Annotated in this window: 42 protein-coding genes, 2 tRNA genes and 2 pseudogenes; 5 read left to right on the forward strand and 41 right to left on the reverse strand. The window is 42.1% G+C overall.

All coding sequences use genetic code 11. The features are described from left to right. The first annotated feature begins 109 nt into the window (after positions 1–109). Positions 110–1,306: an IS256 family transposase gene (locus A8805_RS20875; RefSeq protein WP_109714649.1), complete on the forward strand. Its 1,197-nt coding sequence runs from the start codon at positions 110–112 to the stop codon at positions 1,304–1,306. A gap of 222 nt (positions 1,307–1,528) precedes the next feature. On the opposite strand, the gene A8805_RS20880 is transcribed toward A8805_RS20875, so the two are convergent. From A8805_RS20880 to A8805_RS20950, 15 genes are all read right to left on the reverse strand, one after another. Beyond that, a tRNA-Pro gene (locus A8805_RS20880) sits at positions 1,529–1,602 on the reverse strand. Between the two features lie 56 nt (positions 1,603–1,658). Beyond that, a tRNA-Gln gene (locus tag A8805_RS20885) sits at positions 1,659–1,730 on the reverse strand. Between the two features lie 228 nt (positions 1,731–1,958). Beyond that, entirely contained in the window at positions 1,959–3,176 is a 1,218-nt protein-coding gene (locus A8805_RS20890) for an LL-diaminopimelate aminotransferase (protein ID WP_109714650.1), read from the reverse strand. Between the two features lie 32 nt (positions 3,177–3,208). Beyond that, positions 3,209–4,042 carry a diaminopimelate epimerase gene (gene dapF, locus A8805_RS20895; RefSeq protein ID WP_109714651.1) on the reverse strand — a complete coding sequence of 278 codons (834 nt, stop codon included), beginning with the start codon at positions 4,040–4,042 and terminating at the stop codon, positions 3,209–3,211. Between the two features lie 25 nt (positions 4,043–4,067). Beyond that, complete coding sequence (locus tag A8805_RS20900) at positions 4,068–4,616, reverse strand: ANTAR domain-containing response regulator (protein WP_109714652.1); 549 nt, start codon at positions 4,614–4,616, stop codon at positions 4,068–4,070. 67 nt (positions 4,617–4,683) lie between these two features. Next, positions 4,684–6,015, reverse strand: coding sequence for a type I glutamate--ammonia ligase (glnA, locus tag A8805_RS20905; protein ID WP_109714653.1), 1,332 nt, complete (start codon positions 6,013–6,015; stop codon positions 4,684–4,686). A gap of 240 nt (positions 6,016–6,255) precedes the next feature. Next, entirely contained in the window at positions 6,256–6,504 is a 249-nt protein-coding gene (locus A8805_RS20910) for an HPr family phosphocarrier protein (protein ID WP_109714654.1), read from the reverse strand. A gap of 147 nt (positions 6,505–6,651) precedes the next feature. Next, positions 6,652–7,818, reverse strand: coding sequence for an ROK family protein (locus A8805_RS20915; protein WP_109714655.1), 1,167 nt, complete (start codon positions 7,816–7,818; stop codon positions 6,652–6,654). 33 nt (positions 7,819–7,851) lie between these two features. Next, a complete protein-coding gene (locus A8805_RS20920; protein ID WP_109714656.1) occupies positions 7,852–9,147 on the reverse strand; it encodes an aspartate aminotransferase family protein in 1,296 nt (431 codons plus the stop codon). Between the two features lie 15 nt (positions 9,148–9,162). After that, a complete protein-coding gene (gene nagB / locus A8805_RS20925; protein ID WP_109714657.1) occupies positions 9,163–9,897 on the reverse strand; it encodes a glucosamine-6-phosphate deaminase in 735 nt (244 codons plus the stop codon). Between the two features lie 53 nt (positions 9,898–9,950). Continuing rightward, the gene (gene alsK / locus A8805_RS20930) at positions 9,951–10,865 is read right to left on the reverse strand and encodes an allose kinase (RefSeq protein ID WP_109714658.1); all 915 of its coding nucleotides are present in this window, start codon (positions 10,863–10,865) and stop codon (positions 9,951–9,953) included. Positions 10,866–10,891: 26 nt separating this feature from the next. After that, entirely contained in the window at positions 10,892–11,716 is an 825-nt protein-coding gene (locus A8805_RS20935) for a carbohydrate ABC transporter permease (RefSeq protein ID WP_109714659.1), read from the reverse strand. Then, a complete protein-coding gene (locus A8805_RS20940) occupies positions 11,717–12,613 on the reverse strand; it encodes a carbohydrate ABC transporter permease (RefSeq protein WP_109714660.1) in 897 nt (298 codons plus the stop codon). It abuts the gene before it with no gap. 64 nt (positions 12,614–12,677) lie between these two features. After that, positions 12,678–14,069 (reverse strand): ABC transporter substrate-binding protein, encoded by a 1,392-nt coding sequence (locus A8805_RS20945; RefSeq protein ID WP_242992539.1) that lies wholly within the window; start codon positions 14,067–14,069, stop codon positions 12,678–12,680. A 24-nt stretch (positions 14,070–14,093) separates the two neighbouring features. After that, on the reverse strand, positions 14,094–15,128 hold the full coding sequence (locus A8805_RS20950; RefSeq protein ID WP_109714661.1) for an iron-containing alcohol dehydrogenase: 1,035 nt from the start codon (positions 15,126–15,128) through the stop codon (positions 14,094–14,096). Between the two features lie 376 nt (positions 15,129–15,504). On the opposite strand from A8805_RS20950, the gene A8805_RS22410 reads away from it, so the two are divergent. Further along, positions 15,505–15,690: a hypothetical protein gene (locus A8805_RS22410; protein ID WP_109714662.1), complete on the forward strand. Its 186-nt coding sequence runs from the start codon at positions 15,505–15,507 to the stop codon at positions 15,688–15,690. Between the two features lie 21 nt (positions 15,691–15,711). On the opposite strand, the gene A8805_RS20960 is transcribed toward A8805_RS22410, so the two are convergent. The 23 genes and pseudogenes from A8805_RS20960 to A8805_RS21070 form a co-directional block, all read right to left on the reverse strand. Further along, on the reverse strand, positions 15,712–17,415 hold the full coding sequence (locus A8805_RS20960) for a CotH kinase family protein (RefSeq protein ID WP_207657741.1): 1,704 nt from the start codon (positions 17,413–17,415) through the stop codon (positions 15,712–15,714). Between the two features lie 34 nt (positions 17,416–17,449). Further along, the gene (locus tag A8805_RS20965) at positions 17,450–18,121 is read right to left on the reverse strand and encodes a DUF4956 domain-containing protein (RefSeq protein WP_109714663.1); all 672 of its coding nucleotides are present in this window, start codon (positions 18,119–18,121) and stop codon (positions 17,450–17,452) included. Between the two features lie 15 nt (positions 18,122–18,136). Continuing rightward, positions 18,137–18,805 (reverse strand): polyphosphate polymerase domain-containing protein, encoded by a 669-nt coding sequence (locus A8805_RS20970; protein ID WP_109714664.1) that lies wholly within the window; start codon positions 18,803–18,805, stop codon positions 18,137–18,139. Next, the gene (locus A8805_RS20975) at positions 18,802–19,194 is read right to left on the reverse strand and encodes a response regulator transcription factor (RefSeq protein WP_109714665.1); all 393 of its coding nucleotides are present in this window, start codon (positions 19,192–19,194) and stop codon (positions 18,802–18,804) included. The genes A8805_RS20970 and A8805_RS20975 overlap by 4 nt, the downstream gene beginning before the upstream one ends. 153 nt (positions 19,195–19,347) lie before the next feature. Then, positions 19,348–20,010: pseudogene (locus A8805_RS20980) on the reverse strand (ABC transporter ATP-binding protein); the annotation flags it as partial. A gap of 19 nt (positions 20,011–20,029) precedes the next feature. Then, positions 20,030–21,631 carry an ABC transporter permease gene (locus A8805_RS20985; RefSeq protein ID WP_207657742.1) on the reverse strand — a complete coding sequence of 534 codons (1,602 nt, stop codon included), beginning with the start codon at positions 21,629–21,631 and terminating at the stop codon, positions 20,030–20,032. A gap of 372 nt (positions 21,632–22,003) precedes the next feature. Next, positions 22,004–23,299 carry a HAMP domain-containing sensor histidine kinase gene (locus tag A8805_RS20990; protein ID WP_181392944.1) on the reverse strand — a complete coding sequence of 432 codons (1,296 nt, stop codon included), beginning with the start codon at positions 23,297–23,299 and terminating at the stop codon, positions 22,004–22,006. Between the two features lie 106 nt (positions 23,300–23,405). Further along, the gene (locus A8805_RS20995) at positions 23,406–24,086 is read right to left on the reverse strand and encodes a response regulator transcription factor (protein ID WP_109714668.1); all 681 of its coding nucleotides are present in this window, start codon (positions 24,084–24,086) and stop codon (positions 23,406–23,408) included. A gap of 35 nt (positions 24,087–24,121) precedes the next feature. Continuing rightward, the gene (locus A8805_RS21000; RefSeq protein ID WP_109714669.1) at positions 24,122–24,616 is read right to left on the reverse strand and encodes a hypothetical protein; all 495 of its coding nucleotides are present in this window, start codon (positions 24,614–24,616) and stop codon (positions 24,122–24,124) included. Positions 24,617–24,781: 165 nt separating this feature from the next. Then, positions 24,782–25,741: a carbohydrate kinase family protein gene (locus A8805_RS21005; RefSeq protein WP_109714670.1), complete on the reverse strand. Its 960-nt coding sequence runs from the start codon at positions 25,739–25,741 to the stop codon at positions 24,782–24,784. 64 nt (positions 25,742–25,805) lie between these two features. After that, positions 25,806–26,753: a GTP-binding protein gene (locus A8805_RS21010; RefSeq protein WP_109714671.1), complete on the reverse strand. Its 948-nt coding sequence runs from the start codon at positions 26,751–26,753 to the stop codon at positions 25,806–25,808. 51 nt (positions 26,754–26,804) lie between these two features. Next, positions 26,805–27,923: a GTP-binding protein gene (locus A8805_RS21015; protein ID WP_109714672.1), complete on the reverse strand. Its 1,119-nt coding sequence runs from the start codon at positions 27,921–27,923 to the stop codon at positions 26,805–26,807. A 12-nt stretch (positions 27,924–27,935) separates the two neighbouring features. Then, positions 27,936–28,688 carry an exodeoxyribonuclease III gene (locus A8805_RS21020; RefSeq protein WP_109714673.1) on the reverse strand — a complete coding sequence of 251 codons (753 nt, stop codon included), beginning with the start codon at positions 28,686–28,688 and terminating at the stop codon, positions 27,936–27,938. Positions 28,689–28,730: 42 nt separating this feature from the next. After that, positions 28,731–29,468, reverse strand: a complete 738-nt coding sequence (gene truA, locus A8805_RS21025) for a tRNA pseudouridine(38-40) synthase TruA (protein WP_109714674.1) — start codon at positions 29,466–29,468, stop codon at positions 28,731–28,733. Further along, positions 29,455–30,111 carry an ABC transporter ATP-binding protein gene (locus A8805_RS21030; RefSeq protein WP_109714675.1) on the reverse strand — a complete coding sequence of 219 codons (657 nt, stop codon included), beginning with the start codon at positions 30,109–30,111 and terminating at the stop codon, positions 29,455–29,457. The genes truA and A8805_RS21030 overlap by 14 nt, the downstream gene beginning before the upstream one ends. 1 nt (position 30,112) lies before the next feature. Next, positions 30,113–30,937, reverse strand: coding sequence for an ABC transporter ATP-binding protein (locus A8805_RS21035; protein ID WP_109714676.1), 825 nt, complete (start codon positions 30,935–30,937; stop codon positions 30,113–30,115). Further along, positions 30,937–31,692, reverse strand: coding sequence for an ABC transporter permease (locus A8805_RS21040; protein ID WP_109714691.1), 756 nt, complete (start codon positions 31,690–31,692; stop codon positions 30,937–30,939). Before A8805_RS21040 ends, A8805_RS21035 begins: the two co-directional genes overlap by 1 nt. Before the next feature lie 91 nt (positions 31,693–31,783). After that, positions 31,784–32,722 (reverse strand): ABC transporter permease, encoded by a 939-nt coding sequence (locus A8805_RS21045; protein ID WP_109714677.1) that lies wholly within the window; start codon positions 32,720–32,722, stop codon positions 31,784–31,786. 55 nt (positions 32,723–32,777) lie between these two features. Further along, positions 32,778–34,319 carry an ABC transporter substrate-binding protein gene (locus tag A8805_RS21050; protein WP_109714678.1) on the reverse strand — a complete coding sequence of 514 codons (1,542 nt, stop codon included), beginning with the start codon at positions 34,317–34,319 and terminating at the stop codon, positions 32,778–32,780. A gap of 81 nt (positions 34,320–34,400) precedes the next feature. Next, positions 34,401–34,850 (reverse strand): transcriptional regulator NrdR, encoded by a 450-nt coding sequence (nrdR, locus tag A8805_RS21055; RefSeq protein ID WP_109714679.1) that lies wholly within the window; start codon positions 34,848–34,850, stop codon positions 34,401–34,403. Positions 34,851–34,898: 48 nt separating this feature from the next. After that, positions 34,899–35,153, reverse strand: a complete 255-nt coding sequence (locus A8805_RS21060; protein WP_109714680.1) for a YlmC/YmxH family sporulation protein — start codon at positions 35,151–35,153, stop codon at positions 34,899–34,901. A 207-nt stretch (positions 35,154–35,360) separates the two neighbouring features. Continuing rightward, positions 35,361–36,557, reverse strand: a complete 1,197-nt coding sequence (locus A8805_RS21065; RefSeq protein ID WP_109714681.1) for an ABC transporter permease — start codon at positions 36,555–36,557, stop codon at positions 35,361–35,363. A 1-nt stretch (position 36,558) separates the two neighbouring features. Continuing rightward, positions 36,559–37,332: an ABC transporter ATP-binding protein gene (locus tag A8805_RS21070; protein ID WP_109714682.1), complete on the reverse strand. Its 774-nt coding sequence runs from the start codon at positions 37,330–37,332 to the stop codon at positions 36,559–36,561. A gap of 247 nt (positions 37,333–37,579) precedes the next feature. On the opposite strand from A8805_RS21070, the gene A8805_RS21075 reads away from it, so the two are divergent. Beyond that, complete coding sequence (locus tag A8805_RS21075) at positions 37,580–37,954, forward strand: DUF3783 domain-containing protein (RefSeq protein ID WP_109714683.1); 375 nt, start codon at positions 37,580–37,582, stop codon at positions 37,952–37,954. 4 nt (positions 37,955–37,958) lie between these two features. Here the strand turns inward: A8805_RS21075 and A8805_RS21080 are convergent, their stop codons facing one another. Next, positions 37,959–38,438: a hypothetical protein gene (locus A8805_RS21080; RefSeq protein WP_109714684.1), complete on the reverse strand. Its 480-nt coding sequence runs from the start codon at positions 38,436–38,438 to the stop codon at positions 37,959–37,961. Then, positions 38,432–38,650 (reverse strand): helix-turn-helix transcriptional regulator, encoded by a 219-nt coding sequence (locus A8805_RS21085; protein ID WP_420319484.1) that lies wholly within the window; start codon positions 38,648–38,650, stop codon positions 38,432–38,434. The genes A8805_RS21080 and A8805_RS21085 overlap by 7 nt, the downstream gene beginning before the upstream one ends. Positions 38,651–38,986: 336 nt before the next feature. Here A8805_RS21085 and A8805_RS21090 point away from each other — a divergent pair, with 336 nt between their 5' ends. Continuing rightward, positions 38,987–39,532, forward strand: a complete 546-nt coding sequence (locus A8805_RS21090) for an RNA polymerase sigma factor (protein WP_109714686.1) — start codon at positions 38,987–38,989, stop codon at positions 39,530–39,532. Next, positions 39,532–41,001 (forward strand): DUF4367 domain-containing protein, encoded by a 1,470-nt coding sequence (locus A8805_RS21095; protein WP_109714687.1) that lies wholly within the window; start codon positions 39,532–39,534, stop codon positions 40,999–41,001. The genes A8805_RS21090 and A8805_RS21095 overlap by 1 nt, the downstream gene beginning before the upstream one ends. 235 nt (positions 41,002–41,236) lie before the next feature. Here the strand turns inward: A8805_RS21095 and A8805_RS21100 are convergent. Continuing rightward, positions 41,237–41,427: pseudogene (locus A8805_RS21100) on the reverse strand (IS256 family transposase); the annotation flags it as partial.

The raw sequence follows: 41,427 nt of genomic DNA on the forward strand, positions 1-41,427 counted from the left end.
GATAACGTATAATTAATTTCGCAAATTCAATTTCATAAAAATAGACATGGTCTATAGCCGTTTGGTAGAATTAAGTTACCACACAAAATTTTTCCAAGGAGGCTAAACCATGTCTGATAACATTATACAACTAAACGAGGATCTTATAAAGAATGACTTAAAAAATCTTGTGCGCAATAGCGTCGAAGAAACACTGAATGCCCTGCTTGACAAAGAGGCAGATGATTTAGTAAATGCTCAAAAATATGAGCGTTCTCCTGAGCGCCAGGGATATCGTTCCGGCCATTATAAGCGAAACTTCCAAACAACTTCTGGCGAAGTGGAACTTAAGATGCCGAAACTCAAAGGTGTTCCTTTTGAGACTGCAATTATTGAACGATATCGCCGAAGGGAATCTTCGGTGGAGGAAGCCCTCATCGAGATGTATTTGGCCGGTGTTTCTGTTCGACGTGTGGAAGATATTACCGAGGCGCTTTGGGGAACCAAAGTCTCCCCCGGCACTATCAGCAACCTAAACAAAAAAGCTTATGAGCACATCGAAACATGGCGTACCCGTCCACTAACGGGTGAATATCCTTACGTTTATGTGGATGGTGTTTTTCTAAAACGCAGCTGGGGTGGTGAAATTCAAAACGTCTCCATCCTGATCGCTATCGGTGTTGGCAAAGACGGATGCCGTGAAATCATCGGTGCTGCCGAGGGTATGAAAGAGGATAAGGAGAGCTGGCGTTCCTTCTTTGTAAGTCTAAAAGAACGCGGGCTTTGCGGCGTACGATTGATTATTGGTGACCGTAACCTGGGCATGTTTGAAACGATTCCGGAAGTCTTTCCAGATGCCCGTTATCAGCGTTGTATCGTTCATTTTTATCGGAACATTTTCTCAGTGACACCACGGAAGAAAATGAAAGCAGTATCCATGATGTTAAAAGCTATTCATGCTCAAGAAGGCAAAGATGCTGCCAGAGAAAAAGCTGCGCAAGTGGCTTTAAAATTCCGGGAAATGAAACTGCTCAAGGCTGCCGAAAAGCTGGAGGCCGGCATTGAGGAAACCCTGACTTATATGGATTTTCCAACGCAGCATTGGACCCGGATTCGGACCAACAATACAATCGAACGGCTCAACCGTGAAATCAAACGCCGTACTAAGGCTATCGGAGCATTTCCTGATGGCCAGAGTGCATTAATGCTTGTATGCGCTAGACTGCGTCATGTAGCCGGAACCCAATGGGGCATCCGCCGCTATATGAATATGGATCATCTTATCAATCCTGGTAATAATCTGCTGTCTGATGACATAGCCGGTTAACCAGCGACTGCTAAACGGCAGGAATTAAATTTGCGAAATAATCTTGACACTATCCGAGAATTATTACACATATGACACCTCAAACCTTGAGGAAAAGCAAAAGATTATCCAAGCCCGAAATGCCAAATTTAAGAATTTAGCACACACTGGATAATCCCAACTAAAACCGACCAAATTTTTTTACCCTTAAAAACCGAAAATCCCCATAAACTGGGGATAAAATCGGAGTGACGTGATTCGAACACGCGACCTCTACGTCCCGAACGTAGCGCTCTACCAAGCTGAGCCACACTCCGATACATACACTCATTTTAAATTAAATATTAAGAATCTACCCTTGTAAATCTTTAACCTACGGATAGAGGACTTGAACCTCTACTAACAGAGTCAGAGTCTGCTGTGCTGCCAATTACACCAATCCGCATCAACTTGTCTTCTTTGTCTTGTCCTTGTCAGACGCAACATAGTTATTATATCAGACTCGCAAAAAAAATCAAGTACTTTTTTCAACTTTTTCAAAAAATTTCCTCAACGTACTTTTAACAAAAGGGTCAGTCCCTTTTGAGTCCCGTTTTCAGAATATTCTGACTTTGGTGAGCAAAAGGGTCAGTCCCCTTTGAAAAGGGACTGACCCCTTTTATCCTCCCTTTTCTTACCCTTTTCTCTTTATTCTTTCGATGGCCTCTACTGTATTTTCATAGCTTCCAAATGCGGTCAGGCGGAAGTATCCTTCTCCGCTTGGTCCAAAGCCTGAGCCGGGGGTTCCTACCACGTTGGCATTTTCCAGAAGGTAATCGAAGAATTCCCAGGATGTCATTCCTTTTGGTGTCTGCAGCCAGATATAAGGGGCATTAACGCCGCCGGATACCTTATATCCTGCGTCTTTTAAGCCTTCATAAATGACTTTTGCATTATTCATATAGTATGCTACCTGTTTTTTCAGCTGTGCCTTGCCCTCTTCGGAATAAACTGCTTCTCCGGCTCTCTGGACAATATATGGTGCACCGTTATATTTTGTTCCGTGACGTCTTGCCCAAAGGGAATGCAGGGTTACATCACCGCTTTTTAAATCTTTTGGTATGATGGTTGCTCCTAGACGTACTCCGGTAAATCCTGCATTTTTAGAAAAACTTCTGAGCTCAATAGCGCAGGATCTTGCACCTTCGCATTCGTAAATTGTATGCGGCACATCTTCTTCTGTAATGTATGCTTCATAAGCAGCATCATATATAATGACTGCCCCTGCTTTGTTTGCATAATCTATCCATTCCTGAAGCTGGGATTTTGTGAGAGTGGAGCCGGTTGGGTTGTTAGGAAAACAAAGGTAAATGATATCCGGTGTCTCCTTGGGAAGCTCCGGTGCAAAGTTTGTCTCAGCGGTACACGGCATGTATATCACATTACTCCACATCTCTGTGGCAGCATTATAGATGCCGGTTCTTCCGGCCATAACGTTGGTATCCACATATACGGGATATACCGGGTCGCATACGGCAATTTTATTATCTAAGCTGAAGATTTCCTGAATATTTCCCGAATCACACTTGGCACCGTCAGAAATAAATACTTCATCCGCCGCAATATCACATCCACGTGCCTGATAGTCATTCTTTGCTATGGCGCTTCTCAGAAATTCATACCCAAGATCGGGCGCATAGCCATGAAATGTCTCCGCATTTGCCATCTCATCCACTGCATTATGCAGAGAATCTATAATAGCCGGCGCAAGGGGCTGTGTTACATCCCCTATCCCAAGCCGAATGATGGGTTTATCCGGATTTGCTTCTGTAAATGCATTTACTTTCTTTCCAATTGTTGAAAACAAATAACTTCCTGGCAGTTTCAAATAATTATCATTAATTTTAAACATCATTCTCTCCTCCGTGTCCTGGTTTACTGACACTAGTTCTTCCACTCTCCGTCAAATACAATTTCAGCCGGGCCCGTCATGTACACGGTGTCTTTTTCCCGGTCCCATTTTATAAATAAATCACCGCCTAACAATCTGACTGTAACTTCATCCTCCGTAAGTCCGTTCAGTATGCAAGCCACTGCCACCGCACAGGCGCCCGTTCCGCAGGCAAGGGTCTCCCCTGAGCCTCTTTCCCACACTCTCATCTTTACGGTGTTCCGGTCCAGCACCTCCACAAATTCTGTATTAATACGGTTGGGAAAACGTTTGTGATTTTCGAACTTGGGACCTATTTTTTCTATTTCCAGATTATCAATATCATCCATATAAATGACAATGTGGGGATTTCCCATTGATACACCTGTCATTTTATATTCTTTTCCTTCCACCTCTATAGGAGCATCTATGACCGTATCTCCCTCCGCTATAACCGGAATTTTGCCGGGTCTAAGCTCGGGCTTTCCCATATCAACCTGAACCTGGACTACCTTTCCTTCTTCAGCAGTTAGTTCCAGGTACTTTATTCCTCCCAGAGTTTCTATGGATATTTGAGTTTTATCTGTTAATCCATAATCATATACATATTTTGCTACACAGCGGATTCCATTTCCGCACATCTCACCCCTGGAACCATCTGCATTATACATCTCCATTTCAAAATCGGCTACTTTAGAGGGATTGATTAATATCAAACCATCGGAGCCGATTCCAAAATGTCTGTCACTTACCTTCACCGCAAGCTTTGACGGATTTTCTATCTTTTCTTCAAAACCATTTACATAAACGTAATCATTGCCTAAGCCCTGCATTTTCGTAAATTTCATTTTGCTTTCTCCTTTTGTGTAACATTTATTCTAACATGATTGTTAGTATCATCTGGGCAGTTTCCAGCATATTCGTCCCACTGTCCATGCTGCTTTTCTGCAAGTACCTGTGAGCTTCCTCTTCTGTCATTTTATTGCGCTCCATCAGCACTGCTTTTGCCTGCTCAATCAGTGCTTTCTGCTCAAGATTTCGGTTTTTGGCTGCCTCCCGTCTCTTGCGCCGTCTTCTGTGCATGGTCTGCGTCATCATCTCCACTGTGTTGAGCAAATCATACACTTTAACCGGCATAGGCAGGCCAACCACCCCTTTGACAAGTCCCTGGCTCCATTTATCTGGGGAGGCAACCAAAAGCATTTCATATGACTCCGGAAGCCACTCCCTTAATTCCGAATATAACATATCCTGCATTTTATATCCACAAATAATAATGCCGTCATCAAAATTATCTGCAAATTGAAGCGCCTGGGCACCAGTCGTACAGATACCTGATACATCAATACCATCCCGTACTAATATGTTGCGAATATTCGCTGACGTCTCCCTTTTGGGAAATACAACTATAACACTGCTCATACTCGCTCACACCTCCTGCCCATTTTTATTACAAGTCATATATGTTCCATGTTTTATACAGAACGTGTTACATTTTATACAGATAGTTGGCAAGTTCCCATTCTGTAACCTGCCTGCTGTAATCATGGTATTCCTTTTTATGTGCAGCAATCGTCTTCGCTGCCAACTCCTCTCCCAGCACATTCCTAATGAAAGAATCTTTCTCAAGTTCCTGAACAGCCTCCAGCAAATTCCCCGGAAGCTTTTCTATATGCAGTTGTTTTAACTGCTCTTCCGGCATTTCCTGAATATCTTCATCCAGACTTTTGGGCGGTGTAATTTTATTCTTAATACCGTCCATACCAGCCGCAAGCAGAACCGCAAGTACCAGATACGGATTTGCCGACGGGTCCGGGCTCCTCAGCTCAATTCGGGTCCTGTCTCCCCTCACAGAAGGAATCCTGATTAGAGGACTTCTTCTTTTTGCAGACCATGCTATAAGTACCGGTGCCTCATATCCGGGAACAAACCGTTTATAGGAATTCACAGTTGGATTTGTAATACAGGTAATCGCTTTCATATGTTTTAACAGCCCGCCCATAAAATAATAAGCATCCTGGCTCAATCCATTTTCATCACTGCTGTCCTGGAATATATTCACACCATCTTTTGACAGGGACAGATTTATATGCATCCCCGACCCATAAGATTCACTTTTAGGCTTAGGCATAAATGTAGCATGCAGGCCATGCCGCTTGGCAATGGTTTTTACTACCAGTTTAAAAGTCATAATATTATCCGCTGTCACAAGCGCTTCATCGTACCGGAAATCAATTTCATGCTGTGCAGGCGCTATTTCATGGTGTGATGTCTCTATCTCAAATCCCATTTCTTCCAATGTGAGAACCATATCTCTTCTGGCATTTTCCCCCAGATCAAGGGGACCTAAATCAAAATATCCTCCCTGCTCGTGAGTAATCGTTGTCGGAAGCCCGTCATCATCTGTATGAAACAAAAAAAACTCGCATTCCGGGCCTGCATTCATGGTATATCCCATTTTCTCAGCTTCACGTATAGCTTTTTTCAGGACATATCTGGGATCATTCTCATAGGGCGTACCATCGGAACGATATATGTCACAAATAAACCTTGCCACTTTCCCCTGCTGCGGCCTCCACGGAAATATTTCAAACGTATTCAAATCAGGATACAGATACATATCCGATGCTTCTGTTTTTGAAAATCCTTCTATAGAAGAACCATCAAACATACACTCATTATTCAATACCTTTTCCAACTGGCTTGCCGTAACCGCCATATTTTTCATTGTACCGTAAATGTCTGTGAACTGAAGGCGGATAAACCCTACATCTTCTTCCTCTACCATTTCTAAGATATCTTCTCTCGTATAATTATGCATAGTATTACCTCCTTATTGCATATATCCCGAACCTTTATTTCATTTATACTTCCCAATTCTTGTGACTTATTATGCAGACCGAAACACTTTTCCGAAAATACAATTTATACAATTGAGTTTTCTTTCAATTTAAAAAGGGATGCTTTCCCCGTAAAGAAAACATCCTCGTTTTGACTTATTATAACTACTTAGAGAAAAAATGTCAAACCCTCTTCTTTCACTTTTTACAAAAGCAATCCATTATTTTATGAACTTACTGATTTTAGATTTAAGCTGTTCAAAATTTCCATTATGTACTCTAAGTTCCATGTGCTCCTGCATATCGAGACTGCACACTCCTAAAATCGACTTAGCATCCACACTTTTCCTTCCCTGAACCACATCTGTATCACCATTGTAGTCCATAATCGTCCATACAAACTCCTGAATCTCATTCACTGTTGAAAATTTCAGATTTACTGCGTTTCCTGTCAATGCCCCTTCTGCCATGTCCCTTGCCTCCCAATTTCTTTTGAATATTCACCCGGTCATATTCTTATGTAGCTGTCCGTTTTGAGACAGTTATCTCATTCTTGAACAACATTATACACCATTCTGTCAAAAAAGGAAGAGCTTTTAACTTTCTTAGCATCATCTTTATATAGAATCTGCAATCCTGTCTATCCAGGCATTTCTTGTCATATAGAAGCATCCCCGCATCATATGATATTCATCATATTTTGCCGGTCTCACCTGGACATAAATCGGAATTGCATCATTTTTCATGTTTTCCATGAACTTCCTGAAATGTTCTGTAATGATTTTGCAGTAATTGCTCTTACAGCTGTCCACTACAAGCCTGGTTGGATTGTATACCCATAAAAGGTTATACAGAACTCTTGATACGGTATTCAGCACAGGTGTCAAAAGCTGAACCGCCTGACTATCCCCTGCCTGATACAGCTCCAGCATTTCGGAAAAGTGCAGCTTCATACCCTGCTCTTTCATCCTCCTGCTTACGGCAGAAATGGATACTACCTCCTCCAGTGTGATGCAGCCCTGCTCATTTCCGTCCATGGATATGAGCATCTTCCCCACTTCCCCTGCCATGTTTTCTGTGCCTGCAACGGCCACGTTTTTGTGGATAAAAAACCCGCCTACGCCGTATCCGCAGTAAAAATAAAACTGGCTTTCCATCTCAGGATTCAGGCTGTCATATTCTGACCTTGCTGCCGCAAATACATCATGCAGTACTAATATGTTGCTGATACCAAATTCTTCCTCAAATAATGCTCTGATATGCAGTTCTTTGAAACCTGGTATCAAATCGTAGTTTACCAGGTCCACTGCTTCGTCATATGCACTTGGCACGAATACTGCAATTCCTACTGTTACTGTATCGATTGCTTTTAACCGCTCCTTAACCGCCTCTATCACAGCCGTCAGTGATTCTCTGTAACTCTTCGCCCCCTCCAAAGAAACACTTTGCTCCTCCAGAAGACTCTCATATATATCATAGATTAAAAAACTGATTTCATCTTCAGAGGTGAGATTCACACACACAATATTGCCGTAATTTTCTGCTATCTCAAGTACTTTAGGATTTCTGCCCACATCTGTATTACAGGATTCCTTTTCTACCAGAATCCCGGCAGCGATCAAATCATCCACCACATGCTTTACTGTCATAAGGCTAATGTGATTCTCCTTGGCAAGAATGCTCCTTGTAGCATTTTTGTTCCGTATAATACTTTGCAGGATATTTCCCATGTTTACATTTCTGATGTTTTTCACTGTCAGAACCTGTTTCTTTTCTACTGCCATAGTGTCCCAAATCTCCCTCTAAATTCCATTAAGCTATTTTAAACATGTATGTAGAGACTTGTCAATGATTTCAACCGCTTCGTCCACATTCTCACAGGAGGCAATCAGTGCCGGATGCATCACTATTACTACATTCTCCAGATTCTTCCGGCTTTCCAGCTCAGTGATCAGTCCGTTACGCAGCATTGTCTCATAGAATTCCTGACCAAGAACATATTTATCGGCATTTAGATTTCCTTCAATTTCGATTCCCTGAAGCAGTCCGCGTCCGCGCACATCTTTAATTACATCATATTTTTCCTGAAGGGCGAGCAACTTTTCATGGAGATATTCTCCAACTTCACGGCTGTTTTCCACCAGGTTTTCTCTCTCAATGATTTCAAGATTCTTCAATGCGCTCCGGCAAGTCAACGGATAGCAGGAATGAGTATGTCCGTGAAGATTGATTTCACTCATTGCATCCCCAATTTCCTTACGGCAGAGAATTGCCGAGCCCGGTACATATCCTCCGGTCAGTCCCTTTCCTGTTACCAGGATATCCGGTGTCACGCCCTCATACTGACATGCAAACATAGTGCCCGTCTGTCCGATTCCGGTTACAACTTCATCAAAAATAAGAAGTGCGCCATACTTATCGCACAACTCCCTTACACCTTTCCAGAATCCTTCCGGCGGTACAATCACTCCTCCTGCCGCGAAGATTGGCTCTGAAATAACTGCCGCAATACGGTCCCCTCCTTCATGCAGCATAGTCTGCTCCAGATATTTCAGACACTGTAATCCACAGGTCTTTGGTTCCTTTCCAAAATCACAGTGGTAGCAGTATGGCGGTGCAGAATGAACAAATCCCCTTGGAAGCAGTTCGGAGATTCCTGAGTTTTCCTGAATCATCTCTGATTTTCCTGTTGCTGCCGCCGCCCCTGCAGTTGAACCATGAAACCCCCGTCTAAAGGAAATGATTCTTCCGCCTCCCCTGTAATATTTCGCCATCTTCAATGCAAATTCATTGGCATCAGAACCTGTACATCCGAACATGACCTTATCCAGTCCTTCCGGAGATATCTCTATCATTTTCTCAGCCAGTGATGCTCTTTCTTCTGTTGCAAAACAAGAGGTTACAGACACCAGTTTTTCCAGCTGCTCCTTTAAAGCCTCTATCATCTCTTCATTTCCATGACCAAGGGTACAGGCGGAAAACTGTCCTGAAAAGTCCAGGTATTTCTTCCCGGCTTCATCATACATATACATGCCATTCCCTTCTGTAAATACAACATCATCCGTTGTATAACATTGTATCAAATATTTTTTATCTTTTTCCAATGTTGTCATCGTAATATCTCCCTTCTATTCTTCTGCTGTCTCTGGCAATGCCGCTTTATCCGCAATTAAAATTACGTTTGGATGAAATTTCAGAATGGAACCCGGCAGCTCCGGTGTTACAGGCCCTGTCAGCACTTTCTTAAGAATCTCCGCCTTATCAGGCCCGCTCACCAGCAGAAGGATTGTTTTTGCCCTCATAATTGTCCCTATTCCCATCGTATATGCCTGTCTTGGCACATCTTCCGCCTTTTCAAAAAACCGCTGATTCGCCTGAATTGTAATTTTATCCAGTTCTATACACTGAGTTCCCTCCGAAAATGTATCCGCCGGCTCATTGAAGCCAATATGACCGTCATGCCCAAGTCCGAGTACCTGTATATCTGCAGGTCCAAGGCGGCAAAGGATTTCATCATAATCCGCACAGGCTTTTTCACTATCCGGCTGTGAACTGTCAGGGATAAATGTATTGCCGGAACAAATATTTACTTTTGAAAAAAGATGTTTGTCCATATAATACCGGTATCCCTGTGAATCTGTACTCTTCAGGCCTTTATAATCATCAAGGTTTACCGTCCTGATTCCGGTAAAATCCAAATCTCCATTTTTATATTTTGTCACCAGATTTTCGTACATCCCCTCCGGAGTAGTGCCGGTGGCCAGCCCCAGCACGCTGTCCGGTTTCAGCGTAATCTGTGCTGCAATGATATTTGCAGCCTTCCTGCTCATTTCTTCATAGTCTTCCGCTCTATAGATTTTCATTTTGACTCTCCTTCATGAATAAAGGGGTATTACGCCCCCTTATTTCAGTATTGCTACATTTTTCTTCTTGCAAAAAGAGCAGCACCGACCACCCCTTTGCTTTCCACATCTTCTGAATAAACATACCGGAAACCATACATCATGACATCTTTCCCGGTCGCTTCATTTACTGCCTGTTCAAATTCTTCCTTTGGGAATCCCGGCATCTCCATAACGCCTCCTCCAATCACCATAACTTCTGGATTGAAGATAGTCGCCATCACAGCAAATACATGTGCACAGGATTGGATGAATTCTTTCAGGGGCTTTTCATTCCCATGTCTTACAAATAACTCTGTTATTTTTGTATCCGGAAAATATTTCCTTCGTATTTCCTGCAGCTTCCAGCCTGATGCATAACATTCACAGCATCCTTTCTTACCGCAGCTGCATGGAGTATCTACATTGTAATAAGGAATATGCCCAATATCCAGCGCTGCGCCGTCTTTACCGTCCAGCATCTGCCCATTCATAATCACTGCCGCCCCCACACCTGTCCCTATGTAAATGCCGACAATTACAGAATTTTCGCTCAGTTCGTTTGTCATAATATCATATAAAAGTATATTATTAGTATCATTATTTACATAAACAGGTACATGAAAATGCTTTTCTATTTCTTCTGCTATATTTCTGTTTAAAAAAACAGGCTCACCTTTTTCATCCCGGATATTTGTAGTACAGATAACTGTCTTCTTATCATTTGCCACAGAAGAGGGGACACCGATTGATACTGCCTTTACCCCTGAAATATGATTCTCTTCTATATATTCATCAATAATCGCATTCAGTTCCTTCATAGGATCTGCGGCATGGGCAATTCTGCTGCTCCTGAGTTTACTAAAAGAGAGTACATTATTATTCTCTTCTACTGCACCGATTCTTAGATTGGTTCCGCCCAAATCTATACCGATAATCACTTTACCCACGAAAATCCCCTTCTTTCTTTTCCCATTTATTTCACTGCTCCCATGGTCATGCCTGTAACCATATGCTTCTGGACTATGATTGCAAAAATCAGAACAGGAATTGTAATAACCGTGCCGACCGCCGCAATCTGTCCCCACAAGGTCCCCTGGGGAGTCATCATTGCCGGAATCGCAACCGGCATTGTTGCTGTATCTCTTCCGGTCAGAATCAGCGCCATCAGGAATTCATTCCATGAGTTAATCGCACAGAATACGGATGTGGCGGCCAGCCCGCTTTTTGCCAGCGGGAGGTCAATGGATACAAACACCCGGAACCATGAGTACCCTTCCACACGGGCAGCCTCATCGATTTCCTTCGGCACTGCATCAAAGAAACCTTTCATCATCCAGACGATAAACGGGAGATTAAAGGAAACATGCGCAACAATAATTCCCACATAACTGTTCAGCATTCCGAACTTACTCATAATCAGGTATAACGGAAGTGCCAGAACTACGAAGGGTGTAAATCTGGTTCCCAGCAGATAGTTCAGCATCAGTTTATCTCCCCTGGTCTTGAACCTGGAAAACGCAAACGCGGAGGGAAGTCCAATCACCATGCCGATACTAACCGTAGCTAGCATCACAATCAAACTGTTTTTCAGACTTTTCAGCATTCCTCTTTCTATAAATGCCTGGTAATAGTTATCAAGCGTTGCCTTAAAGAAAATCTTAGGCGGAATAGCGAATGCATCCAGCTTCGTCTTAAAGGATGTAAGCACCAGCCATAAATAAGGAAGTAAGGTGATAAGTATAAAAATAATCAATACAATATAAATAATTGTGGCTCTTCTGCCTTTTTTTTGTTTCATTTAATCGTCACCTCTCATTGCAACCCTCTGATAAATCATTCCACATGCGACAAGTATAATAAACAGTACTACACAGATTGCTGCTGCATAGCTAAATTTAAATGATGTAAATGCCTGACGGTATGCATAAATGTCGATGACTTCTGTTGCATTTCCCGGACCGCCCCCGGTTAAGATATATGGCTTGTCAAATTCTTTGAATGTCTCCATTGCACGAAGAAGAATGCTGACTGTCAATACCGGCTTCATAAGCGGAAGTGTAACATACCTGAATGTCTGCCATTTTCCTGCACCGTCCACATCGGCCGCTTCATAAAATTCACCTGCGATAGCCTGAAGTCCCGCCAGGAATGCAAGTCCCAGATATGGCGCCCATTCCCATACGTCCATAATAATGACGATTACCATGGCCGTGAAAGAATTGTCTGTCAGCACTGTGGGCAGCGGAAGATGTAGTTTCTCCACCAGCCATACATAAAGTCCAAACTGAGGATTTGTAAAGAAACTGAACATCAGACCAATTACAAGAGGTGCAACCATCATCGGAATCAGAGTAAGCGAAGTAAATAATTTACGACAGGCGGGAATACTGTTCAGCGCCATTGCCATCGCCACCCCTATGACTACTTCCAGAATTACTGCAAAGAACATGAATATAAAAGTTTTGCCCATTGAGTTTAACAATTCCGGGTCCTGAAACAATGTAATATAGTTTTTCAGACCGACAAAGGTGTGCTCACTGCCCGGATTAGAGAGCTGATAATCAAAGAAACTGATTTTCAGCGTATATAGCAAAGGAACCAGTGTAATTAAAGTCAGAGTAATAAATGTAGGTAAATGGAACCTGATCGCCAGTGTAGTGTAACTCGTCAATTTTTTTTGTTTCCTTCGTCTCATAAGAGTCCCTTCCTGTTTGGGAGGGCTGCCGGATCACAGCAGCCTCCCCTTATAATCATATCTGTTACTGATAGGTGACAGGTAACTTGCCATCCAGTATTCTTCCGAATTCTTTTGCCGCATTGTCCAAAGCCTCCTGCGGGGCAGTCTTGCCTGCCAGAGTATTTGACAGCTCTAACATCAGGACATTATTCATTTCATTCCACTCAGGAATACGCGGACGTGTACTACTAATCTTATAAGCCTCTTTACTTGCTTCCCAATATGGAAGCTCGTTCAGTTCGGGATCATCATATACAGACTGCAGATTTACAAATCCGCCTTCCAGCGCAATCTTTTTTTGTACTTCCGGCGTATTGAACCATTGCATGAATACCCATGCCGCCTCCGGATTCTTGGAGTCTGACGGAATATAGTAGCCCCATGCCCCATAATGTGCTGCCGGCATTTCTCCTACAGGAACTGCTCCATATCCCATTTTCCCTTTTACTGCGGAAGCTGATTCGTCTTCCAGTGCAGGGGCACAGTCGTTAAAGATAATAGCCATGGCTGAAATGCCCTGCTGCAGTTCTGTTGTAACTTCATCCCAAGTCTTGGAAGTAATGCCTTCCGGCGCATATTGTGAGAGCTCCTTATAATATTCCAAAGACTGGACACTCTTCTCAGAGTTCACTGCAATATTGCCTTCCTCATCAAAAATGCTGCCGCCGAATGACCACATATAATTCATCCATTCACAGGTTGTTGCATCGTGGCGTTTTCCTGCCATGGATACACCATATACATTTTTATCCAGAGTCTCACCCATTAACTTTTCACCCTTTGCCCGGGTAAAGAACTCCGCCACATCCATATAAATGTTCCACTCTGTGGGAACTTCCAGATCATATCCATATTTTGCCTTGAAGGCAGCTTTTTCTTCTTCATTTTCAAACAAATCTTCCCGGTATGTAAAAAAGTTTACGCAGGAATTTGCCGGAACACCATAATAAGTGCCTTGCCATTCGCCGGACGCCTTCCACATTGCTTCAATTATATCGTCTTTATCAAAATTATCAATGATGTTAATAGAATCATTTTCCATCAAAGGCTCCAGAGGCTGTATGTATTTATTTTCCACCATATTGCCAAGGAACTGATATGGCGCTGCCACAATATCATAAGCTCCTGATTTGCTTTCAAATGCCAGTGTCTCCTTCTGTACAACGTCATCAAACGGCGCCATTTGTAATTCTACTTTGATTCCGGTCAGCTCTTCGAAATCATCTAACTGAGACTGGAGTGCAATTGTCGGGGTCTGCTGCTCAGCTATCATATAAAGTGTCGTTCCTTCAAATTTACGGGCTCCTTCTCCCTCACCTGTTGATGTTTCTTTTTTCGATGAGCCACATCCTGTTGTAAATATCATCATTGCCGCCACCATAAGTGCAGTCATTCTCATTAATCTTTTTTTCATAAAATCCCCCGATCCAGAAACTTATTATTTCCATTCACCATATTTTGCAACTACTTTATCTTTAATCATCTGACAGAATTCATCTGTTACTTTGAAGTCATTTACTACTGTGTACCAGTATCCGTTGCTCTCCAGGAATTCCTTTTCGTATTTGATTGCTGCGAATACATCGTCCCATGTGATACCCATTCCTTCCGGACGAATCTCAACACCTGCCCGGTGGATGATATCCAGGATTCCGTCAGGGTCATTTCCTCCCATGGCCGAACCTACAAAGATTCCTAAGCATACCGGCTGTCCATGAATGAATTTCTTCTTTGTCATATACTCTAATGTATAGAATAAGAAATGGTCGCTTCCTTCAATGGGTCTTGGGTTCCATCCATTGTTGTGGAAAGCTCCGCCGCCCCATCTTAATCCTTCAGTCAGGATACGGATTCCCTTTTCATTCAGTGCGCAGATATCATCAAGTCCGTCTACAACTGACTGATATACTTCCCTTACCTCGTCTACCATCTCCTGGTCATAGGGCCACTTCTCTTCGCATTTACCCTGGTCTGCCGCATATTTCCAGTCAAACATGGAGTTGTTGTAGCAGAGAACATCACACACACCGCTTCTGTTCAGGGCTTTTGGTCCGTTCTGGATCACATCATAATCAATGTATACTGCGACTGGCTCTACATATCCCACATATCTTACGACACTGTTAAAACGAACCCCTGCGCGATGTCCGAATACTGCGTTCGTTGCAATAGCAGTCGGAACCTGATACAAAGGCATGTGGCTTTTCCATGCTACCATCTTTGCATAGTCAACAGACTGACCGCCGCCAAGACCAATCACAGATTCAAACTTAGGAAGGTTCTCAACATTTGCCATAATTTCATCGTATTCTAATGTCTTCACAAAATGAACGATGCAATCCTCATCAAACTCATCTTTGAATTTGTCCCATAAGTCTTCCATTGTAACAACCAGATAGGGTCTTTGTACGATATTCTTCAATTCTCCCACCAGGTTGCGTCCGTAAATCGTTGTAAATAATTTCTTTGCCATAACACATCTCTCCTTTTCACTCATTTTAATGCTGTTAACTCATACCTCTTGAACTGCTAATATTCAAGAACGTATTTATAAATCATTCTTAAACACTATTTATAAATACTATTTAATATTATAATACTCGTACATATCCAATATGTCAATTCTTACAAATCTACAAATAAATCACTCTTTTTTTGTATACTTTTGCTAAATACATTCAGATATCAAAAAACATATTTCCGCATAATTTTATGTGATTATTTATTCTTTTGTTCTAAAAACGAAAGATTCAGAAATGCAGGATTCCATACTTCTTGAGCTACTAATGTTCAAAAAGGCAAAAGACAAGTATTCGAAGAACTAATCTGTAAATTGCTACATTGATTATATGAGGCGGAACAATAAATACTTAGAAGGCATTGAGGTACTGCTGTTAGAAAATTCTACGGATATTGCTGAGAAAACCATACGAAAACTGCAATATGAAGAAATGTCAAGAGACATTGAGCCCCTGTCCTGGTGGAAGGGGCTTGCTATCAGACTCAAATATGTTGATAAGTCCATAAAAAGTTAAAGAAAGACTTCGTTATTTATTTCAAAATGCCCTTTTCCACTTCATAATAAATACGAAAGCCCCGCAAAAAACAACAATCAACATGAATAGAACAAAAGGATTGACGCCCCAAATAAGGCTAGTTGCTGAGGTTTGGCTGGTTTGGTTCTGCTCGACATCAGGCATCTGCATTTCTTGGCTGAACTCTTGTCCTTCATTACCGCCCCTTCCAAATCCTTCACCACCCATACCTCCGCCCATCATAGAACCGAGTGCATTCATATTAATGGAACTTGCATCAATGAGTGCGGATGAATCTGCTTCCTGCTCCGAGGTTGTGGACGGAATTGTTCCGTCAAGCTGCCCACTTATGCTTTCTGCCCTGAGTGTAATAAGTTTTTTCAGTTCAGCAACAGCAGTTTTGTATTCATCATAAGTGATAAATTTGGACGTGTCGTTTTCAACATAGCCTGCAATTTCAGTATTAAGTGAATCCACGGTATCCTCAAATTTTCCACTGTCAAAATATCCCGTCACGATCTGCTGCAAATATTCATGATACTTTGCCATATATTCTTCATTTTCAAGCAGTTTATTTAAAAGCGGGCGCTCTTCCATACTTACACCGCTGACTGGTGTGTCAATGGGAAAATTAACTACACTTGATGCGTCACCCGATTGAAATCCGCCGAAAGCAAGACCATAATCCCACGGCAAAACAGAAAGCTTTCCGTTCTTTTCATAGACATAATAGTTTTGTGCCATTGTTGAACTGTAGCTGTCAAGATTTACAACCACCGTATGTGCGGCAAAGTAGCGCAGTATCTGGTCAACATCAAAATATTTTTCTAAATCCTGCCCCTCTGAGAGTGCTTTTAGAGCCTCAATTACCCGCTTATTATCACTTTCATCCGCTTTTGTGACAGCGTTTTCAAAAATTGACGCATAACTGCTTATATTATCGTCGGTATATTCAAGAGATCCTCCGGATCCTGCACCCATTCCCCCGAATCCGCCGCCCATACCGCCAAAGCCATCGTCTTGCGGCATATTCTCATCTTGGGGCATATTTTCAAAATCCGGCATTTCGGACATTTGTCTGTTATTATCTATATCCATGTCTCCCATACCGCTCATTTTTACAGAATATAGCTGGCCGGAGCTGTCGCCGTAATTGCGCTGCATAAATTCTTCATCATAACTTTCAACGGCCAGATAAAATCCCCAATCTTCGCCGTTTAGTGAGATATTAGCGTATTCAAACAATGTGGTATTTACGCCGATATATTTCATAATATCATAAGAAATATATTCTTTCATGTAACTTGAATCTCCCATTACATTATTGACTACAAAGGATTCAAGTCCAAAACAGGTTTGACCTTTTATATATTCATTGAATTTAAGGCGAAAACTGTACCGGTCGCTATCAGAACTTGCAACCTGGCTTAAGCTGGAGTTTCCCTTCGGTCTGATGCCGACATCTTTATACTCAACACCATTAACGGTCACATTAACCATGATATATTCCTCGGCCTGGGCATTATCCAGCATAGATTGCCATGTATCTTCATCTGCTTCAATCTCAATATTGATAATCCCGGAGTCAAACAGATCAGTGACATACTCTGGCTGCGCCGCCTCTACTTCCCCCTTTTCCACAGCCATGACCATAAATATGGTGCCAATTACCAATAAAACGGCCAAGACAGCGGCTATCCATCCTAAATATTTACTTTGTATCATTTCTTCACCACCTGTACTTTCTGCCTCAACTGCATTACGACATATACTCTCCGTTATAACTTACGAGTACCGCATTTGAAACACCATCGACTTCTAAAAGCTCGTTGAGAAAAAGGGAAGACATTCCTTCAAGGCGTACTTCGACTGTAACTTCAATTCCTTCTCTGGATACAGATTTTGATTTTAAAAGATTCTTTTTGGTTTTGCTTTTTATAAGAGACATAACCTCTGATTCATTTTCGCCGTCTTCACAGCTAACCACAACAATATATGGCGTATCTGTACCTTTCTTGTTTGCAAAGAAAATCAAAATAACACCAATTACAACTGTCCCAATGATAGCAAGGGGAATCAGACCTGCGCCGATTACAATACCTGCTGATATTGACCAAAACAAAAACGCAATGTCCATCGGCTCTTTCACAGCGGTTCTGAAACGCACAATAGAAAGTGCTCCGACCATGCCAAGGGAAAGAATGATATTCGAGGTTACAGCTAAAATAATTAATGTGGTGATGAGTGTCATGGCCATTAATGAAACACCGAACGAAGCCGAATACATCACGCCGGAAAAACATTTCTTATATATAATGAAAATAAACAACCCAAGTGCAAAAGCCAGTGCCATGGCTACAATTACATCCAAAATTGAGAAGTCGGCCGCCTTCTCTAAGAAACTCGATTTAAAGATATCACTAAAACTCATAATCATCCTCCTGTTTTATATAATTCTTGCTGCCGCATATTTTGAAAAAGCTGCTGTTTGGCGGCTATGTATCTGAATAATGTCTTTGATAAATTGTGGTATAAATTCGTCGTATTTTACTTCAAGTATGGTTTCTTTTGAAGGGCGAAAGGACAAAGACTTTTCCGAAAGAAACCTATCAGGCTGATTGCTTGCACGGATATCGCTGTCTATCGTAATCCTCACATTGCCTGCTTTATATACATACGCTTCACGGTGGTATTCCACAATACTTTTTGGGCGAAGCAGCTGATATCCGATTTTTGCATAAAGTTCTGCTGCAACTGAGGAATCAATTTCTTTTAGAACCCCATAATCGCCAAGGAGCAGCCTCTCACAATGGGATTCCGTAATCCGCGCACTTGCCTTATGGCAAAGGCCGTTTAATTTCATTCTCCTTTCCAATTTTATAAAGCTGTTGTTGCTGTCATACAGCCGCAGCCGGAATTTTTCTCTATATAAATACCCATTCACCTTTTCACGTAAAACCTTATCCTCATAATTATCAAAATAAAGACTTTTTACAAGATAATGCCCTTTTGCAGCATTCTCATCCGGCTTTAAAAGAGCTTTTAGTTTACAGCTTAATTCCGCATGATCCAGCGGATTAATGTAGTGTTTCAGCTCATGTCTGAATTTCTTCATTCAATTCCTCCTTGCAATGACTTTTTTCCTGTTTGACGGCGGACTATTGCATTTACTCTTGCCATCAGAACTTTGACCGATACTGGCTTAACCATAAAATCATCAGCACCAACCTCAAAACCGAGGATTTTATCACTTTCACTGCTGGAAGAGGAAATAAAGATAATCGGCATATCTTTTGATTTTCGTATTTCTTTGCATACCGAAAATCCATCAAGTTCAGGCAGAGCCGTATCTATAATTACTATATCAAAATCTGTTTTCCCACACATCTGGACAGCGCTGATTCCATCTCTGGCTTCGAATACATTGAATCCAGCGGATATAGCGGATTCTCTTATATCTTTGCTGATGTTATTTTCACCTGTTGCAATTAAAAAGTTAATCATGCAAAATCCCCCTTTTTAGAATCCGGCCCTGCCTTTCGGCAGTGCCGCTATAAGTTAATCTTTAGTTTCCGGCTGAATCTCATCTCCTGTTTCCGGTTGAACCGCCTCTTCCATTGAGAGCTGGACCTTAGGAACCTTATCTCCCATTGCCGGTTTTTTACGCCGTTTTTCTTTGAGGGGTGCCAGCTCATATACTTCATCTACGCTATTGGCAACCTCCGGTGAATGACTGACAATGATGATACACTTGTTTTCTTCTTTTGCAAGATGCTGGAAAATATCCATGATTTCTTCCTGCGTAGTCAAATCCAAGTTTCCAGTCGGTTCATCCGCAAGGATAATGTCCGGATTATAGGATAACGCCCGTGCAATAGCAACCCTTTGCTGTTCACCGCCGGACAGTTTCAAAATGCGGCGTTTTGCCAGAACTTCATCCAGCTCAACTTTATCAAGAAGCCCCATAGCCAGTTTGCGTTTCTCCGGTATATGCTTACCTGATGCTCTCATGGAAAGCTCAACATTTTCAACCGCTGTCAAATGAGGAAGCAGATTAAACTGCTGAAAGACAACACCGACATAATAACTGCGGTATTTATACCGGTCAATCTTTCTGACATCTTTGCCGTCAAAGATAATGGCGCCCTCTGTGGGGGATGTAAGTCCTGACAGAAGCGAAAGTAATGTTGTTTTTCCGGCACCGGAGCGTCCAACAATTGCATATACTCTGCCTTTTTCAAATTCATAATTGATGCCTTCTAAAACCTTAGTGGATTTGTTGTATGAAAACCCAACATTTCTTAATGAAAGAATACTCATGATTACTTCCTCCTTTTATTTAAGTCCTGTTTGCAAGAATCTTAAGCGGCTCATATCTGAGAACAAAAATGACTCCTGCCAGACTTGAAAGAATTGTTAATAATATGCCTATACCAACGAGCTGTCCCAGAATGTCAAGACTGATTGTAGCATCTATAGTGTCCAGATATTCCACGGCATTTGCAGAGTTTCCAAACATGCCTCCAGAGCCTCCTGCCTGTCCTCCGCCTTGACCGCCTCCGCCGGGTCTGCCGAAGTTTTGCTGTTGTGAATCTTGTGCTGCTTCCTGAGCAGATACCTGCGAAGCCAGCAGATTGTTAGATACAGGTACTGATGCCGCTGCACCGATTCCTGTGCCTATTATAACTGAGATAAATGTAACTGCTAAAAGTTCGGTTATATACTGCATGGCAACCTTGCCTTTTTTAATTCCAATTGCGGTTAGTACACCCACTTCATATTTGCGCTCACGTATGTTGAAGATATTGAGGACAATCAAAATGATTGCGCCCACTCCAAGGATAATAAACAGAAGTGTTGTAGCAAAGCTGCTCAGATTTTCAAGGGGAACCAGACTTGATTCATAATTGTTTATATCACTTGATGAAAGTGTATAATATTCAGAAAGACCTTTACTTGTAAGCTCTTTGCTGAAACTCTCATAATTGGTCTTATCAGAGAAAACATATGTGCCGGAAGTCTGCATACTAAGGGCTGTAGTTGTTTCATTGCCATTGTCATCCGTTGATGTCGTCGCAACAGATTCAGAGTTATCGGTAACAGCCTTCAGTGCATTATAGCTGATACAAATCAGATTGGCCGGATCTTGTGCTGTTGAAAATCTCATTTGATTACTTGAATCTGTAGAACTTGTATTGGTATAGATGCCGGAAATGGTAAATGAATAGGTTTCATCCTCGGCACTTGGGTTTGCAAGAGTGATTGTATCACCCACTGAAAGACCATTGAACACAGCAAGTTCATTGCTGATCAGGCAATTTAAGTCTGACGATTCTACATCAAACATTTCACCGGAGGATATTTTTGATTCCCCTGAAATAAACTTTGTCATGGCACTCTCGCTGGAATAACCGGTGATTGAAAAATCGCCCATTGTCATTCCGCCGAACCCGCCGCTGGCCATACCATTACCCATGCCTCCGCCCATACCACCGGGCATATCGTTCTGGTTATTGTCTGAATCACTGGAATCTGATGAACTTTCCGTACTGTATGCTTCAATATCTCCCGCAGCGTCCAGTGAAGCGGATGCAGTGTAATAAAATTCTTTCACATAATCAGACTCCGAATAGGTTTTCAATTCATCTAAACTTAAGTCCGAATATTGCTGCATCAGTTCCCGCATAGCACTCATATCAGCCTGATCACCGCTATCTGTATCGCCTTGCGCACTTTCCATAAGTTTTTGTCTGTCCACCGAAATGGAGCCTGTAATTGTTTGGTTTTCGAGTCCTGTTTCCTTTGCTGTATTGGCGGCACTTTTTATCGCAAGTGCTATACTGGACGAAGCGGCAATTGTCACTACAATAATCCCAATCAGGATATTGCGCCCTTTAGACCGGGTAATACTTTTAAATGCGTTGATTAATATCATCATCATGCATTCCTCCTAAAATAATTTTTTTATAATTCAAATTACTGTGCTTATAAATATCATCATTCCACCAGACACTCTCCCCCTCTCTCATTTTTTGTATGAGTAGATTTTAATCATTTAAAAGGTTGGTCTAAAGTCTATTTGTTGAGGGTTCTGTGAAAGTCTGATGAAGATTACGAAATTTTTAATGGAGCAAAGAGTCTGGCTTGCCAGACTCTCGCGCCGAAGCGCGGTCACTTTAGAGGCCATTTTCCTTATGCGCGCAGTGCGCATTCCCGGATGGATTTTATATAATAGGAAATTGCATTTCCTATTATATAAAAAACACCGGCGTCCACAGTGGAAAGCCGGTGTTTACCAGATATTCAAATTTTTTTACTTTTTCATTTCAAACCAGAACGTGCTGCCTTTGCCTTCTTCACTTTGGACACCGTAAGCAGCAGAATGCAGTTCAAGGGAATTCTTGACAATAGACAGGCCGAGACCTGTTCCCACAACCGCACGTTTATGCACTTCGTTGGATTTGTAATATCTATCCCAAATATTATTCAGCTTGTCTGCAGGAATACCATTCCCGAAATCAGTTACGGTAAAACGTACTTTATTGCCTAAATCCTCAAGAGACACTCTTATGGTTTTATTTTCTCCGGTGTAATTAACTGCATTGCTAATTAAATTATAAAGTATGCGCCGCAGGTACTGCTCACTGCCCTGCACATAGAGATGGCTGTCAATATCTGTTTCAAAGACATACCCCTCACGGTAAGATAAAACTTCAAAACTTGATAAGGTATCTTTGAGGCACATGCTTAAATCAACTTCTGTTTTCACAATTTCTGCATTGCCCGATTCAAGTTTGGATAATTCCAGAATTTCATTGACCATTCCGGAAAGCCAATCGGCTTCTTTCACAATCTGCTGACTGTGTGCCTTTTGTTTATCAGGATTTTCTCCGCCAATATCTCTGATCATTTCGCCGTACATTTTAATAATCGTAAGGGGTGTTTTCAAATCATGAGATATATTGGCAATAAAGTCTTTCCGGTAATTATCCAATTTAGAAAGTTCGTGCGTGGCATAATTGAGGGTGGAAGCCAACTGATAAATTTCAGTATAGCTTTCGCCTTCAAAATTCACTTTCATATCACCGGCAGCCAGTTTTTCGGCTGATTTGGTCAGCTTTATAATTGGCTTTGACATTTTTCTTGAAATAAGCTGTGCTATAATAAGGGATAAAACAAAAATGATAGCTGTAATAACGATAAACTGTGTACTTAACACGGTTGTGGTTGAGTCAATGGGAGGAACGGGGCTGATAATACAAAGATAATTTAAATCTCCCCTTACTCCTTCCACTTTAGCAACATAAACAATCTGGGACATCTCATTTGTGCCTGTTTCAGCCGAAAAATGAACATGGTCATCATCCGTTTTGCTGAATTCTTCTTCTATTCTATCAAAAAACCCCATCGGAAAATGATTTAGGCCCGGCTGCATTGTCATACCGAACCCATCTGATCCCCTTGCTATCTCACCATTTTTATCAAGCAGAGTAATTCTGAGATTATTTTTAAAGGCATATTCACTCATGATATTGTTAAAATCAAAATTTTTGTATTCGTCAACCACTTTCTCGCCAATTTTAACAATTTCATTTGTTTTCATACTCATGTAAAATGTACTCAAAAATAAAAACTGCAGTGCCCACAAGACAAGCAGGATGAGTGCTGAAAATATCATTAAATACAGCCAATTTTTGAATTTTAACCCCTTCAAATCAACCTTCAAAACGATATCCAACTCCTCTCAGCGTGGCTATTTTTTCTTTATAATCACCAAGACTGACCCTTAATGTTTTGATATGAGTGTCAACCGTCCGGTCATCGCCATAAAAATCATAGCCCCATACCTCGGTAAGAAGTTTTTCACGGCTAAGTGCAATATTTTGATTCTTGACCAGATAAAACAGCAACTCATATTCTTTAGGAGTCAGTTCAGTTTTTGTCCCATCGATTACAACACTTCTTGCTGTAATATCCACTTCAAGTCCATCAAACTTATAAATTTCATGAACGTCATTTGCCTGCACTGTGCGTCCTGAATTACGGTTTATAATTACATTGATGCGTGCAAGGACTTCTCTGGGAGAAAAGGGTTTCGTAACATAATCATCAATGCCAAGTTCAAAACCGAATAACTTATCATATTCTTCGGAACGGGCAGACAGCATCAAAATAGGTATGTCTTTTATTTTCCGTATTTCTTTACTGGCTGTAAACCCATCAAGCTTTGGCATCATAACATCCATGATAATTACATCAAAGTCCTGATCTTTGCAGATGTTTACAGCCTGCATTCCATCACTTGCTTCGACAACCTCATAATTCATAAATTCTGCATATTCTTTTAAGCCTTTACGAATGGCCTCTTCATCATCAACAATTAAAATTTTGCTCATTGCTTTATCCCCCGACTTTTATATGTAAACTATACTCATTGTGTATTTTCATTACCGCCTGAACCTCCGGGCGGCATTCCCTGTCCCATCTGAGGCATGGATTCTTGTATTTTATCGGCCTGCTCCTGTGTAAGAATTCCTTCCGAAACCATACCAGAAAACATATCGGAAAACATATCCGTTCCGCCGCCGGATGCACCATCCTGACGGTTTTCACGCGCACTTTGCATTTGTTCTTCCATGTATTCCTCCATCTTATCTGCTGTCGCCTGATCAATCGTTCCATCTTCAACAAACTGGCTGAAATCCATGCCGCCGCGCATACCAGCGCCACCGTTTGGTATCTCTCCATTTGGCATATTACCATCAAAACTCCCCTGACCGTTATCACCCCATTGATTTTGCTGATTCTGCTCTGTGCCTGCTGCCGCGCCGGATTTATTTCCAAGTGTATAAGCCACAAAACCAACACCACCAATCACAGCAACGGCTGCTAAAATAACGATTCCATTTCTGATATTACTATTCATATAAATACCTTCTATTTATTTATTCCCTTTCTTTTATTGTGGCTTTATTGTATCTGTTAATTGTGTTGTAATAATGTTCGCTTTGTGAAGAAATGAAAAAAAGACTCGTATATATACAAAGTGGTGCCGGAGTTTTAGCTCCGGCACCACTTCTAGTTATTTCATCTATTTCTTTATAATCTCCAGCACTTCTTCTTTTTCCGGCATAGAGCGTATAGCCCCTTTTCTTGTCGTAATCAATGCTGCTGCCGCATTGGCAAATGTAAGCATCTCGCCAAGCTGCTCTTCTGTCAGGTTGTCCAAACCATATTCCAGCACATAATTCAGTGCACTTCCACAGAAGGTGTCTCCTGCACCGGTAGTCTCTATGGTGTTCATTTTAAAGCCGCCTCTCTCTACACGCATATCTTTATAATAAGCGCGGCTTCCATCTTTTCCAAGAGTGAGCAAAATCAACGGAATATGATATTTCTCCTGAAGATACTGAATTCCTTCATCATAATCTTCTTTGCCTGAGACAAACTGAATCTCGTTATCTGAAATTTTCAAAATATCACAAAACTGAAATCCGTACTCCATCTGTTCTTTGGCTAAATCAAGAGAACTCCAGAGAGGAGGACGCAGGTTTGGGTCAAAAGAAATCAAAAGGCCATTCTCCTTTGCGATATCCAATGCTTTTTTTGTAGCTTTGCGGACACCTTCATGAGTCATGGATAATGTGCCAAAATGGAATAGTTTTGTCTGTTTCAGAAATTCCGGGTCCACCTCATCTTCTGTAAGCATCATATCGGCACCTGGATTTCTATAGAAGGAGAACTCCCTGTCTCCATCAGGAAATGTATGTACAAAAGCCAGGGTTGTATTGACTTCCGAATCCATCCGCAGGTCCGAGGTTCCAATTCCCACCTGGTCCAATGTATTTTTTAACAGAACCCCGAACTGGTCCGTTCCTACTTTTCCCAGAAATGCCGTCTTTCTGCCTAATTTATTCAGCATAGCAAGCACATTACAGGGAGCGCCGCCAGGGCAGGCTTCAAACATATTATTGCCCTGCTCGCTTTCTCCACTCATTGTAAAATCAATCAGTAGTTCCCCTATTGCTATTACATCTAATTGTTTCTCCATAGCCATATCTCCTCATATTCCATATTTGTTACTAGTTTAACGCAAATTTTGCTTTTACACAATCCTAATTAAAATATACCAGTTCCTCTATCGGCTCGGCCGTCTCTATATGTTCTGCTTCCAGAACCGGCCCTACGCCGCGGTATACAGAAACCCGCTGAAAGCCTATTTTAGCCCGTACAGTTACCCATTCTCCAGGTTTTAACTTAGGGGCATAGGCACTTTTACATACATAGCCAAGAAATGTAGTATCATCTGCACAGCATGTCATAGCCATACGCCCGGGGAAAAACACCTTTGAAGGAAATCCCTTCGGCTTCATTACTCTTGCTGTAAATTTTACCGTTTTCCCCTTATATCTATCCGGATTATCCATCACATCCACATACCAGATGCCATAGTCTTCCCGGCGCACTTCAACAACCGGAGCACTCAAATCATAGGGAACAGCATCTGCAAAAATATTCTCCACTTCACCCTTTTCATCTTCAAATATGACTTCCGCCTGGGGACTTACTACCTTAACACTGCGTCTGTAGCCCGCCAGAGGTTTTTTATCTGTACAGCGGTTAAATATCACCATCTCCGAATCCCGGACCATTTCCACAAACAGCGGCTTTAAATTAGCCAGATACGTCTGAAAAGTACTGGCATCCACTGTAGTAAGCTTCTGCTCAATTCCCCACCCTGCAGGCAGCTTCAGTGCCTCAAAATCACTAACCTTCCACATGCCGTTGTACTCCACAACGACACGCTCCGGTTTGTATTTTTTATTCAGTTCTTCAAGCCAGGCTTCTGTCAAATCTTTCTGGTCATGGACACGCTCTATTTTAACATCATATTCCTGCAGTTCCTGAGGGTCATATTCTCCTTCACCCTCCTCGCAAAGAATCAGCAGCGTTGTCCCTTCCACCTGAAAATAATCCTGTTTCAGTGTAAATTTTAGAAATTCCGTTTTTCCGCTGTCCAAAAATCCAGTTATCAGATATACCATTACATCAGGCTCTGTCATCCTCTATCTCTCCAATCTTCCATCGGATTATCCTGTACTCTTCGCTCAGGATTATTCTACTCCAAATAATTCCGCCAGTTTTACTTCATTCAGGTCTGAACCGATTACACAAATTCTGCCTGTATATTCCGGCCCGCCGCTGCGTACTTCATATTCCTCGGGAACCATATCAAAATAAATCCATTCGCCATCTCCTGCTACCATTCCTTTTGCACGGAGAACTACTCCCAGTGATTTATCCGACTCTAACGTTCCGAGAATATGATCAATTTCATCCCTGTTATATACATTCACCGTCTCCCGGCCCCAGCTTGTAAATACTTCATCTGCATGGTGATGGCCATGTTCATGCTCGTGGTGATGGCCATGCTCGTGGTGATGATCGTGCCCGTGATGATGATCGTGCTCGTGATGGCCTTCACAGCCGCAGCCTTCTCCATGCTCATGATGGCCTCCGCACCCGCAGCCTTCTCCATGCTCATGATGGCCTCCACAGCCGCAGGTGTGGTCATGTTCATGGTGTCCTCCGCAAGCCGGGCATGCCATTTCATCCAGCAGTTCTTCTTCCAGAGATTTGCTGTCCTCCATAACTTTTAACAGCTTCTCCCCAGATAACCGGGCAATCGGCGTAGTAATAATGGGGGCCTTTTTATTTAATTCTCTGAGAATCTCATAACTTTCTTCTACCTTTTCCGGTTTTGCCTTATCAGTACGGCTTAAAATAATTGCTCCTGCATACTCTACCTGATTACTAAAGAATTCACCGAAGTTATTTTTATAAAGCCTGCACTTCGTGGCATCCACCACTGTCGTAAAACTGTTCAGCTCTACATCAATCTCGCTTTGTACATCCTGAACTGCTTTTATCACATCGGAAAGTTTTCCCACTCCCGATGGCTCAATCAGGATTCTGTCCGGGTGGTATGTATCCACCACTTCTTTCAGAGATACTCCAAAATCGCCAACTAAAGAACAACAGATACAGCCGGAATTCATTTCTCGGATTTCAATTCCTGCTTCCTTCAGAAATCCTCCGTCAATTCCAATTTCACCGAACTCATTTTCTATCAGTACAACCTGCTCTCCCTGAAATGCTTCTTTTAGCATTTTTTTAATAAATGTTGTTTTCCCCGCTCCAAGAAATCCGGAAATAATATCAATTTTTGTCACGATAACTGCCTCCTACTTCATTTCCAATAAAACCGGGCAATGGTCTGAGCCCATAATTTCTGTCAGTATTTTCGCATCAACCAGCCTGTCCTTTAGGCTTTCCGAAACACAGAAATAGTCAATACGCCACCCCGCGTTCTTCTCTCTGGCTCGGAAACGGTAAGACCACCAGGAATAAATTCCCTCCTGCTCAGGATAAAAGTACCGGAAGGTATCAATAAACCCTGCATCTAAAAGCTCTGTAAACTTCTGGCGCTCCTCATCTGTAAAACCGGCATTTCTCCGGTTGTTCTTCGGATTTTTCAAATCCATTTCTTTATGGGCTACATTCATGTCTCCGGTTACCACAACTGGTTTATTTTCTTCCAGTTTTTTCAGATAAGCACGGAAATCGTCCTCCCATTTCATACGATAATCCAATCTGGCAAGCTCATTCTGGGAATTTGGAGTGTATACGGTCACAAAGTAGAAATCTTCATACTCCAAAGTGATGACGCGTCCTTCCTGATCGTGTTCCTCAATCCCAATTCCATATGCCACAGACAATGGTTCTGTTTTCGTAAATACTGCTGTACCTGAGTAACCTTTCTTTACCGCATAATTCCAGTATTGGTGGTATCCCTCTAAATCCAGCTCTAACTGGCCTTCCTGCATTTTTGTTTCCTGCAGGCAGAATATATCTGCATCGGCTTCGTGGAAAAATTCCAGAAAACCCTTCTGCACACATGCACGGATTCCATTTACATTCCATGATATAAGTTTCATACTGACCTCCTTATCTTTTGCAGACAAAAGTATATCAAATTCTTACTCATAATAAACATCCTTCAAAAACAGTCCCCGCGCCGGAGCAAGAAATCCGGCATATTCCCGATTTCCGGCCTTCAAGGCTTTTGCCGCCTCTTCCGGCTGTTTCTGCCCGGTGCCGATTTCCAGCAATGTCCCGGTCAAAATACGAACCATATGATACAGAAAACCTGTCCCATAATACTCCACCCGTATTTTGCTGTCCTGTTTCTCAATGATTATATCATAAATCGTCCGTATTGTGGATAGTTCATCTTTTTTATCTGTAAACCCCGCAAAGTCATGGGTGCCTATCAGATATCCTGCTGCCTTCTGCATCGCAGGAACGTCCAGTTCATAAGGATAATGATAACAATATTTCCTCGTAAAGACATCCGGTTTTTCCCGGGTATCTACGAAATACTCATACCGTTTTCCTTTCGCATTCAAACGTGCATGAAATCCATTTTTTACAAGCAGCATTTCTTTTACCCGGACATCCTCCGGCAGTGCTGCATTTAAATTGGAACGGAATTCCGTGGCATCTACCTTACCCGACAGGGTCACACTGGCTGTCTGCCCTTTTGCATGCACACCGCTGTCCGTTCTGCCGGAACCGTCTATTTCTGTTTTACGTCCTGTAACCTGTGTAATCGCTTCTTCTAATATCCCCTGTATGGTCATCCCGGTTGTCTTTTGTCTCTGCCAGCCCTGATATCTTGCGCCGTCATATACTATCGTCAACTTATATGTCCGCATATTCCTCCACTTTCCTATCTTTTAAAAAGAGTACCCTTCCGCACAGCATACTCACTACATCCAAATCATGGGATACAAATAAATAACATATCTTTTCCTTCTCCTGCAATTCCCGCAGCAGCTCAATTATCTGCGCCTGTACCGTTACGTCCAGAGCAGACAACGGCTCATCTGCTAAAATGAATTTTGTTCCCGTCAGCAAGGCCAGTGCAATACTTATGCGCTGCCGCTGCCCCCCGCTTAATTCTCTTGGATAACGGTGATAAAATTCAGGCAGAAGATGTACCTGTCTCAGCATTTCTTCTGCTTTTTGACGGCGCTCCTCTCTGGAATATCCGCCCTGTACCTTTAAAGGCTCTTCCAGAATCCATCCGATTGTCTTTCTTGGATTCAAAGACCGGAAAGGGTCCTGAAATATCATCTGCGGGCGTTTTGTGTGATGTATAATCTCTCCATCATATTCCTTGAGAAGCCCGAGGACACACTTACACAATGTAGATTTTCCGCTTCCGCTTTCTCCCACAAGGCCTACAATTTCACCCTCGTATAATGTAAAAGAGACATCTTCCAGCACCTGCCTCTTTTTCTTCCCTTCTTTATAAAATGCATTCACATGTTTTAATTCCAGGACTTTTTCTGCCATCTCACTCACCTGCCTTTGCTTTTAAAAGCTTGTAGAAAGCACTGCTTTTCGTCCGCCCCGGAATTGCTGCAATCAAGTCCTTCGTATACTGTGTCCGGGGATCCTCAAATATTTGCTCTGTAGGACCCTCTTCCAGTATCACGCCGTCTTTCATGACCAGTACGCGGCTGCACAGCTCGTTTACAACTCTTAGATTGTGTGAAATGAACAAAATCCCCATGTTGTACTTTTTGTTTATTTTTTTTAACAGTTTTAGTATGCTTTCCTGGGTTCCCACATCTAAAGCCGTTGTCGGTTCATCTGCAATCAACAACCTTGGCCTGCACACAATTGCAGCGGCAATCATAACCCTCTGGCGCATTCCCCCTGATAACTCATGAGGAAATTTCCCATATAATAAATCCGGACGCTCCAATTCTACATCTTCCAAAGCTCTTATTACCTTTTTTCTGCGCTCCTCCTTTGAAAGCCTGGTATGGAGAATCAGCGCTTCTTCCACCTGTTTTCCGATTTTCATCGTTGGGTTGAGTGCAGTCATGGGCTCTTGAAATATCATACTGATATCCCTGCCCTGAATGTCCCTCATTTCCTTTGGGGATAACGCTAAAAGGTCTGTTTGGTCCAGTAAAATACGTCCTTCGTCCAAAACCTCATGTTCTTTTGTAAGCCCCGCTATTGTCAAAGCCGTCATGGTTTTTCCGGAGCCGGATTCCCCGACAATCCCCAGGATTTCACTTTCCTGCATATGAAAAGAAATGCCTCTTACAGCTTCCTGTATTTTTCCTTTGTCCTCAAAATGGAGGGACAGATTCTCTACTCTCAGCATTACCGTCCACCTCCGAACCTGTCCAGAATCCCTTCACCAAGCATCCCTACGCCAAGTACCAAAAGTACCAGGAATACCCCTGGGAAAATTGCACACCACGGCCCGCTGGCCAGGTAGGTCTGTGACTCCGACAGCATCCGGCCCAGACTTGCATCCGGAGGCTGTACGCCGATTCCAAGATAACTCATGCCTGCTTCCTGGACAACCGCATTATTGAAACCAATTGCCAGAGAAGACAATAGAGCCGGCAGGATATTAGGCAAAATATGAACAAACAAAATTCTCGGCGTAGAAACTCCTATGAGTTTCGCACTGATCACATAATCCGCTTCCCTGCAGCGCAGAAATTCTCCCCGCACAATTCTGGCAAAACTGGGGATAAACGCAATACCCAGAGCCAGCATGACTTTGTATTTTCCGGTTCCCCATATACTGATAATGACTAACGCTAACAATACGCTTGGAAAAGCGGCCAGTGCATCATTCACCCTCATCAGCATTTCATCCAGCCAGCCGCCGAAATACCCGGTCACTGCTCCTGCAATAATCCCGATTCCGCCGCCGATTAAAACCGTTCCAAGTGCAATACTCAAAGTGCTCCCGGCTCCCACCAGCACCCGGCTGAATACGTCTCTTCCGAACTGGTCTGTCCCAAAAATATGGACAAAATCAGGAGCATTCAGTTTAACAGAGCCCTGCATAGCCTCCGGGTCATAGGGAGACCATAAAAAGCCTAGTACGATAAGGCCTACCATTACAATAGTAAGAAGCAGACCAAATACAAAGTTATAACCAGTTTTTCCCAATTTCCTTTTATTTATTCCCAACTGTCTCAATTTCGTACCCCTACACTTCAATCCGCTTGTCCAGTTTCCGGTATAACAAATCTACAATTACATTAATCACTAGAATCACAACGGCAATCAAGACAATGACAGCCTCCACCACCGGATAGTCCCGTTTTGAAATCGAGGAAATCAGAGTACGTCCCAGCCCTGGTATTCCAAACACCTGCTCTATAACAATACTGTTGGTAATGACATCTGCAATTGCCCATCCAAGAAAGGTAATCACCGGAAGGATACCGTTGCGGATAACATGCCGCATCAGCACCCGCCAAAAACCATTTCCCCGGCTCATTGCTGTACGCACATAATCCTGCCTCATTTCTGCCAGCAGAGAATTTCTCAGCATTTTTGTAGTCATAGCCGCTTTCGGCAGTGCAATGGCAGCCCCGGGTAGAATCAAATAACCCAGGAAACCGCTTATGCTCTCCGTATAAGGTACATATCCTCCGGGAGTGAATAACCGAAACAGTAATCCAAACAGAACCGTAAAAACGATTCCTATGAAAAACGGCGGAACCGACATTGTAATCTGGTTAAAAATTAAAAACAGCCTGTCCACAAGCTTGTTTTCATATCTCACACACAGCACGCTGACCGGTATGGAAAATAAAATAATAAAAAAGAACGCTATCACAGTAAGCGTAATTGTAATTGGAATCTTATCCCCAATCATATCCCTCACCGGAATCTGATAAGAGTAAGAAGTCCCCATATCTCCCATAACAAACTCTCCCAGCCACTGTCCATAACGCTGCGGCAGGGGACGGTTTAAGCCCATCTCCTCCCGCAGAGCCTGGACCTTGCCCTCTGTAGCCTCTGTACCGAGGATTGTCCGTGCAGGGTCTCCTGGAATTACTTCAAAAGCAAGGAAGGCAAGTATGCTGACAATTAATAATGTGATTATAAGACCTGCTATTTTCTTGATAACAAATTTCATACCTGCCTCCTGCCTTTAAATTATTCCACCATATATCTTATTGAACATTAGTAGTTCAATAAGCATATATTGTTGACATATCCTGTACATATAACGGATAGAATACATATCCTTCGTATTTGTTGCTGACTGCTACCAGATTTGCCAAATCCTGAATATATACATTTGCTGCTTTCTCGGCAAGAATGGCTTCCAGCTTTTTATAAAGCTCCGTCTGCTTCGTCTCATCTGTAGTAGTAATTGCTTCTTTAAATATTTTATCGTATTCTTCATCACTAAAGTTGATAAAGTTACCGGACGCACCGGATGTAAACCGTTCCAGCATTGCACGGGCAGACAGATTCGCCGCATCTACTCCGACTACGGTAGACTGGTACTGGCGGTTTGCATAAACATCTTCCAGCCATGCTTCCCATTCAATCGGTTTAATCGTTGCATTGACACCAATGTTCTTCAACTGTTCCACAATCACCTGGGCAGTATCCACATGAGGCTGGTCTGCTGAACTAACCGTAATTTCCAAATCAAACCCATCCGGGTAACCAGCTTCTTTCAGCAGTTCTTTTGCCTTCTCATAATCCTGCTCATAGTAATTTGCATATTCATCGTCATAGTACTTCTTCAGCCCCGGATACATGCTTGTTCCGATACGCACGCCTTTTCCGTCTGCCATCATATCCATAATTTCATCAGGATTAATAGCATAAGACAATGCCTGCCTTACTTTTTCGTTATTCAGCGGCTCCACGTCATTATTCAGGTATAATGCCTGTACCAGATTCATCGTCCCTTCTTCAATATGGAAGCCTTCTGTCAGTTCTGCGGCCTGGCTGGAGGTCAGACGCGCCGCCATATCAATAGATCCGCCTTTCAGGTTCGTCACCACCATGTCTGCATCCGCTACAACCTTAAACTCCACCTTATCCAGGTGTGCCTTTTCACCCCAATAGTCTTCATTTTTCTCCAGAATAATATTCTCCTGGGGGCTGCGTGACACATACTTAAATGGTCCCGTTCCCACAGGCGCTGTTTCAAATGAATCATAATCTTTAGGAATAATTGCAGTCGTCATGTAAGCGAGAAATTCTGTATTTGGCTCTGTAAGACGGATTTCCACTGTTTTATTATCCAGGATATTCACAGCCTCAATAATAGAATACGCTGATACCAATGGCTCCCCATTTGATGTATCAGCGCATCTGTCTATTGAATATTTCACATCTTCCGCCGTAACATCATTCCCATTATGAAACTTCACCCCATCCCGCAAAGTAAACGTATATATCTTTGCATCATCGGAAATCTCATAATCGCTGGCTACGGCTCCAACTAAATTACCGTCTTTATCCGGCTTTATCAAGCCTTCATAAATATTAAATAAAACCTCTTTTGTTCCTGCCGCAACTGCTTTATGTGGGTCAAGACTGTCCAAATCCTGGGAAATACCAACCTTGATACTTCCTCCCTCGACTGGGTTTCCTGAAAGTTTATTTGACCCGGCTGACGATTCTGCCTTCTTCTCACCTGAACACCCGCTCAGTGCAATAGATGCAGCTACTGTGAGTACCAAAAGAGTCCGTGTTACTCCTTTTTTCATAATTGTCTCCTTTTTCAAATAACCTTCATTATTAAATTGTCGTTTTTTATTTTATAGGATTTGCTGCTGTTTGGCAAGCATCTATTCTAAAAATTCTTTCAGTTCCGTCATGAATGTATTCACATCTTTGAACTCTCTGTACACAGAAGCAAACCTGACATAAGCAACCGGATCCAGCTCTTTCAGCTTGTCCATCACAATTTCACCAATCAGACTGCTGGGAATTTCCTTTTCTTCTCTGTTGAAAATTTCCAGCTCAAGGGCATCAATTGTTTTCTGAATTTCCGCTGCTGAAACAGGCCGCTTGTAGCAGGCCCTCAATATTCCTGATTCAATCTTGGCACGGTCATATTGTTCCCGGTTATTATCTTTCTTGATGACAATCAGCGGAATCGTCTCAACCTTTTCATAGGTTGTGAAACGCTTTCCGCACTCGTCACAAGAACGTCTTCTGCGGATAGAATTTTTATCCTCCGCTGGTCTCGAATCGATTACCCTGGTATCAGGGTTGCCACAATAAGGACATTTCATGATATATTCCGCCTTTCATCCTGATTCTTTCCTCATTATACACAATATCTAGTATTTTTGCAAAAACTTTTCCTCACGGATTTCTACCAGAATTATATCAGGCCCTATCTTCTTAATACACTCCCAGGGAATAACATATTCGCTGTCTGTTCCTAAAAAACCGCATATTTTAGCCGGACCCGGAATAATAATACACTCTACCTTGCCGTCCTTAATATCAATCCCTACATCCACAACACAGCCAAGCCTCTTGCAGTCACATACATTAATAACCTCTTTTTCCCTTAATTCGCATAATCTCATATTCTCACCTCAACATAAAATCTAGTCTGCCAGACTTGCGCCTGCGGTCTCTGCATTAGAGGCACCTTCCTCTTCCACCGCAGCGTGCATCCACCGGAGGTTTTTTGCTTTGCCGAAAAATGGAATGTTTTCCTGCAAAACAAAAATGCCTGCATATAGCAACAGCTTCTCTTACTGTTACTGTATGCAGACATCTCATCATGCGTGCTAAATCGCCATTACTTTTTCACTTTCAAATGCCTTGGCTATGACACCAACCAAAACAGCTCCTAAGACGAGTGTTATACCCAGAGTCATCCCATAATGCATCATTGTAACTTCCTGGGTCAATATACCCTGCAAGGTCAGGGAAGTATTATAAATTGGTACCATATAAGACCACTCCTGGGGTGCCTTTGTCGTAAACATTGTGGTAATTCCCAATACCAGAATTAACATATAAACGGGCATAACATAAGAACTTGCTTCCTTTACCGTCTTGGCAAATACCGAAAACAGAACAATGATTGCCGAATATAGGAATGCGATTGCAATAAGCAGTGCAGCCAGCATCGCGATCTGCTTAGGATTTAATGTAAGATTCAGACCCAGGCCGCCCTGCCCCATCATCTGCGGCATAAACGCAACCATAGCTCCTACGTAAATGACCGAAGACACACCGGAAATAGTCATCAGGGCAAACACTTTTCCCAAAACAATGGCGCTTCTTTTCACAGGAGACACCAAAAGACTTGCCATCGTGCCCCGCTCCTTTTCTCCTGCTACCATATCTGTTCCAATTCCCATTGCCCCGGCAAATAAAAGGATTGTTACAAAGTAAGGAAGCATCATACCCAGCATTTTGCCGCCTGCTTTTTCCTCATCCTGAATAATCATATCCGGGTTATCCGAGTTTACTGTAAATACAGACAGGCTTGCCATGTTATCCACACGCTGGGATAAAAGCGCCTGACGGTACACTTCTAAAGCTCCCGTTGAAATAGCATCGTATGCAGCGCTTGAATAGTCTTCAGAGGGATTATAATATGTCTTAATCTGCGGGACTACATCACCGGCTTGATAACCTGAGACCATATTTGCAAAATCTTCCGGGAACTCAATCAGTAAATCCGCATCTCCATTTTTAATCATCTCTTTTGCACTCTCCCAGTCATTCACTGCAAAAATTTCACAATTTTTATCCACTGTTTTGATGAACTCTTCAAATCCTGCGGGAGCATTCTGAATATAAACAATGGAATTGTGAGCCTTCACATCCTCCTGGGCGCTGCTGCTCAGATGGCTGACCAGTGTCATAATACCAATCATAATAATGACCGGAAGAAGAAAAACAGAGAAAATCATCTTTCTGTCCCGGAACACTCTCGTCAGTTCTTTACCGAATATTTGACTGATTCCACTCATTTTACTTTCCTCCCTTCTTATTTCTATAAAGTTCAAAGAAGGCATCTTCCAAATCTCCCGTATTTGTCTCGTGAAGAATTTCCTCCAGATTTCCTTCTGCCACTTTACTGCCGTCAATAATGATTCCTATCCTGTCACAGATTTTTTCCGCCTCAGACATAACATGAGTAGATATAATTACCAGCTTTCCCTCATTCTTAAGCTTTTTCAAATAATCTGTCACGCTTCTGGCGGTAACTACATCCAGCCCATTTGTCGGCTCATCAAAAATCACAATTTCAGGGTCATGCACCAGACAGACTGCAATAGCCGCCTTCTGTGCCATACCTGTGGACAGCTCTTTTATCTTTTTATGGGAGAAATCCTTAATCTCAAAATAGGAGAATAACTCTTCCTTTCTGGCCTTTAATTTCTCTTCTGGGATATTATGAATTCTACCGAAAAAGTCAAACATATAATCTACAGAAAACTGTGGGTCCAGTTTGATATCTCCCGTCAAAAACCCAATTTTCCCTCTTACTTTCTCCGGTTCCTTCTGCACTTCATGGCCGGATACATATATCTCTCCCTTTGTAGGCTTAATAATTGTGGAAATACAGCGCAGTGTTGTAGTCTTGCCTGCTCCATTCGGTCCCAGAAGTCCATATATCTCTCCTGGTTTTGCTGTCAGGCTCAAGTCATCAACTGCAGTCTTCATTGGATTTGTTGTCTTAGACTCCTTCATCTGCTTTTTATTTAATTTATAAATCTTCGTCAGGCCCTTGATTTGTATCATACTTTCCCTCCTCGCTTTATTTTCACGAAAGCAACGAGCCGAGTGGACATGCTTACATGTACATTTGGCGACTGCCCGTGAGGTCAAATACCCCGCAGCTTGCTATGGGGTATTTAACCTGTACCATTGTGTTAATACAACTATATATCCTTACTATTTATTTGTCAATATGAACATTTTCCCTCATCCACCCTTTTCTTCTCACTTAAAATAGAATACAATAGTAGAAAACAAGGAGGATTCATCTATGAAAGAAACTATATTACTATTTCACATACCGGACAAAGAAACACTTTTAAAAATTGAGATGGCACTGTTCCCCCTCCGTGTGCGTATGAAACATGTTAAACCGGAAGACTATCACCAGCCTCTTGGTGTGCTGGCGGGCATAAAAGATGCAGTTCCTGCCGAAGGCACTTACAGCGGCGGAGAACTTCCCGACACTATGATTGTATTCGCCTTTTTTGAGGACAAACGTCTGGACCAGGCGCTGGCTGCTCTCCGAAAAAGCGGTGCCGGTCTCCTTCCTTATAAAGCAATCCTGACTCCGACCAATCAGTTCTGGACAGCCCATGAATGCTTTGAAGAAATCAGACAGGAGCACAAAGCTATGAATCCTTAGGGAATCATAGCTTTTTTTCATAATATTTTTTAAGAATCACCGACAGAACAGAATACACCATTACAACTGCCCATGTTGACCAAAAAACTGCCATATTAAAAAATCCCGACACCAGCATGACTATATAACATATTCCAGTCACGATTATACCAGACCAATACATAGACTTTTGCGTAATCATATGATTTCTCTCATCAGATACTTTCAGACGCTCTGCACGCAGCAGCTTTTCATCTTTAATCAGCTTTCTTGCCTTCCAGATATGCCTTATCCCAAAGAAAAGAATCGCAGCTCCGGTTCCTGCAAATACACCGCTTAAAAAGCTTCCCCTCAGCCCATTTCCTATTATCGCCCAAAGTACTGCAACCACAATTGTTGCTATGCCTACAGCACATACTACTATATCTATCTTGATTCCGGATATCATCTTATCCCTGTATTCCTCATCTGTTTTCGCTCCCTGTTCCAAAGCCCTTATTAGCATATATTCTCCTCCTCCAAATTAAAAATAAAGATGTCTTCAATCTTCATCCCAAAATACTGGGCAATCTTATGTGCCAGAATAAGTGATGCATTATATTTCCCATTTTCCAGGGAAATAATCGTCTGACGCGTTACCTCCACTGCATCTGCCAGCTCATTCTGAGTGATCTTCCGCTCCTTCCGCAGCTGCTGGATTTTATTTTCCAAAAACATTCCTCCTTCTGTGTTTCAACAAAATGTATGGTTCGCTTTACATTTTTAGTATAGTACGCTTTACAATTAATGTCAAGTTTATTTTACATTTTTCAAAGAGAACTCAAAGGGGACAGTCCCTTTTGAAGTCGGTTTTCAGAATATTCTGACAACGGAGTGCAAAAGGGACTTTCCCCTCTGAAAAAACTTTTGTCAAAAAAGCTTTCCCAAATTCGTTATACTATATAAGAGAGTGATATCACCTCACTTACTTCAATAAGTGCGCACTTATTACCATTGTCCTAAATAGCAGTCACCAGATTTACTGCTATCTGCTATAGGAACCATAACATAAACATGAAAGGAAACAGTATGGGGGAGATGACAAATGAAAGAATCTTAGAAAAACTCTATGATACGTATGCTGGAGCGGTATATAAAATAGCCTATTCTATTTTACAGGATAAGGGGCAGGCCGAGGATTTGGTCCATGATACCTTTATAAAATTAATCCCCAGGCTGCAGACATTAACTGAAATCAACAGCGACCGTACGAAAAGCCACATTGGTGTTATCATCAAAAATGCAGCAATTGACCAGTATCGAAAGAATAAACGGGAGCGTAAAAATTGTACGATAGGATTAGATGAGGATATCCAAGGCTCCAGGGTCACTGCCATGACTACCATTATATCAGCAGAGGATAGAGTGTTTCTGAAACACTTGCTTGGAAAATTGGACAACAAGCAGCGGGAAATCATTAAGCTACATTGTTTTTATGGATTGAATTACAAAGAAATCGCAGATGTTTTGGGCATTAGCGAAACCGCGGCCGGAAAACGATTCGAGCGGGCAAAAGCAAAAGTAAAATCCATTGCCAAAATAAAGGAGGACACTTTTTAATGAAGAGGGAAGATTTATTTTACACACTGGGGCTGGAAGAAACTTTAGAAGAACTGGAAGATAAAAATACTGAAGAATTTGACGGACAAGAGGAACTCAAAAGAGAATTACTGTTGAAATTGCAGAAAAATACAACACCACGCAAAAAACAGATCGTGGGGAGTAAAAAAGGGGCAACGAAAAAACGGATGGTACTCATTGCCGCTATTATTGCCTCGTTAGCTATATCTCTAACAACATTGGCAGCAATCAAGGGTTTTATGTATAATGAAAAGCTGGAAGGCAACGGCAATTACGAACTGGCTATTCAGGAAAACAAAGAAAAACCTGCCTCTAAGACTATAGTGACGCATGTAAAAGTAACGAAAGCTAATTATGTTCCTCCTGGATATGTGATAAATGAAGAAGAGCTGAAGCAAGATGGGAAATTTATGATGTATAAAGAGGGAGAGGAGCCGTATGGTCTAAGCGGTATCACGGTTTTTGGAGACGCCATAAGAGAAAATACCATAACAATGGCCAACGTAACCGCCTCTGAAAATATCATGTTAGGAAATATCCCCGGAAAGCTTCTTACAACATTTTCGCAAGATGGAAGTACCGGATATGATGTTTTAGCCTTTCACGAAGAAGAGGGCTACTTCATAACCGTTTTTGGAATGCAAAGCGGCTTATCACCAGAAGAATTAAAGAAAATCGCGGAAAATATCGTCGTCGAGGTAACAAAAGAAACTCTGGATGCAGATACCGCAGCACAGCTAGAGGAGATAAAAAAACTGCAAAATAAAGACTTTGAAATGCCACAAATCAGAATAACAGCGGAAAATATTGTGAACATCGGTGATATGGTACAAAGTCTATGGGCTCAGGACACCCAGATGATGAAGGAATGGGCTCAGAACATGACGGAGGAGGAATTGGCAGCTGCATTCAAGGTTATGTATAGTATAGATAGCGCAGAGGTGTCCGATACACTGCCCAGCGTGGATTTAAATACAGGATATGTCAGTGAATATTTGACTGAACATATGAATGATGATACCACTTTGAAGTCTGTAAACACTTCCTATGCGAAAATGAATTCTAGTACAGGAAACATAGATGTCATCACTGAAAAACACGAAGGAAGATATATAAAGGCAACTGTAACCTTATATAATCCAACCAGCGTGGAAATTAATGATTATTACTACATGGCATTCCTTAATTTCCTGGAACAAAATAAAGACGGAACGTGGACAACTCCAAATGATGACCTTGCCTATTTTACTGAACCTGTATATTTAAGTTTTCAAGACTATCCTGGTAAGAGTGCATATAGAATGAACTTCAAACCTGGGGAAAAAAGGACCATTACGGCTGTTTATACTGTAGACTCCAAACTCGTAGATCAAGCATACTTGATGGTTAGCACAGGAGGCGATGCCGGAGATGGAAAATGTTGGAATCATTTCATTAAGGTTCAATAACTGTTCAGAATATTCTGACAGTGAGTAGCAAAGGGGACTGTCCCTTTTGTAGTCCGAATTCAGAATATTCTGGGGTTTGTCAAGTAAAATGTGTAAATTTTGATTTTTTATAATACCGGTGTTCATGCACCGGTATTTTCATGAGTTCAGCCTTGCTTTCTCCCCGTCAACGGGGGCGGCCCATTTTAGGGTACCACAATCAGACCATCCGTATATGATGGTGGTTGTTAGATTCTTAGACTCTTTCATATTTTCGAATTCTTGGCTGGATTTTCGGATCTACATCCAACTGGTTTCTCACCAGTGCCCAGCTATGTACATGACCTCCTTCCCATTTCTTATATAGCTCTGTTATTCGCAGATACAGCAGTTTTAGCAATGCGTTCTCGTTCGGAAATGCTCCCTGTTTTGTTACCTTGCGGAAAC

The organism is Faecalicatena contorta (genome assembly GCF_003149105.1).
Lineage (GTDB): Bacteria > Bacillota > Clostridia > Lachnospirales > Lachnospiraceae > Muricomes > Muricomes contortus_C.

What these genes read in the sequence shown, in the direction of transcription:
- A8805_RS20875 (WP_109714649.1), top strand. Translation starts at nt 110, where the DNA reads ATGTCTGATAACATTATACAACTAAACGAGGATCTTATAAAGAATGAC.
- A8805_RS20890 (WP_109714650.1), bottom strand. Translation starts at nt 3,176, where the DNA reads ATGTTTAAAATTAATGATAATTATTTGAAACTGCCAGGAAGTTATTTG.
- dapF (WP_109714651.1), bottom strand. Translation starts at nt 4,042, where the DNA reads ATGAAATTTACGAAAATGCAGGGCTTAGGCAATGATTACGTTTATGTA.
- A8805_RS20900 (WP_109714652.1), bottom strand. Translation starts at nt 4,616, where the DNA reads ATGAGCAGTGTTATAGTTGTATTTCCCAAAAGGGAGACGTCAGCGAAT.
- glnA (WP_109714653.1), bottom strand. Translation starts at nt 6,015, where the DNA reads ATGCATAATTATACGAGAGAAGATATCTTAGAAATGGTAGAGGAAGAA.
- A8805_RS20910 (WP_109714654.1), bottom strand. Translation starts at nt 6,504, where the DNA reads ATGGCAGAAGGGGCATTGACAGGAAACGCAGTAAATCTGAAATTTTCA.
- A8805_RS20915 (WP_109714655.1), bottom strand. Translation starts at nt 7,818, where the DNA reads ATGGCAGTAGAAAAGAAACAGGTTCTGACAGTGAAAAACATCAGAAAT.
- A8805_RS20920 (WP_109714656.1), bottom strand. Translation starts at nt 9,147, where the DNA reads ATGACAACATTGGAAAAAGATAAAAAATATTTGATACAATGTTATACA.
- nagB (WP_109714657.1), bottom strand. Translation starts at nt 9,897, where the DNA reads ATGAAAATCTATAGAGCGGAAGACTATGAAGAAATGAGCAGGAAGGCT.
- A8805_RS20935 (WP_109714659.1), bottom strand. Translation starts at nt 11,716, where the DNA reads ATGAAACAAAAAAAAGGCAGAAGAGCCACAATTATTTATATTGTATTG.
- A8805_RS20940 (WP_109714660.1), bottom strand. Translation starts at nt 12,613, where the DNA reads ATGAGACGAAGGAAACAAAAAAAATTGACGAGTTACACTACACTGGCG.
- A8805_RS20945 (WP_242992539.1), bottom strand. Translation starts at nt 14,069, where the DNA reads ATGAAAAAAAGATTAATGAGAATGACTGCACTTATGGTGGCGGCAATG.
- A8805_RS20950 (WP_109714661.1), bottom strand. Translation starts at nt 15,128, where the DNA reads ATGGCAAAGAAATTATTTACAACGATTTACGGACGCAACCTGGTGGGA.
- A8805_RS22410 (WP_109714662.1), top strand. Translation starts at nt 15,505, where the DNA reads ATGAGGCGGAACAATAAATACTTAGAAGGCATTGAGGTACTGCTGTTA.
- A8805_RS20960 (WP_207657741.1), bottom strand. Translation starts at nt 17,415, where the DNA reads ATGATACAAAGTAAATATTTAGGATGGATAGCCGCTGTCTTGGCCGTT.
- A8805_RS20965 (WP_109714663.1), bottom strand. Translation starts at nt 18,121, where the DNA reads ATGAGTTTTAGTGATATCTTTAAATCGAGTTTCTTAGAGAAGGCGGCC.
- A8805_RS20970 (WP_109714664.1), bottom strand. Translation starts at nt 18,805, where the DNA reads ATGAAGAAATTCAGACATGAGCTGAAACACTACATTAATCCGCTGGAT.
- A8805_RS20975 (WP_109714665.1), bottom strand. Translation starts at nt 19,194, where the DNA reads ATGATTAACTTTTTAATTGCAACAGGTGAAAATAACATCAGCAAAGAT.
- A8805_RS20985 (WP_207657742.1), bottom strand. Translation starts at nt 21,631, where the DNA reads ATGATGATGATATTAATCAACGCATTTAAAAGTATTACCCGGTCTAAA.
- A8805_RS20990 (WP_181392944.1), bottom strand. Translation starts at nt 23,299, where the DNA reads ATGAGTATGAAAACAAATGAAATTGTTAAAATTGGCGAGAAAGTGGTT.
- A8805_RS20995 (WP_109714668.1), bottom strand. Translation starts at nt 24,086, where the DNA reads ATGAGCAAAATTTTAATTGTTGATGATGAAGAGGCCATTCGTAAAGGC.
- A8805_RS21000 (WP_109714669.1), bottom strand. Translation starts at nt 24,616, where the DNA reads ATGAATAGTAATATCAGAAATGGAATCGTTATTTTAGCAGCCGTTGCT.
- A8805_RS21005 (WP_109714670.1), bottom strand. Translation starts at nt 25,741, where the DNA reads ATGGAGAAACAATTAGATGTAATAGCAATAGGGGAACTACTGATTGAT.
- A8805_RS21010 (WP_109714671.1), bottom strand. Translation starts at nt 26,753, where the DNA reads ATGACAGAGCCTGATGTAATGGTATATCTGATAACTGGATTTTTGGAC.
- A8805_RS21020 (WP_109714673.1), bottom strand. Translation starts at nt 28,688, where the DNA reads ATGAAACTTATATCATGGAATGTAAATGGAATCCGTGCATGTGTGCAG.
- truA (WP_109714674.1), bottom strand. Translation starts at nt 29,468, where the DNA reads ATGCGGACATATAAGTTGACGATAGTATATGACGGCGCAAGATATCAG.
- A8805_RS21030 (WP_109714675.1), bottom strand. Translation starts at nt 30,111, where the DNA reads ATGGCAGAAAAAGTCCTGGAATTAAAACATGTGAATGCATTTTATAAA.
- A8805_RS21035 (WP_109714676.1), bottom strand. Translation starts at nt 30,937, where the DNA reads ATGCTGAGAGTAGAGAATCTGTCCCTCCATTTTGAGGACAAAGGAAAA.
- A8805_RS21040 (WP_109714691.1), bottom strand. Translation starts at nt 31,692, where the DNA reads ATGGTAGGCCTTATCGTACTAGGCTTTTTATGGTCTCCCTATGACCCG.
- A8805_RS21045 (WP_109714677.1), bottom strand. Translation starts at nt 32,722, where the DNA reads ATGAAATTTGTTATCAAGAAAATAGCAGGTCTTATAATCACATTATTA.
- A8805_RS21050 (WP_109714678.1), bottom strand. Translation starts at nt 34,319, where the DNA reads ATGAAAAAAGGAGTAACACGGACTCTTTTGGTACTCACAGTAGCTGCA.
- nrdR (WP_109714679.1), bottom strand. Translation starts at nt 34,850, where the DNA reads ATGAAATGTCCTTATTGTGGCAACCCTGATACCAGGGTAATCGATTCG.
- A8805_RS21060 (WP_109714680.1), bottom strand. Translation starts at nt 35,153, where the DNA reads ATGAGATTATGCGAATTAAGGGAAAAAGAGGTTATTAATGTATGTGAC.
- A8805_RS21065 (WP_109714681.1), bottom strand. Translation starts at nt 36,557, where the DNA reads ATGAGTGGAATCAGTCAAATATTCGGTAAAGAACTGACGAGAGTGTTC.
- A8805_RS21070 (WP_109714682.1), bottom strand. Translation starts at nt 37,332, where the DNA reads ATGATACAAATCAAGGGCCTGACGAAGATTTATAAATTAAATAAAAAG.
- A8805_RS21075 (WP_109714683.1), top strand. Translation starts at nt 37,580, where the DNA reads ATGAAAGAAACTATATTACTATTTCACATACCGGACAAAGAAACACTT.
- A8805_RS21080 (WP_109714684.1), bottom strand. Translation starts at nt 38,438, where the DNA reads ATGCTAATAAGGGCTTTGGAACAGGGAGCGAAAACAGATGAGGAATAC.
- A8805_RS21085 (WP_420319484.1), bottom strand. Translation starts at nt 38,650, where the DNA reads ATGTTTTTGGAAAATAAAATCCAGCAGCTGCGGAAGGAGCGGAAGATC.
- A8805_RS21090 (WP_109714686.1), top strand. Translation starts at nt 38,987, where the DNA reads ATGAAAGGAAACAGTATGGGGGAGATGACAAATGAAAGAATCTTAGAA.
- A8805_RS21095 (WP_109714687.1), top strand. Translation starts at nt 39,532, where the DNA reads ATGAAGAGGGAAGATTTATTTTACACACTGGGGCTGGAAGAAACTTTA.